56 protein-coding genes (1 of these 56 running past the window's edge) are annotated in these 57,671 nt (G+C 41.2%); 37 read left to right on the forward strand and 19 right to left on the reverse strand.

The window, feature by feature from the left end; all coding sequences use genetic code 11:
• The 6 genes from purB to cspD all read right to left on the reverse strand — a co-directional run.
• Positions 1-1,293 carry the 5' portion of an adenylosuccinate lyase gene (gene purB / locus LU361_RS18270; RefSeq protein ID WP_233090570.1) on the reverse strand. The gene continues 75 nt to the left of window position 1, outside the view, so the window shows 1,293 of its 1,368 coding nt (coding positions 1-1,293); its start codon is at positions 1,291-1,293; its stop codon lies off the left edge, out of view.
• 122 nt (positions 1,294-1,415) lie between these two features.
• Entirely contained in the window at positions 1,416-2,045 is a 630-nt protein-coding gene (hflD, locus tag LU361_RS18275; RefSeq protein WP_233090572.1) for a high frequency lysogenization protein HflD, read from the reverse strand.
• A 114-nt stretch (positions 2,046-2,159) separates the two neighbouring features.
• Positions 2,160-3,293, reverse strand: a complete 1,134-nt coding sequence (gene mnmA / locus LU361_RS18280) for a tRNA 2-thiouridine(34) synthase MnmA (RefSeq protein WP_233090574.1) — start codon at positions 3,291-3,293, stop codon at positions 2,160-2,162.
• 23 nt (positions 3,294-3,316) lie between these two features.
• Positions 3,317-3,772 carry an NUDIX hydrolase gene (locus tag LU361_RS18285; protein ID WP_233090576.1) on the reverse strand — a complete coding sequence of 152 codons (456 nt, stop codon included), beginning with the start codon at positions 3,770-3,772 and terminating at the stop codon, positions 3,317-3,319.
• A 4-nt stretch (positions 3,773-3,776) separates the two neighbouring features.
• Entirely contained in the window at positions 3,777-4,379 is a 603-nt protein-coding gene (locus LU361_RS18290) for a pseudouridine synthase (RefSeq protein ID WP_233090578.1), read from the reverse strand.
• Between the two features lie 268 nt (positions 4,380-4,647).
• Positions 4,648-4,917 (reverse strand): cold shock domain-containing protein CspD, encoded by a 270-nt coding sequence (gene cspD / locus LU361_RS20245; RefSeq protein ID WP_286206519.1) that lies wholly within the window; start codon positions 4,915-4,917, stop codon positions 4,648-4,650.
• Between the two features lie 270 nt (positions 4,918-5,187).
• Between cspD and clpS the strand changes: the two genes are divergently transcribed.
• Together clpS and clpA are read left to right on the forward strand one after the other, a co-directional pair.
• The gene (clpS, locus tag LU361_RS18300) at positions 5,188-5,550 is read left to right on the forward strand and encodes an ATP-dependent Clp protease adapter ClpS (RefSeq protein ID WP_233090674.1); all 363 of its coding nucleotides are present in this window, start codon (positions 5,188-5,190) and stop codon (positions 5,548-5,550) included.
• Between the two features lie 32 nt (positions 5,551-5,582).
• Positions 5,583-7,853 carry an ATP-dependent Clp protease ATP-binding subunit ClpA gene (clpA, locus tag LU361_RS18305; RefSeq protein WP_233090580.1) on the forward strand — a complete coding sequence of 757 codons (2,271 nt, stop codon included), beginning with the start codon at positions 5,583-5,585 and terminating at the stop codon, positions 7,851-7,853.
• A gap of 240 nt (positions 7,854-8,093) precedes the next feature.
• Here the strand turns inward: clpA and infA are convergent, their stop codons facing one another.
• The 4 genes from infA to trxB all read right to left on the reverse strand — a co-directional run bounded on the left by infA (position 8,094) and on the right by trxB (position 11,151).
• Positions 8,094-8,312 carry a translation initiation factor IF-1 gene (gene infA, locus LU361_RS18310; RefSeq protein WP_233090582.1) on the reverse strand — a complete coding sequence of 73 codons (219 nt, stop codon included), beginning with the start codon at positions 8,310-8,312 and terminating at the stop codon, positions 8,094-8,096.
• A gap of 232 nt (positions 8,313-8,544) precedes the next feature.
• Positions 8,545-9,261, reverse strand: a complete 717-nt coding sequence (locus LU361_RS18315) for an arginyltransferase (protein ID WP_233090583.1) — start codon at positions 9,259-9,261, stop codon at positions 8,545-8,547.
• Between the two features lie 98 nt (positions 9,262-9,359).
• The gene (gene aat / locus LU361_RS18320) at positions 9,360-10,052 is read right to left on the reverse strand and encodes a leucyl/phenylalanyl-tRNA--protein transferase (RefSeq protein ID WP_233090585.1); all 693 of its coding nucleotides are present in this window, start codon (positions 10,050-10,052) and stop codon (positions 9,360-9,362) included.
• 145 nt (positions 10,053-10,197) lie between these two features.
• Positions 10,198-11,151: a thioredoxin-disulfide reductase gene (gene trxB / locus LU361_RS18325; RefSeq protein ID WP_233090586.1), complete on the reverse strand. Its 954-nt coding sequence runs from the start codon at positions 11,149-11,151 to the stop codon at positions 10,198-10,200.
• Positions 11,152-11,883: 732 nt separating this feature from the next.
• Between trxB and LU361_RS18330 the strand changes: the two genes are divergently transcribed.
• From LU361_RS18330 to LU361_RS18390, 14 genes are all read left to right on the forward strand, one after another.
• Positions 11,884-14,229 (forward strand): DNA translocase FtsK, encoded by a 2,346-nt coding sequence (locus tag LU361_RS18330; RefSeq protein WP_286206520.1) that lies wholly within the window; start codon positions 11,884-11,886, stop codon positions 14,227-14,229.
• A 50-nt stretch (positions 14,230-14,279) separates the two neighbouring features.
• Positions 14,280-15,017, forward strand: a complete 738-nt coding sequence (gene lolA / locus LU361_RS18335; RefSeq protein WP_233090588.1) for an outer membrane lipoprotein periplasmic chaperone LolA — start codon at positions 14,280-14,282, stop codon at positions 15,015-15,017.
• Positions 15,018-15,046: 29 nt separating this feature from the next.
• Complete coding sequence (locus tag LU361_RS18340; RefSeq protein ID WP_233090590.1) at positions 15,047-16,423, forward strand: replication-associated recombination protein A; 1,377 nt, start codon at positions 15,047-15,049, stop codon at positions 16,421-16,423.
• A 35-nt stretch (positions 16,424-16,458) separates the two neighbouring features.
• Complete coding sequence (crcB, locus tag LU361_RS18345; protein ID WP_233090592.1) at positions 16,459-16,836, forward strand: fluoride efflux transporter CrcB; 378 nt, start codon at positions 16,459-16,461, stop codon at positions 16,834-16,836.
• Positions 16,837-16,926: 90 nt separating this feature from the next.
• Entirely contained in the window at positions 16,927-18,207 is a 1,281-nt protein-coding gene (gene serS, locus LU361_RS18350) for a serine--tRNA ligase (protein ID WP_233090593.1), read from the forward strand.
• A gap of 164 nt (positions 18,208-18,371) precedes the next feature.
• Entirely contained in the window at positions 18,372-19,136 is a 765-nt protein-coding gene (gene cobA, locus LU361_RS18355) for a uroporphyrinogen-III C-methyltransferase (RefSeq protein ID WP_233090595.1), read from the forward strand.
• A gap of 72 nt (positions 19,137-19,208) precedes the next feature.
• The gene (locus tag LU361_RS18360) at positions 19,209-19,508 is read left to right on the forward strand and encodes a hypothetical protein (protein ID WP_233090596.1); all 300 of its coding nucleotides are present in this window, start codon (positions 19,209-19,211) and stop codon (positions 19,506-19,508) included.
• Between the two features lie 1,124 nt (positions 19,509-20,632).
• Entirely contained in the window at positions 20,633-20,896 is a 264-nt protein-coding gene (locus LU361_RS18365) for a SymE family type I addiction module toxin (RefSeq protein ID WP_233090598.1), read from the forward strand.
• Between the two features lie 441 nt (positions 20,897-21,337).
• Positions 21,338-26,452, forward strand: a complete 5,115-nt coding sequence (locus tag LU361_RS18370; protein ID WP_233090599.1) for an NACHT domain-containing protein — start codon at positions 21,338-21,340, stop codon at positions 26,450-26,452.
• A gap of 495 nt (positions 26,453-26,947) precedes the next feature.
• Entirely contained in the window at positions 26,948-27,238 is a 291-nt protein-coding gene (locus tag LU361_RS20415) for an ion channel (protein ID WP_350338028.1), read from the forward strand.
• 39 nt (positions 27,239-27,277) lie between these two features.
• Complete coding sequence (locus LU361_RS18375; RefSeq protein WP_233090601.1) at positions 27,278-27,901, forward strand: hypothetical protein; 624 nt, start codon at positions 27,278-27,280, stop codon at positions 27,899-27,901.
• Positions 27,891-28,088, forward strand: a complete 198-nt coding sequence (locus LU361_RS18380) for a BrnT family toxin (protein WP_233090603.1) — start codon at positions 27,891-27,893, stop codon at positions 28,086-28,088. Before LU361_RS18375 ends, LU361_RS18380 begins: the two co-directional genes overlap by 11 nt.
• A gap of 172 nt (positions 28,089-28,260) precedes the next feature.
• Entirely contained in the window at positions 28,261-28,884 is a 624-nt protein-coding gene (locus LU361_RS18385; protein WP_233090604.1) for a LysE family translocator, read from the forward strand.
• Positions 28,885-29,379, forward strand: a complete 495-nt coding sequence (locus LU361_RS18390; protein ID WP_233090606.1) for a GNAT family N-acetyltransferase — start codon at positions 28,885-28,887, stop codon at positions 29,377-29,379.
• Positions 29,380-29,747: 368 nt separating this feature from the next.
• Here LU361_RS18390 and LU361_RS18395 read toward each other — a convergent pair whose 3' ends face one another.
• Entirely contained in the window at positions 29,748-29,921 is a 174-nt protein-coding gene (locus LU361_RS18395) for a hypothetical protein (protein ID WP_233090608.1), read from the reverse strand.
• On the opposite strand from LU361_RS18395, the gene LU361_RS18400 reads away from it, so the two are divergent.
• The 13 genes from LU361_RS18400 to LU361_RS18455 all read left to right on the forward strand — a co-directional run bounded on the left by LU361_RS18400 (position 29,920) and on the right by LU361_RS18455 (position 40,415).
• Positions 29,920-30,180: a hypothetical protein gene (locus tag LU361_RS18400; RefSeq protein WP_233090610.1), complete on the forward strand. Its 261-nt coding sequence runs from the start codon at positions 29,920-29,922 to the stop codon at positions 30,178-30,180. The genes LU361_RS18395 and LU361_RS18400 overlap by 2 nt on opposite strands.
• A 293-nt stretch (positions 30,181-30,473) precedes the next feature.
• The gene (locus tag LU361_RS18405; protein WP_233090611.1) at positions 30,474-31,076 is read left to right on the forward strand and encodes a DUF1287 domain-containing protein; all 603 of its coding nucleotides are present in this window, start codon (positions 30,474-30,476) and stop codon (positions 31,074-31,076) included.
• Positions 31,077-31,348: 272 nt separating this feature from the next.
• Entirely contained in the window at positions 31,349-31,810 is a 462-nt protein-coding gene (locus tag LU361_RS18410) for a hypothetical protein (RefSeq protein WP_233090612.1), read from the forward strand.
• A gap of 265 nt (positions 31,811-32,075) precedes the next feature.
• A complete protein-coding gene (locus tag LU361_RS18415; protein WP_233090614.1) occupies positions 32,076-32,759 on the forward strand; it encodes an alpha/beta fold hydrolase in 684 nt (227 codons plus the stop codon).
• Positions 32,760-32,838: 79 nt separating this feature from the next.
• Positions 32,839-33,045, forward strand: coding sequence for a phosphatase domain-containing protein (locus tag LU361_RS20450; RefSeq protein WP_434064675.1), 207 nt, complete (start codon positions 32,839-32,841; stop codon positions 33,043-33,045).
• A gap of 320 nt (positions 33,046-33,365) precedes the next feature.
• A complete protein-coding gene (locus tag LU361_RS18420) occupies positions 33,366-33,887 on the forward strand; it encodes a hypothetical protein (protein ID WP_233090615.1) in 522 nt (173 codons plus the stop codon).
• 48 nt (positions 33,888-33,935) lie between these two features.
• A complete protein-coding gene (locus LU361_RS18425) occupies positions 33,936-34,190 on the forward strand; it encodes a hypothetical protein (protein ID WP_233090617.1) in 255 nt (84 codons plus the stop codon).
• Between the two features lie 493 nt (positions 34,191-34,683).
• The gene (locus LU361_RS18430) at positions 34,684-35,127 is read left to right on the forward strand and encodes a cupin domain-containing protein (protein ID WP_233090619.1); all 444 of its coding nucleotides are present in this window, start codon (positions 34,684-34,686) and stop codon (positions 35,125-35,127) included.
• A 305-nt stretch (positions 35,128-35,432) separates the two neighbouring features.
• Entirely contained in the window at positions 35,433-37,148 is a 1,716-nt protein-coding gene (locus LU361_RS18435) for a DUF4153 domain-containing protein (RefSeq protein WP_233090621.1), read from the forward strand.
• Between the two features lie 29 nt (positions 37,149-37,177).
• Positions 37,178-37,804, forward strand: a complete 627-nt coding sequence (locus LU361_RS18440) for a LysE family translocator (RefSeq protein WP_233090622.1) — start codon at positions 37,178-37,180, stop codon at positions 37,802-37,804.
• Between the two features lie 157 nt (positions 37,805-37,961).
• Complete coding sequence (locus LU361_RS20420) at positions 37,962-38,972, forward strand: NAD(P)H-dependent oxidoreductase (protein ID WP_233090624.1); 1,011 nt, start codon at positions 37,962-37,964, stop codon at positions 38,970-38,972.
• A 6-nt stretch (positions 38,973-38,978) separates the two neighbouring features.
• Positions 38,979-39,887, forward strand: a complete 909-nt coding sequence (gene sigJ, locus LU361_RS18450) for an RNA polymerase sigma factor SigJ (RefSeq protein WP_233090626.1) — start codon at positions 38,979-38,981, stop codon at positions 39,885-39,887.
• A 24-nt stretch (positions 39,888-39,911) separates the two neighbouring features.
• Positions 39,912-40,415, forward strand: a complete 504-nt coding sequence (locus LU361_RS18455) for a SixA phosphatase family protein (protein WP_233090628.1) — start codon at positions 39,912-39,914, stop codon at positions 40,413-40,415.
• Positions 40,416-40,527: 112 nt separating this feature from the next.
• On the opposite strand, the gene LU361_RS18460 is transcribed toward LU361_RS18455, so the two are convergent.
• Complete coding sequence (locus LU361_RS18460) at positions 40,528-40,824, reverse strand: carboxymuconolactone decarboxylase family protein (RefSeq protein ID WP_233090630.1); 297 nt, start codon at positions 40,822-40,824, stop codon at positions 40,528-40,530.
• A gap of 1,127 nt (positions 40,825-41,951) precedes the next feature.
• Between LU361_RS18460 and LU361_RS18465 the strand changes: the two genes are divergently transcribed.
• Together LU361_RS18465 and ppnP are read left to right on the forward strand one after the other, a co-directional pair.
• Complete coding sequence (locus LU361_RS18465; RefSeq protein ID WP_233090631.1) at positions 41,952-42,455, forward strand: YHS domain-containing (seleno)protein; 504 nt, start codon at positions 41,952-41,954, stop codon at positions 42,453-42,455.
• A gap of 326 nt (positions 42,456-42,781) precedes the next feature.
• The gene (ppnP, locus tag LU361_RS18470; RefSeq protein ID WP_233090632.1) at positions 42,782-43,096 is read left to right on the forward strand and encodes a pyrimidine/purine nucleoside phosphorylase; all 315 of its coding nucleotides are present in this window, start codon (positions 42,782-42,784) and stop codon (positions 43,094-43,096) included.
• Between the two features lie 131 nt (positions 43,097-43,227).
• Here ppnP and LU361_RS18475 read toward each other — a convergent pair whose 3' ends face one another.
• Together LU361_RS18475 and recQ are read right to left on the reverse strand one after the other, a co-directional pair.
• Positions 43,228-43,674, reverse strand: coding sequence for a DMT family transporter (locus LU361_RS18475; protein ID WP_233090633.1), 447 nt, complete (start codon positions 43,672-43,674; stop codon positions 43,228-43,230).
• A 195-nt stretch (positions 43,675-43,869) separates the two neighbouring features.
• Complete coding sequence (gene recQ / locus LU361_RS18480; RefSeq protein WP_233090634.1) at positions 43,870-45,660, reverse strand: DNA helicase RecQ; 1,791 nt, start codon at positions 45,658-45,660, stop codon at positions 43,870-43,872.
• A gap of 480 nt (positions 45,661-46,140) precedes the next feature.
• Between recQ and LU361_RS18485 the strand changes: the two genes are divergently transcribed.
• The 4 genes from LU361_RS18485 to LU361_RS18500 all read left to right on the forward strand — a co-directional run bounded on the left by LU361_RS18485 (position 46,141) and on the right by LU361_RS18500 (position 50,376).
• Positions 46,141-46,746: a class I SAM-dependent methyltransferase gene (locus tag LU361_RS18485; protein ID WP_233090635.1), complete on the forward strand. Its 606-nt coding sequence runs from the start codon at positions 46,141-46,143 to the stop codon at positions 46,744-46,746.
• 641 nt (positions 46,747-47,387) lie between these two features.
• A complete protein-coding gene (gene zwf / locus LU361_RS18490) occupies positions 47,388-48,848 on the forward strand; it encodes a glucose-6-phosphate dehydrogenase (protein WP_233090636.1) in 1,461 nt (486 codons plus the stop codon).
• Positions 48,845-49,543, forward strand: coding sequence for a 6-phosphogluconolactonase (pgl, locus tag LU361_RS18495; protein WP_233090637.1), 699 nt, complete (start codon positions 48,845-48,847; stop codon positions 49,541-49,543). The genes zwf and pgl overlap by 4 nt, the downstream gene beginning before the upstream one ends.
• 239 nt (positions 49,544-49,782) lie before the next feature.
• Positions 49,783-50,376, forward strand: a complete 594-nt coding sequence (locus tag LU361_RS18500) for an LOG family protein (protein WP_233090638.1) — start codon at positions 49,783-49,785, stop codon at positions 50,374-50,376.
• 103 nt (positions 50,377-50,479) lie between these two features.
• Here the strand turns inward: LU361_RS18500 and LU361_RS18505 are convergent, their stop codons facing one another.
• The 5 genes from LU361_RS18505 to LU361_RS18525 all read right to left on the reverse strand — a co-directional run bounded on the left by LU361_RS18505 (position 50,480) and on the right by LU361_RS18525 (position 56,154).
• Positions 50,480-50,914, reverse strand: a complete 435-nt coding sequence (locus tag LU361_RS18505; RefSeq protein WP_233090639.1) for an ion channel — start codon at positions 50,912-50,914, stop codon at positions 50,480-50,482.
• A gap of 57 nt (positions 50,915-50,971) precedes the next feature.
• Complete coding sequence (locus tag LU361_RS18510; RefSeq protein WP_233090640.1) at positions 50,972-51,370, reverse strand: acyl-CoA thioesterase; 399 nt, start codon at positions 51,368-51,370, stop codon at positions 50,972-50,974.
• Positions 51,371-51,413: 43 nt separating this feature from the next.
• Positions 51,414-51,680 carry a DUF4404 family protein gene (locus LU361_RS18515; RefSeq protein ID WP_233090641.1) on the reverse strand — a complete coding sequence of 89 codons (267 nt, stop codon included), beginning with the start codon at positions 51,678-51,680 and terminating at the stop codon, positions 51,414-51,416.
• A 439-nt stretch (positions 51,681-52,119) separates the two neighbouring features.
• The gene (locus tag LU361_RS18520) at positions 52,120-53,700 is read right to left on the reverse strand and encodes a flavin-containing monooxygenase (RefSeq protein WP_233090642.1); all 1,581 of its coding nucleotides are present in this window, start codon (positions 53,698-53,700) and stop codon (positions 52,120-52,122) included.
• 237 nt (positions 53,701-53,937) lie between these two features.
• Complete coding sequence (locus LU361_RS18525) at positions 53,938-56,154, reverse strand: NACHT domain-containing protein (protein ID WP_233090643.1); 2,217 nt, start codon at positions 56,152-56,154, stop codon at positions 53,938-53,940.
• A gap of 165 nt (positions 56,155-56,319) precedes the next feature.
• On the opposite strand from LU361_RS18525, the gene LU361_RS18530 reads away from it, so the two are divergent.
• Positions 56,320-56,931, forward strand: coding sequence for an N-acyl amino acid synthase FeeM domain-containing protein (locus LU361_RS18530; protein WP_233090644.1), 612 nt, complete (start codon positions 56,320-56,322; stop codon positions 56,929-56,931).
• A complete protein-coding gene (locus LU361_RS18535) occupies positions 56,922-57,578 on the forward strand; it encodes a class I SAM-dependent methyltransferase (RefSeq protein ID WP_233090645.1) in 657 nt (218 codons plus the stop codon). The genes LU361_RS18530 and LU361_RS18535 overlap by 10 nt, the downstream gene beginning before the upstream one ends.
• The last annotated feature ends 93 nt before the right edge of the window (positions 57,579-57,671 follow it).

Genomic DNA, 57,671 nt, shown 5'->3' on the forward strand with positions numbered 1-57,671 from the left:
CGCTTCATCAGGAATTTCTAGCGAGTTAATAAACTGAGTCATAACGGTTTGGTCGATGGTTTGGCCACGCGTTAAGTCTTTTAGCTTCTCGTAGGCATTTTCTACTTGGTAGCGACGCATAACCGTTTGAATAGGCTCCGCCAAGACTTCCCAGCTGTTGTTTAGATCTTCACTCAAACGGGCGCTGTTCAATTCAAGTTTGCCAAGACCCTTAAGTACAGATTCGTAGGCGATGAACGAGTAGCCAAAGCCAACACCCATGTTTCTTAATACTGTAGAATCCGTTAAATCACGCTGCCAGCGCGAGATTGGCAGTTTGCTGCCGAGGTGATTCATGATCGCGTTAGCGATACCGAGATTACCTTCGGAGTTTTCAAAATCGATAGGGTTTACTTTGTGCGGCATGGTTGATGAGCCAATTTCACCGGCAATTGCTTTTTGCTTAAAGTAACCCAGAGAAATGTAACCCCAAACGTCGCGGTTGAAGTCAATTAAGATGGTGTTGAAGCGTGCAATGGCATCGAACAGCTCAGCGATGTAGTCGTGCGGCTCAATCTGAGTAGTGTATGGATTCCAGCTTAGCCCTAAGCTCTCAACAAAGGTTTGCGCGTTTGCTTGCCAGTCAACTTCTGGGTAAGCGCTTAAGTGAGCGTTGTAGTTGCCGACTGCACCATTGATTTTACCAAGTAACTCAATCGATTCGATTTGCTTGATTTGGCGTTGTAAGCGATAAACTACGTTGGCTATTTCTTTACCAACGGTTGTTGGTGAAGCAGTTTGACCGTGGGTTCGTGAAAGCATTGGCTGAGCGGCAAATTCGCTCGCGAGTTCAGACAATTTGGTGACGATTTTACTGATGCTGGATAACAGTTGTTCTCTGCCTGCCTTCAGCATTAAACCGTGTGAAAGGTTGTTGATGTCTTCCGACGTGCAAGCAAAATGCACAAATTCGCTCACTGCAACAAGCTCTTCGTTGTCTTTGAATTGATCTTTTAAAAAGTACTCAACAGCTTTCACATCATGATTGGTGGTTCGTTCTATGGTTTTGATTTGTTCAGCGTGGCTGATATCAAAATCATCGACAATCTTATTTAAGAACGCATTGGTCTCTGAGGTAAAAGGTTTTACTTCAAGAATTTCTTCATGTTCTGCAAGTTTTTGTAACCACCGAACTTCCACTTCGACACGATATTTTATAAGCCCAAATTCGCTAAAAATAGCTCGAAGAGATTGAGTTTTCGACGCATAACGGCCATCAATCGGGGTGACTGCTGTGAGAGTGGAAAAGTCCATAAGTTAAACCGGTAGTAACAAAGTGAATGAAACAGATAAAGCCAATGTCTCTTACAAGTGCTCAAGAGACATCAGTTGAGGCGCGCGATAATAACTGAAATTACGGCACTTTCCGAATATCTTTATAGATGTTTAATCGATTGGTAGAGCAAATCCGATGCTTCGTACAGTTTATTGCGATTCAACATCAGTTGTATTCGATTGCCGCCGACTTGGCGCCACAGTGTTACTGATCGAACTCCAGCAAGTAATAACGCTCGAATTTGATTGGCAATTCTCGGCTGCTGTAGGTAATCAAACGACCCTCGAACCTGAATCCTAAAAGCGAATGTACTTAAGGTGTCGGCGTAGATATCGGCGAGATTAGCGATGATATTTTCATGCAAAATATCAAAATGCTTTAATTGTTGTTCACAGCGACCAATTCGATCGGACAGCACACTGAGCATCGAGTCATTTTTGGCGAGCTTTTTTTGAAGGTGCAGAAGACTCAATGTATAGCGTATGCAGTCTGGATTTTTGGTGCTGTTATAGCGTTGTAAGATCTCACGTAAAATATCCAGACCCATCTCTAAGTTATTGACACCGTTATAAATATCGACCGTTGTGTTTGGGTTGGTGACAAATATACTCGACAGTAAAGGTTTGATGGCGTTGGAGGGAGCATTGCCCTGTTTAGCGAGTTGTTCAACCAGTGCTGCTGCTTGAATGGTTCCGGCAAGTGCAAGGGTTTGCGATTCTATATCTTGCATTAAGTTGTTGGCCTTACTGCATACCTATCAAAAAAGAAATACCAGAGATAGATTGGCTCTCCGATTACTCAGCACATTTTATCCAATTGGAGGAGTCGTGCAAAACGGGGGTATTTACGAGTTATAACCTTCTTCAATAACACCGCCTCCCAAGCAAATATCGTCTTGGTAGAAGACAACCGATTGCCCAGGCGTAATAGCGCGTTGTGGCTCATCAAATTTGATGGTGAGTGATTCGCCGTCATCACTGAGTGTGACTTCACCCCATTGGTCAGGTTGGCGGTAACGCGTTTTTATTTGGGCTCGAAAAACGGGTGAGGGTGGAAAACCTTGATTAATCCAATGAATTTGCCCTGCTTTTAATGAATCTTTGAACAGCAGTGGGTGGTTTTTACCTTGAACGACCAGCAATTGATTGGACTTCAACAATTTTTCGGCAACAAACCAAGGCGCTTCGGGAGCCCCTTTAACACCGCCAATGCCGAGGCCTTGGCGTTGTCCCAAGGTGTGGTACATCAACCCCAAGTGTTCGCCAATAACAGTGCCATCTTCTGTAATAATCTCTCCCGGTTGTGCGGGCAAGTATTGTTCGAGAAAATCTTTAAATCGCCGCTCACCAATAAAGCAAATACCGGTGCTGTCTTTTTTGTTGTGTGTAATTAAATCGTGCTTTTCGGCTAGTGCGCGCACATCGGGCTTGTCCATTTCACCTATGGGAAATAGGGATTTAGCAAACTCAGCTTCGCCAACCGCGTGCACGAAGTAGCTTTGGTCTTTATTGTTGTCTAACCCTTTAAGTAGGAAGGTTTTTCCATCTTTGTCTTTGCGGCGAACATAATGACCCGTTGCAATTAAGTCTGCGCCTAACGCCTGGGCATATTCCATGAAAACTTTGAACTTGATTTCTCGATTACAGAGGATGTCTGGATTGGGCGTGCGTCCGGCTTTGTATTCCGATAGAAAATGCTCAAACACATTGTCCCAATACTCGGCGGAAAAATTTGCTGTGTGAAGTTTGATTCCAAGCTTTTGGCAAACTTTTTCGGCATCGGCAAGATCTTGCTTGGCGGTGCAGTATTCAGTGCCGTCGTCTTCATCCCAATTTTTCATGAAGAGGCCCTCGACTTTGTATCCTTGCTCTATTAGCAATAGAGCTGAAACAGACGAGTCGACACCGCCGGACATGCCGACAATGACCTTTTTTGCGTTAGGGAGATTTTGATTGTTGGGTGTTGAAGATTGATCCATTGGGAGAAGCCAAAAGCCGTATTTTATACTAATGATGTAACGACAGACAAAGGGTACAAGTTGCCGTTGATGTATTGTTCGCTCGTTTCGATGACCATGTCACTGCGCAATTGTGATCGTTTTTCTTTGATTTCATCTAAAGATAACCACTGAGTGCCTATAATGCCGGTATCTAACGGCTGATTGGGGTCAAATTCCATGGCAGTTGCAGTGAAAGTGTGTCTCACGTAAGTGACGCCATTTTTGGCTTTGAGTACGCAAACGCCCAAATAGTGATCAGGCCTGACGTGCCAGCCAGTTTCTTCAAAGGTTTCTCTTACGGCTGCTTCTATTAAGCCTTCGTTTTCTTCAAGATGACCCGCCGGTTGATTTAGGCAGATTCTGCCATTGATGTTTTCTTCGACTAAAAGAAATTTTTCATCTCTGCAAATTATCGTAGCGACCGTGACATGTGGGTTAAAACTTCGAATATCACTCATTTGTCTAGTTTCTTTTCCGGTTTCTTCTGCGTGAGCGTGATGGCGCGTTATCGGAGGTTTTCGGTAAAAAAACATCTTCTAAACGAGTTTCGCCAGGACGTAGGTCTTTTAACTCCCAGTTGCCAATTGATGTGCGAATCAATCGTAATGTCGGAAATCCAACCGCAGCTGTCATTCTTCGCACCTGTCTGTTTTTTCCTTCCTTGATCGAAAGTTGAAGCCAACTGGTTGGAATATTTTGTCGCTGACGGATCGGCGGATTTCTTGGCCAAAAGTCCACGGTTTCAAGTTTATGAGCTTTTGCCGGTTTGGTTTTTCCATCTTTCAATTCAACCCCTTGTCTCAGTAGGCTCAGTGCCTGTTCTGTTATTTCTCCTTCAACTTGTACGCAGTAAGTCTTAGAAAGTTTAAATTTGGGGTTACTAATTTGATGTTGAAGCTGCCCGTCGTTGGTTAATAACAGCAAACCTTCGGAGTCATAATCCAACCGTCCGGCTGGGTAAAACCCCGACTGTTGGATAAACTTTTTTAGTGTGGTTCGATCACCGTCATCGGTAAACTGGCTGAGAACACCAAACGGTTTGTTGAGTAAAAGAATTTGCGGCATCGTGGTGATAAAGTTTTGATTCGGTCAGCGATTATCTCAAAATAGTGGATTGATTCGCAAAAAGAATTAATTAACGGGTTTAGGGCGTGAGAAAAAACTGAGAGGTGTTCTGGTGCGTAAATGAAATCTAGGTAATATAATTAATAGTGCCTGGGCCGCAGGCACTATTGGGATTTTAACGAAAGGATAAAATTTTTATAAATTTGTACGAAGACCACAGGGTGGTGATTCGTTAATGTGTTTATAAATTGATTTATAAAAATTATGCTTAGTTAAGCATATTAGGCGGGGGGCTGGTTTGTGTATCTTGAATAGATGCCTCTTTTCGTTTAGTTGCGGAAGGTTCTATACCAACGGCATGCATTCCTTTATCGCCCTTAGCAACGTCGAACACGACTTGTTGCCCGGCTTTTAAAGTTTTATAGCCATCCATTGTTATTGCAGAATAATGAGCAAAAAGCTCATCGCCTCCGTTGTCTGGAAGAATAAATCCATAACCTTTGGCATTATTGAACCACTTGACGGTACCTGATTGCATAGCAGATTTCCTTGTTTGGGTATAAGCCATGAGCTGATGCATGAACTTAAGTTGTTATTTTTTTATTGAACCCAATATTTTTATTATAAAAATGCTGGTCGCAGAGAAATAATTGTAACCACATAGAAATGGCTACGGTCATATACTGATATGAAATTTAATGAGTTGTCAAGCCCTTTGCGAAAACTTCCACCGAGGCTTGACTTGACATCCAGTGACAATCAGAGTGAAGTTACTCTGATTCAGTGCAATAAGCGTATTAGGGGTAATATGGATTATCATCGACTAACATTAAACAGTAGTGACAGCGATGATTTAGACGGGGGCCGTGATAGTGGGTTAGCTGTTGCGGAACAAAAACCGCAACTCAAGCGTCCTTCTATGTATAAGGTCATCATGTTAAACGATGACTATACCCCGATGGAGTTCGTGGTCGAGGTGTTAGAAAGCTTTTTTTCCATGCATAGAGAAAAAGCGACCCAGATAATGTTACAGGTTCACACAAACGGCAGTGCAGTGTGTGGTGTATTTACACGGGATATTGCTGAAACAAAAGCTGCGCAAGTGAATCAATACGCTAAAGAGAACCAACACCCATTGCTGTGTGAAATTGCTGCAGCAGACGACGAATAATTAAATTGGTTGTTTAAGTTGAGGTTGAATCAATGTTAAGCAAGGACCTGGAAGTTACATTAAATCAAGCTTTTAAAGGTGCTCGTTCTAAGCGTCATGAGTTCATGACGGTTGAGCACTTGTTATTGGCTCTGATTGACAACGAAGCCGCCGCTTCTGTATTGAAAGCATGTGGTGCGGATTTAACCAACTTGCGTAAGGAGCTTGTCGAGTTCGTCGACTCAACTACACCACTCATTCCTGAGGATGACACCGAGCGTGAAACTCAGCCAACCTTAGGTTTCCAGCGAGTGCTGCAGCGTGCAGTATTCCACGTACAGTCATCTGGTCGCAAAGAAGTTACCGGAGCCAATGTTTTGGTGGCGATCTTTAGCGAGCAAGAAAGTCAGGCTGTTTACTACCTGAAACAGCAAGAAATTGCCCGTATTGATGTAGTCAACTATATCACCCACGGTATTTCTAAAGTCGGTGATCAAGGCGATCACAGTGTCGATTCTGGACAAGATCACGGTGATGAAGAATCTATGAATTCTGCAGAAGGTGCATCCAGTCCACTCGATTCCTTTGCGACTAACTTGAATGAAGAAGCCATTCAAGGCCGAATCGATCCATTGGTCGGTCGAGACCAAGAGCTTGAACGAGTCAGTCAGGTATTGGCCCGCAGGCGCAAAAATAACCCATTATTGGTGGGTGAGTCCGGTGTCGGTAAAACTGCTATCGCCGAAGGCTTGGCAAAACGTATTGTCGACGGTGAAGTCCCAGAAATTCTCTTAGAAAGCGTTGTTTATTCACTTGATCTGGGATCGCTCTTGGCCGGTACCAAGTATCGCGGTGATTTTGAAAAACGCTTCAAAGGCTTGTTGGCCCAGCTTAAAAAGAAAGACAAAGCCATTTTGTTTATCGATGAAATTCACACCATTATTGGTGCTGGTGCTGCCTCAGGTGGTGTCATGGATGCGTCGAATCTGTTGAAGCCACTATTAACGTCAGGTGATCTTCGCTGCATCGGCTCAACCACGTTCCAAGAATACCGTGGAATCTTCGATAAAGACCGAGCTTTGTCGCGCCGTTTCCAAAAAATCGATGTGAACGAGCCGAATGTTGAAGATACCTATCAAATTTTGAAGGGCTTGAAGTCTCGGTTTGAAGAACACCATAGTCTCAAATACACCGACTCAGCATTGAGAGCCGCTTCTGAATTAGCCTCGAAATACATCACTGATCGCTTTATGCCTGATAAGGCCATTGATGTCATCGATGAAGCCGGTGCTTATCAGCAGTTGCAACCACCCAGCAAACGTCGCCGCCAAATTGGCACCAGCGATATCGAAAAAGTTGTTGCTAAAATTGCTCGAATTCCGCCGAAAAGTGTTTCATCTTCGGACAAAGAACAGCTTAAAAAGCTTGATGATGCATTGAAGCTAACAGTATTTGGTCAAAACGATGCCATTGGTGCATTGTCGACTGCAATCAAGCTTTCCCGAGCAGGGCTGAATTCACCAGATAAACCAGTTGGTTCATTCCTCTTTGCCGGACCTACCGGTGTTGGTAAAACTGAGCTTTGTCGCCAGTTGGCCTCTGCGATGGGCATTGAGTTGCTGCGCTTTGACATGTCGGAATACATGGAGCGTCACACGGTTTCTCGTTTGATCGGTGCACCTCCAGGTTATGTAGGGTTTGATCAAGGTGGGTTGTTGACCGAAGCTGTCACCAAGCATCCTCATTGTGTTGTGTTACTCGATGAAATCGAAAAAGCGCACCCAGAGGTGTTTAACTTGCTGTTGCAGGTGATGGATCACGGCACCTTAACCGACAACAATGGTCGCAAAGCCGATTTCCGCAATGTCATATTAATTATGACAACCAATGCAGGCGCAGAAGATATGAGCCGTGCCTCGATCGGTTTCTCGAAACAAGATCACACCACCGATGGTATGGAAGCGATCAAAAAGCTCTTCACGCCAGAGTTTAGGAACCGTTTAGATTCCATCATTCAATTTGGTGCTCTAACCGTTGAAGTAGTTAAAACGGTTGTCGACAAATTCTTGGTTGAGCTGCAAGCTCAATTGGATGAAAAGCACGTGGTCCTGAATGTATCGGAAGAAGCGCGTGAATGGTTGGCGATCAACGGCTATGACGAGAAAATGGGTGCTCGCCCAATGGCCCGACTCATTAAAGAAAAGCTCAAAAAGCCATTGGCAGAACTGGTTCTCTTTGGTGACTTATCTTCCGGTGGTAATGTCGAGATTACCGTCGAAAACGATGATGTTCACATTGAGGTAGAAGCGCCAGAACTGGTGTAAATACCAAGACCAGAAAGCTCGTTACTTGCAAAAGTTAGCGTTAAAAAGTCAGAAATCATTGGTTTCTGGCTTTTTTTGTTTTTGCAATAAAGCAAACAGCTAGGTCAAAGCCAAATGCCAAAACCAATGTATGGCAAAATCAGTGTCTTCCAAAACTTGCGAGTGATTAATCTAAAAATTGGGGGAAATTGAGCGGGGAGGGAAGAGCCTGCATCTAGCGATGCCAGACTCATAAATAGCTTATCGAGCGCGATAAGTGATGCGTGCTTTGCTTAAGTCGTAAGGTGTTAGTTCAACTTTCACTTTGTCGCCGGTAAGAATTCTGATGTAATTCTTACGCATTTTTCCAGAGATATGTGCGGTAACCATGTGGCCGTTTTCCAACTTGACTCGGAAAGTGGTATTCGGAAGCGTATCCACAACTTCACCTTCCATTTCAATGTTGTCTTCTTTTGCCATTAACAAATTTCCTCGAATAAATTTAATCTAAACAGCAGCGATTGAACTTTATTCAATCAGGCCATAGGTGGACTGCCAAAAAAATAGGCGTGAATTGTGCCTTAATCGAACACCAAGTCCAACCCCAAAAATACATAATTACCACTTTTATATAAATTTATTCAAATTTATATGCGTAATTGCAGGGATTGTTGGGTGAAAATTACTTAAAAACGGTGGGATTTCAGAAGCATCATTGGCAATCATCAAACTCTTGCCATTCGCTGTCGGTATAAACCTCTAGAGGTTTAAATTTGGTTTTGTAATTCATTTTTACACACTGCCTGATCCAATAGCCAAGATAGACATAGGGCAGGCCAGACTCTAACGCCAGTTGAATTTCTATTAAGATGGCGTAAGTTCCCAAGCTGCGTTTGTGTAATTCTGGCTCAAAGAACGTGTATACCGCAGAGATTCCGTGGTCGAGTTGATCAATAACCGCGACACCAATTAAGGCGGAATCCAGCTTAAATTCTATAAATTTTGTTAAATTCCATTCAGAGGTTAAAAACGAGTCGTATTGCGCTCTGCTGGGCGGATACATATCTCCGTCTTGATGGCGAATAGAAATGTAGCGTTCGTAAAGGGAGTAGTGTTCTTCCGTGTCGATACTATCGATGATCGAAAATTCGATATCAGAATTTGCCTTCAGGCAGCGTTTTTGTTGACGGCTAGGTTTGAAGTCGGCAGCTGGAATTCTTACCGGTACACATTCCTGGCATGAATGGCACTGTGGTCGGTACAAATGTTGGCCGCTGCGCCTAAAGCCGATTTCAGACAGACGGCTGTACACATCCTGATTAATTTTTGCGTTTGGGTCCACAAAAACGGTAGTCGCTATTTTTTCATCTAAATAGCTGCATTTATGCGGATGTGTGGTAAATAATTTGAGATTAGCCAGTGTTGTCACCTATACGAAAGCGTCAAAATGGTTTTGTATTTGTAGAATATTATTATAATTTTTACAACATAATCTCAAAAAAGAGAAATAAACAACTCTTTAGAATATCAGTTTAGACTACCGGGTTTTGGTGAGGTAGAAAAGCGCTTATTTTTTTGTAGTATTTGCTCAAATTCTTCTCTCGGGATTTCAACCGCCCCCAAAGAACGCAGGTGCTGAGAGGTCACTTGGCAATCAATCAAAAGATAGTCTTTTTCGACTAATATTTCGGCAAGCTTTACAAAAGCGATTTTAGAGGTGTTTGCTTCTAGGCTGAACATCGATTCGCCAAAAAAGACTCGATTAATCGCTACCCCATACAATCCGCCTACCAGCTCGTCACCTTTCCAAACTTCAACGCTGTGGGCGTAGCCCAGATCGTGCAGTTGGCAGTAGGCGGCTTCCAAGTCTTCCGTAATCCAAGTGCCTTCAAAGTGCTTTCTGGTGTCGCCACACAGATGAATAACCTGCTCAAATGCTTCGTTGAATGAAACACGGTAGACCGATTTCCTAAGGAGCTTAGCTAAGCTTTTTGAGCAATGGGCTTGATCGGGAAAAACAACGCACCTAGGGCTGGGTGTCCACCAAAGAATAGGTTCTTCTTCACTGAACCACGGAAATATTCCTCGGCTGTACGCAGAAATCAAACGATTGGTGGATAAATCGCCACCTGCGGCCAAAAGCCCATTGGGAGAATCTAATGCGTTGTCCGTGGGTGGAAAGTCATCAAACTTTGAGTGAAGCCAGGGGATATTAATCATTGACGTGCCAAATAGCTCAGTTACAAGTGAATATCTTCGGATATTCTCGCGCTAATTGGAATCTGTAAGGTAGATATAAGTAACGTTTCTGCCACATTTAAGGAAGCGTAGCCTCCTTAAATGCAGTTTTTAGCAGTAACCGAGATTAATCAGTTAAATCGTCTAAGTATTTTTCAGCATCGAGAGCGGCCTGACAGCCAGCGCCTGCAGACGTAATTGCTTGACGATAAATTTGGTCAGCAACATCACCAGCAGCAAACACACCAGGAATACTAGTGCTAGTGGCAAAGCCTTGAGAGCCGCCTTTAACCGTAATATAACCGCTGTCCATTTCTAATTGGCCGCGGAAAACATCGGTATTGGGTTTGTGACCAATGGCGATAAACACACCGCTTGCATCGATTTCTTTAGTGGATTCGTCTTTTGTGCTCTTTAAACGAAGACCGGTAACACCTGCGTCATCGCCGAGAACTTCATCAAGGGTTTGGTTCCACTCGAATTTAATGTTGCCTGATTCCGCTTTCGCGTGAATTTTATCTTGTAAGATTTTTTCAGAGCGCAGTGAATCGCGGCGGTGAATCAAGGTAACTTCTTTACAAATATTAGAAAGGTAAAGTGCTTCCTCAACCGCAGTGTTACCGCCACCTACAACCGCAACCTTTTGGTCTTTGTAGAAAAAGCCATCACAAGTTGCACAGGCGCTAACGCCGCGGCCAGCAAATGCTTCTTCCGATGGAAGACCAAGATATTGAGCCGATGCGCCAGTACAAATAATTAACGCATCACAGGTGTAGGTTTCAGAACCTTTAAGAACAAATGGGCGAACCATTAAGTTTGCTTCTTCGATGTGGTCAAACACCATTTGAGTGTCGAAACGCTCTGCGTGTGCTTGCATCTCCACCATTAAATCAGGACCTTGGAGATCGTGACGACCACCGGGCCAGTTTTCAACTTCGGTTGTTGTTGTTAACTGACCACCTTGTTGCATACCAGTAATCACCACTGGCTTTAGGTTAGCGCGGGCAGCGTAAATAGCAGCTGTGTAACCTGCAGGACCAGACCCTAAAATAATCAGCTGGTGGTGTTTAACTTCGCTCATAATTTATCCTAATTCAGCAATTTTAATTTGCATCTAGCACCGCTGAAGTGCTTTGCGTTCGTTTAGACGACAGAAATATACGACATCGTCTATATTACCAATAATTTATTCAAGCTATTTTATAACTAGCTTTTGTTAATATTAAAACCAATTTGTTTCAAATAACTTTGCTACTTTTTTAATAGATGCAGCGAAAAATCCTTTAATTTTAAATAGTTGCGATTAGAATTAAAAAATAACATTAACTCTAATGTAATCGGATTTTGAAGCCTCACTATCGTTTACTAGCCAAATTAACTGACTCGATCACTGATAACCAGTGCTATTGGTTGCTCAACTGCACTGCAGGTTTAATTGATTTCTTCAATTGACCCAGTTGCCTAATTTCAGTGACGTATTGATTGGCACAATTATAGTGGAATAAGGCTACAAAATTTGATTTCAGTGCAAAATAAGCTATTAGATTACAAAAATTAATTGCCAAAATGATAAGTTAAACCCATTTAGTGCGCAAAATAATCTTGCTTAATCGGATGAATAAGTACTGCCTATCAGCCGTATATATTTAATTGCTTTTTACAACCTGGGCCTAAATTTCTATTCGAAATAGTCAGGGTATTGGTTCACCCCAGGCAACTGACAAGCAGAGTTAGTGTCAGTAGGTTCAGTGCTGTTGGTTTGAATAAACATAATTCATGCCTAGATTAAAAACTTTTTATCGGAGTATTCACATTGTCAGAAAGCCAAGCTCAACCGATTACAAATGCTTCGAAAGGGAGTCAGTTGTTGTCGCGGCTTTTAAAAGAAGGAGCACTCATTGCTCTGGTTGCCCTTTGTTTGTTTTTACTGCTGGCTTTGGTGACTTACTCATCGAGTGATCCCGGTTGGTCAAGTACCGGTCTCGGTGGCCCCATCAAAAATGCCGGCGGTGTTATTGGCGCGTGGCTTGCCGACGTTCTTTTTTCCATATTTGGCTACACCGCTTTTCTCTTCCCTGTATTGATCGCCATTCGAGCGGTCAAAGTATTTCTGCAACGCAACAGTCAGGGCTTGGAATTTGACTGGGTATTAATCAGTCTTCGATGCGTTGGTTTTGTCTTGGTTATGCTCGCTGGAACCGGATTGGTCTCGCTTAAATTTGGGCTAGAAGTCAGCCCGCTACCATTCTCCAACGGCGGTATTTTGGGCGCTGCTGTCAGTGAATCCATCGAAAGTGCGTTCAGTTACACCGGTGGCGGCCTGATTTTAGTCACGTTGTTCTTGTTTGGCTTAACAGTATTCACCGATCTTTCTTGGATTGGCTTGATGGACTCCATCGGCGCGGGTGTATTGGCGGCAATTGCTTGGCTAAAAGCGGCTCGAAAACGAAGAATCGCGGCTAAAGAAGAAAAAGAAATCGCCCAAGAGGCCGTGTTTCAGCGCTTAGAAAGCCGGAAAGTCAAAGAAAAAATACTACAAAAAACCGAACCCGTAATCATCACTCAGCCTGCGCCAAAACCCAAAAAACGCAGCGAACGCGTTGAAAAAGAGAAGCAAGTTAAGTTGTTTGAAGGCCCGGTTGAAGGAGAGTTACCCGCGCTAAATCTGCTGGATGCCGCCGATGCTGATGCGAAAAAAGGTTTCTCGGAAGAATCTCTTGAGGCCATGAGTCGGCTTTTAGAGCTAAAACTTCAAGATTTTGGCATTACCGCCGAAGTTGTCGCCGTAATGCCAGGACCGGTGGTCACTCAGTTTGAGCTGCAACCGGCACCTGGCATTAAAGCCAGCCGCATTACCAACCTCGCAAAAGACATCGCTCGATCACTGGCCGTGATAAGCGTGCGTGTGGTTGAAGTCATTCCTGGAAAGTCCGTTGTCGGTATTGAAATTCCCAACGAACATCGACAAATGGTGCGCTTAAGTGAAGTGCTAGAATCGACCGAATACGATAAAGCCAAATCGCCCTTAACCCTAGCGTTGGGCCACGATATCGGTGGTAATCCTGTTATAGCCGATCTCGCCAAAATGCCGCACTTGCTCGTTGCGGGTACCACCGGTTCGGGTAAATCGGTGGGCGTAAATGCCATGCTCTTGAGCTTATTGTTTAAATCCTCGCCCGAGCAAGTGCGCTTAATTTTGGTGGACCCCAAAATGTTGGAGCTTTCCGTTTACGAAGGCATTCCGCATTTGTTAACTCCCGTTGTCACCGATATGAACGACGCCGCCAATGGTTTGCGTTGGTGCGTAGGGGAGATGGAACGCCGTTATAAATTGATGGCCGCTATGGGCGTTCGAAATTTAGCCGGTTTTAATCGCAAGGTCGAAGAAGCCATAAAAGCAGGCGAGCCTTTAAAAGATCCTCTGTTTGTCCCTGAAGAAAACTACGAAGCCGGTGAAGCAGTAGCCACCGCGCCTGATTTAGAACCCTTGCCGTTTATTGTTGTTGTGATCGACGAATTTGCTGACATGATGATGATTGTCGGCAAAAAAGTTGAACAGCTCATTGCTCGAATCGCCCAGAAAGCCCGCGCTGCCGGGATTCATTTGGTATTGGCTACCCAGCGGCCTTCGGTGGATGTGATCACCGGGTTGATCAAAGCCAACGTGCCAACGCGAATGGCATTTCAGGTTTCTTCGAAAATTGATTCGCGAACCATTTTGGATCAAGGCGGTGCAGAGCAGCTCCTCGGGCACGGGGATATGCTCTATTTACCACCGGGCAGCGGTGTTCCTATTCGTGTTCACGGTGCTTTCGTCGATGATCACGAAGTGCACAAGGTTGTCGAAGATTGGAAACGTCGTGGTGAACCGAATTATCTTGATGAAATCATAGATGAGAGCGCGAATGCCATTCCGGTACCCGGACTCGCCACAGAAGGCGAAGAAAGCGACGATGAATCCGATCCACTGTACGACGAAGCCGTTGAGTTTGTTTTGGAATCTCGCAAAGCGTCAATTTCATCGGTACAGCGCAAATTGCGCGTCGGCTATAACCGCGCTGCGCGTTTGATTGAAACCATGGAAGCCGCGGGCGTTGTCAGTGAAATGGGTACCAATGGCAGTCGCCAAGTGTTAGCACCAGCGCCGCCAAAGCGCTGATTGTATTTGAGCTAATCATCTAACTAAATAAACCGTGTGAGTTGAGCAATTTGAGAATTTTTAACGTTCTGCCTGGCTTTTTTAACCCTCGAAAATTACTGAAAGGCGCCTTATTGGGCGTCGTTATTTCCGTTTCAGCCCATGCCGCTTCGGAAAACACAGCAGCTACTAACCCGTCATTGTCCAACAAGGCAGAAGCGAACAACGTAGTTAATGCCGAGGAACTTAAGCCGCTGTTGCAGCCTTTGGCGAACTCCACCGGAGAATTCGAACAACGGCTGTACGATCAACAGGGCGAGCTGGTGCAAGAAAGCAGCGGTACTTTTGCACTCAAGCAACCTGGGCGATTTCGTTGGGATACCGTAGAGCCATTCCCGCAAAATTTAATCAGCAACGGCAAAACCATTTGGTTGTATGACCCCGACCTAGAGCAAGTGACGATCAAGTCATTTGCCGATCAGCAAGATCAATTGCCGATTCGTTTAATTAGCGGTGATTTTTCCGTCATAGAATCGGGTTTTGAAATTTCCCGTATTATCGAGCAATCAGACGCTGATCTTTCTAACACCGAAAATCAGCACTACGTGTTAAAACCTTTAGAATCTGAGCAGCTCAAAACCATCGAATTAACGTTTTCTGAAAATCACATTCAATCCATGACCGTCACTGAAACCACCGGATTTAATACCGTGTTTGAGTTTCAGAATAATCAGCCGCTGGAAAAGCTCGAATTAAGCACCTTCGAATTTGCGGTTCCCGATGGCACCGACGTTTTCTACGATAATTAGTTGCGATAAATTCTTGTCGTATAAACGCCATGACTGATTCCTTATTTCCTGAAGAAGAAAACCCCAGCGCGCTGGTAGCCGAACCGCTAGCCGCAAGAATGCGGCCGCGCAACTTAGACGAGTACGTCGGCCAGCAGCATTTATTAGGGGTAGGGCGGCCACTTCGCAAAAGTATTGAATCAGATCGTTTGCACTCCATGATTTTTTGGGGGCCGCCGGGCGTGGGGAAAACCTCACTCGCGCAAACCATTGCTGAACTGACCAAAGCCAACTTTATTAAAATTTCGGCAGTACTAGCTGGTGTTAAAGACATTCGCGCGACCGTAGAACAAGCCAAGCAAGCACTCAACTACAAATGCCAGCGCACCGTTGTTTTTGTCGATGAAGTACACCGCTTTAACAAATCCCAGCAAGACGCTTTTTTACCCCACGTAGAAGACGGCACCTTGTGTTTTATCGGCGCAACCACAGAAAATCCGTCGTTCGAAGTCAATAATGCACTCTTATCTCGGTGCCGAGTGTATCTGCTGAAATCCCTCGAAAATCACGACATCGAAAACCTAATTCGCAACGCGTTATCTGACGAAAATCGTGGCCTCGGTAAATTAGGTTATCGCATTGATGAAGACGCTTTAGCGCTGATTGTTTCGACCAGCGGCGGCGATGGCCGCACCGCACTGAGCCTGCTAGAAATGAGCGTTGATTTGCTCGATTCTGATCAAGCCGAAATTACGCCAGACGTTCTCGGTGAAGTGATTCGTTCCGACGTGCGCCGGTTTGATAAAGGCGGCGATATTTTCTACGAACAAATTTCTGCCCTACACAAATCCGTGCGTGGAAGTTCTCCCGATGCAGCGCTGTATTGGTGCTTGAGAATGCTCGATGGCGGTTGCGATCCGCTTTATATTGCTCGCCGGGTTGTCAGAATGGCCACCGAAGACATCGGCAATGCCGATCCGCGCGCCCTCGAAATCGCCCTAAATGCCTGGAATACCCAAGAGCGATTGGGCAGCCCCGAAGGTGAACTCGCCATCGCCCAGGCCGTGACTTACATGGCGTGTGCTCCCAAAAGCAACGCCGTGTACATGGCTTTCAAAGCCGCTAAAGCTGATATCGCCAATCAACCAAGCTTTGATGTGCCCATTCATTTACGCAATGCCCCCACCGGCTTAATGAAAAACCTTAACTACGGCGCAGAATACCGTTACGCGCACGATGAACCCGGCGCTTACGCCGCAGGCGAAAACTACTTTCCCGAGCCTTTGGCCAACACGCGTTATTATTTTCCTACCGACCGCGGATTAGAAAAGAAAATCTCCGATAAGCTGGATTTTTTGCGCACACAGGATGAGGCCAGCGTTCAACAAAGGTACAATACCCCGCAAGATCAGAACAAAGACGACTGATTCACTGATTTATCCAACCAATTTCGAGAATTTTCATGCTTCAATGGATGGCCGTAGCATTAGGCGGCGCTGTCGGCGCAATGATGCGTTTTGGGATTTCAACCTACATGCTTCCTGTGGTTCCAGGAAAATTTCCGTGGGCTACATTTTTCGTCAACGTTTTAGGGTCGTTTCTTATTGGCGTGCTCTACACCATTATCGTTGAGAAATCGCTTTGGTCGCCGCAGTGGAAAATTCTTTTGATGACCGGCTTTCTAGGTGCTCTCACCACCTTCTCAACATTTTCAATTGAAACCGTTCATCTGTATCTTCGTGGGCAAATGCTCTTGGCGTCAGCCTACGCTGTCATTACAATGGCCGGCTGTTTCATTGCCTCCGCCTGCGGTTTAACCCTAACTGCACGCTGGGTGTAAAACAGCAGCGAATTTTAACCAAACATCGCTTAAGAGTTTGAACGGCAAACTCGGATATTTAACACACAATACACAAAAGCCTTAAACATTATGCTAGATGCAAAATACGTAAGAACAAACCCAGAAGAAGTGGCCGCAAAACTTGCCAAACGCCACTTTGAACTAGACGTTGACGCCCTTAAAAACTTAGAAAACCAACGTCGAGAAATCCAAGTTAAAGCCGAGTCCCTGCAACAGGAGCGCAACACGCGTTCGAAATCCATCGGTAAAGCCAAAGCTGCCGGTGAAGACATTGCACCATTATTGGCAGAAGTCGATCAGCTCAAGCAATCTTATACCGCTGCCGAGCACGAGTTGCATGCCATTCAAGCCCAGTTGGAAGACATTCTTTCCACCATTCCAAACATTCCAGACGAACAAGTTCCGGAAGGTAAAACCGAAGACGACAACGTAGAAATTCGTCGCTGGGGCGAGCCAAAAACCTTCGATTTCGACGTTAAAGATCACTTGGATCTTGGCTCCGAATTGGGTCAAATCGACATGGAATGCGCCGCCAAATTAACCGGCTCTCGTTTCTCTGTCATGAAAGGCGACATTGCCCGTCTTCACCGCGCGTTGATCCAATTCATGATCAACACTCATATCGAAGAGCACGGCTATCGTGAAATCTACGTTCCATTTATGGTAAATCGCGATTCCCTCTACGGAACAGGACAATTACCAAAATTTGAAGAAGACCTTTTCAAACTTACCGACGAACGTGATTTCTACTTGATTCCAACCGCCGAAGTGCCTGTCACCAATACCGTGCGTGATGAAATCGTCGACGAAGCCGAACTGCCTATTAAATACACCAGCCATACGCCGTGTTTCCGAAGCGAAGCCGGTGCCTATGGTCGCGATACCCGAGGCATGATTCGTCAGCATCAATTTGAAAAAGTTGAGTTAGTCAAAATTGTTAAGCCTGAAGCCTCAGAGCAAGCGCTTGAAGACTTAACGTCACACGCAGAAGCCATTTTGCAAAAACTGAATCTACCGTACCGCACCGTTATTTTGTGTGGCGGCGATATCGGTTTCTCTGCGGCACGCACATACGACATTGAAGTATGGATGCCATCGCAAGAAAAATACCGCGAGATTTCTTCTTGCAGCAACATGCGTGATTTCCAAGCTCGACGCATGAAAGCGCGTTTCCGCAACAAAGAAACCGGCAAGCCTGAATTTGCACACACCCTAAACGGTTCTGGTTTAGCAGCGGGTCGGGCATTAATTGCCGTATTAGAAAACTACCAGCAAGCAGATGGCTCTATTGAAATTCCAGAAGTGTTGCAACCTTATATGGGTGGCAAAACCGTAATTTCAGCCAGTTAATTTATTTTCTGAATGAACGAAAGCTTTAAAAACCATATAACCGATTGTTTTTGAAGTGATCGATTCAGGTTAAAATAGAAAACCAACTTGTTCGCAAGTTGGTTTTTTTGTATGACAAAAAATAATAACTAATTAAGCCTTAAATTAAAAACGAGATACAACCCGTGACTGATCCGCTAACACTTCCGCTGTCAAAAACCACCCAAGTGTATCTCGTGGGGGCGGGTCCGGGCGACGCAGAACTGCTCACACTGAAAGCCTACAAAGTGATTCAAAAAGCCGAGGTTGTTTTATACGACCGATTAGTGTCAGAAGAAATCATGGCATTAATTCCCGAGAGCGCAGAAAAAATCTACGTCGGTAAAGCGCGAGCAAATCACGCTGTAGAGCAAAGCCAAATCAGCCAACTATTAGTGGATTACGCAAACCAAGGCAAAAAAACCATTCGTTTAAAAGGCGGTGACCCTTTCATTTTTGGTCGCGGCGGCGAAGAACTCGAACTGCTCGCCCAACACAACATTAACTTTGAAGTGATTCCCGGCATCACCGCCGCAAGCGGTTGCTCCACCTATTCAGGTATTCCCTTAACCCACCGAGATTATTCTCAATCCGTACGGTTTATTACCGGCCACCTAAAAAGCGGACACGTTAATTTAAACTGGAAAGAACTCGCCCTCGACCAGCAAACCCTCGTATTTTACATGGGCCTTGCGGGTATCCAAGAAATTGCTGAACATCTAATTCAATACGGCAGAAACCCAGAAACCCCCGTTGGTATTATCGAAAAAGGCACCACCCAAGACCAAAAAGTTTACGTAACCACATTAAATGGCATTGAAGAACTTGTAAAAAAAGAACAAGTATCGCCACCAACCATCATCATTGTTGGAGAAGTGGTTGCATTACATGAAAAGTTAAAGTGGAAATAATTCAATAAATACTATGTCGACTCTCGCTATTTAATATAAATTGTTTGTTGATTTGTTTAGGAAAACAAAATAATGAAACAAGAGATTATTAACAAAGTAGAGTGGCAAAGCCCTGAAAAAAATCCACCCTATGAAAGCCAATTTTTTGTTGCCGTAAAATATCCTAGCGGACTAGGTGCATATGACCTTTTACCGTGGGACGGTGAAAAATGGGTTATAAATTACACCGCTGAAATTGTCGGCTGGGTGGCGTTACAAGATTTTATGAATTCAATTAAAGCTGGTTGGCCTGAATGGGATAAATGCGACCTTGAGGAAAGCAGTGATTCAGATGACCCCGATGAATTTGTTGAAGTTACTGACGATGACTAAGCGTGTAAAATTAAATTCTAGAAATACCAAAAATTCATTCAATTTCGAGTTCCAGCAGTTAAGTTGTTACGCTGGAACTATCAATAAAAAGAAAGCCCTACAATATTCCCAAAATCTGTGGTTCACTCCTTCAGAATAATTGTTGGACCTTTATTTTCCCATTCCTCAATCAGATTGTTCGTTAAGAATCTGAGTTGCCTCTTTACAAGAATTAATATGATCAAGTACCGATACGACGAAGAGCCACTGTATCTAAATTATCATTTTAAAAAAATGGAAGAAATTCGGGCCAAAGAAATACTATAGGAGCCTCTGATTAACCTCAAGATCACTCAGGCCAATCAGTTTTTTTCTGATTAAGGCGTGCTTTTGAAGGTCTAACGGGTTAAATCAAAAAAGCACAACGCAGAGCAGGAAAAAACTGGCAGGCCCCGTAGGGCGTGTCTCAAGGGCACATTTGCAGCGTTGCCGTTTTTATTAAGGACTACGGCCATTAATGGCAAACGGCGCCTTGCAACTGCACGCTTGAGATCACGCTGAGTAATGTTGAGGTTAATCAGAGACTCCTATATTCCGGCGTGTTAAGTTCGCCTGATGATGCTGAATACCTGGCGTGGTACTTTTGGAAAATGGTAGATTTTTCTATCTCTGAAGAATAAGCGGGTGTTGAACTGCCGTGGGCAGAAAGCAGGGAGTTCTGGAATGAGAAGCTTATGAATAGCATATCTGGGTTTATTGAAGCAGAAGGTTTTGAAGAAAGTTGGGATAAAGTAGTGGATGAATAATGTCGTTAAATAAAATACTGAGTACGATTTTATATTTTCTGTTGAGTTTTATTGGTTGGTAATGTTTTTAATTATTTTAAAAATAAAAACTTTTCAAGTAATAGATAATCCGAAAATATTATTACTAATAATATCAAATTAATCTAAGTTATCTGTTGATTTATACAGTTTTTTAGTGCGTAATTATTGCTTATCTTTCAAGCAGGTAAGGCAATTTTTACAGAAATAATTGAGTATGAATAAGTATAGATAAATAGTAAAAGTACTAAGTAATCGCTACTTCTAGGTGCTGGAACACCCAGAAGCAGCTAACCACAACCGATATTCAAGGTATCAATCATGGCTAAACGCAATGGTACGCCAGAGCATCGCTCGGCCCAAGAAAAATCTTCCAAAATCCGCAAACTCAAGGTTCGAAAGAGCTTTTACCCCTATAAACCCGGCGATGCCTACGCCAACCGGTTCAAAGGTTATCCAACCGTCCCCTTAATACAGCTCAAAGGTTACTGGCTCAACAAAGCCGGTTTCACCATAAACACCGAACTCGCCGTACACGTAAAAGACAGCTGTATTACCATAAAAATAAAAGAACCCACCCAATAAACTTTTTGTAAAAACCGTAAATACCAGCGCTTAATTGAGCTGGTATTTTTGTTTTTACAATTCGAAAGTTTAAATTTTTATTTCTTAGTTTGTAATAAATAATTTCTGCATTCGAAAGTAAAGAGTCCGACAATAATACGCTTTAAAGAAGGTTGTTTTGGGGTAGTAATTATAATGATTTTAGATGAAAAATGATTTATGTGCCAAATTGTCTGAGGCGTTGACGCAGTGGGACTTTCAAGATAGCGTTGAATAGATTTAACCGACGTATACGTCATTGTGAAGGTGTATTTGGGAGAAAACGTTAATTAGGGCGTGTATTAAATTGTTACATGCCTATTTGCTCTCTCAATGTGCCTCAATCCTCATTGTATAATTGGTTGGTAAAGTGAAAGGAATCTTTGACTTTGTTGTCAATTTATTAGATTTACGGGAATAAGAATGAGCAAAGATGTTAAACAACAAAGTAATCCATTTTCCACTGGAGGTGGTGGAGTTAATTTTGAAACTAGGGTTCAAGCAGCTTTTGCTATTTCATTATTAACGCATTCTTGTGTACCGTGCTTATCACAAGACATGAGAGCTAAAGAACTAAAATTTCAAAATAAATATGATGGTTCTAGCACGGATGACTTTGTCTTAGTTGCGTCAGATAAATTAAGTAATGAAAGCAGACTTTATGCTCAGATTAAGCACGAAATAACTATAAGTGAATCTCAGAAGTCAATGTTCGCAGAAGTTATTAACAGTGCATGGAAAGACTATAAAGATACTGAATTTAACCCTGAAAGTGACTCGATTGCATTGATAACTGGACCACTTTCCAAACTGGATATTAGCAATACACTTCCAATATTGGAGTGGGCTAAATACTCATCAAGCTCTGCGGACTTTATAAAAAAATCGAAAACTAAAGGTTTCACGAGTGAAGCAAAAGTTAAAAGGTTAAACATCTTCAGGTCCCAATTAACCAATGCTAATGAAGGAAAGGAAGTTAATGATGATGAATTATGGAAATTTCTGCGAGTCTTTTATTTGGTCTCCTTTGATTTAGATGCTAAATACTCAATAGTTGCCAATTTACTTTGTTCACTAATTCAATGTTATTCAGATAAATATCCATCACTTGTTTTATCTAAAGTAGTTACTTGCGTTCAAGAATTTAACCAGAATGCTGGAGTTTTAACTCTTGAGAATACTCCGAAGGACGTAACCGAATTGTTTCAAGTTCTGGTCAATGTGGATTTTGAAAATGACTTCTTGAAGTTTAAGGAACGTGGCAGCTACATTTATGGAGGCATATCGAACACAATTAATGGCTTCCATATTGATAGGTATGAAGATTTAGTAAAATTATCAGAAGCTTTTAATGATAGTGATTTTCTATTTGTAACGGGTGTTAGAGGTGCCGGAAAGTCAGGTATTGTAAAAGATTTTATTTCAACTAAAGATAAGGATGTGCCTGTTTTTTACCTAAGGGCTGAAGATTTAGATCGAAGCCACCTTAATGACGTTTTTGCATCTATCGGCATGAATTCAACTTTAGGGCAAATTGAAGGGTATTTTTCATTACTTCAAGAAAAGATTCTGGTAATTGAGTCGTTAGAAAAAGTTCTGGAGCTTAATTATCAAGACGCATTCATTGATTTACTTCAGTTTATAAGACAACAAACCGGTTGGACTATTGTTGCTACAGGACGTGATTATGCCTATCAACAACTCACCTTTAACTTTTTACAACCTAGTGGCCTCAAATTTAGTAGCGTAAACATAGAAGGATTCACGCAAGAGCAAGTTGGACAGGTTTGTAAAAATATTCCAGAATTCAATGAGTTAATATCAAATAGCTCTTTATTAGACATACTCAAGATCCCTTTTTTCATTGAAATTGCAGTAAGAGCAATTGGTAATGGCGCACAATTTAAATCAGGGGATACAGAGGTAGAGTTCAGAAACACCGTATGGTCTACGGTTATTTCTAGAGAGCAAGATCGCAAGTCGGGTATGCCAGTAAAGCGTAAAACGACATTCATTGATATCGCCAAGCAGAGAGCGAAAAAAATGGTGTTTGGAATTTCTGCTAATGAATTCGATCCTGAAGTTATCTCTAAGCTGGAAGAGGATAACCTGATTTACCGAGATCAAAGATCTTCAACTATAAGCTTGCCCCACGATGTGTTGGAAGATTGGGCATTAGAAGAGTTTATTGAGGCTGAATATATAACTAATTTGCATGATGTCGCAAGTTTCTTATCGGCTATAGGTAGTGAACCAGCAATAAGTAGGGCGTTTAGATTATGGTTATATAGAAGATTAAAATTTGATGAGTCAACTAATGAATTTGTGGCAAATATATTAGGTGCCGATGATGTCGAAAGCTTTTGGAAAGATGAAACCATCGCAGCAATCTTACAGCATGATGCACCAGAAACATTTTTAGATTTGATGAGGTTTCAACTACTTAAAGATGATTGCGCTTTATTGATTCGCTTTTGCTTTATCCTAAGGATAACTTGCCAAAGACCAAATTCTCGCTTTACTAATTTGCTAAAGCAGGATGAAAAGTCTGGAATATTACAATCTTTGTTTCTTCTCCCATATGGTCGAGGTTGGGGAGCACTATTTAAGTTTATTTTTGAAGTCAGAACAGATTTAAGCAAATCCACTCTCAATAATATCGCTGAATTAATCAACGAATGGTGCGGCATAATTAACATCTACGACGACTTTCCTGAAGATTCAAGAACGGTTGGCTTGTTGGCTATATGGCTATTGAAGCCTTTAAAAGATGCTTATCGAAGCAAAGAACAAAGAAAAAAAATACTCAGCGCTTTATTAAAAGTTTCCCCAGCAATTGAAGTAGAATTTGATGAATTAATGGCGCAAGATGTTTTCATATCTAAAATCAAACCTCGAAGACTGAGTTATGTTGATGAGTTAACAAGTTTAGCGCTTGTAGGGACAAATGTTCCGATGCTATGTAAGTTTCGCCCTGACTTCATCGTTAAGTTATCAATGCATGAATGGTTGTTGCAAAAGCCCGAGGAAGATGACTATGGCTATGAAGGATATGGGCGCGTAGATGTAGAAGAATCATTCGGACTAGATCGAGAGAGGGAATTTTTTCCAGCCAGCGGAGCGAAGGGGCCGTTTACGTACCTACTTCAACACCACCCGAGAAAAGCTTTAGATTTTATAGTTGAGTTGTGTAACGTAACAGCGCAGAAATATGCAGATTCTGAGTTTGGTGCACCTTCGGATAATGAGCAAGATCAGTTTTTCACTAATGAAGTAGCTGTTAGAGAAGTGGAACTGAAACTTAATGATGGAGCAACAATTAAGCAATATGCCTCTCCTCATTTATGGAAAGGATACAGGGGGCAATCTACATTACCTTACTTGCTACAGTGTGCGCTAATGGCGTTGGAGAACTGGTTAGTAGAGTATGTAAGTGGAAGTGGTGAAAATAACCAAATTGATTGGATATATGATTACTTATTGCGAAATAGCAACTCTGTGATGATTACGTCTGTTTTATCATCAGTGGCAACAGGTTTCCCTAGTAAAATAAATAAAGCAGCCTTTCCCTTACTAAATACTGCTGATTTGTATTATCTAGACTTGATTCGTATGACGGCTGAAATGGGTGGGAGTACGCCGAACTGGTTTGGTTTAGATAGAGATGTAATGTCTAAAATTTATATCGAGGAAAGAAGAGAGGCAGCACTCAGACCTTGGAGGAAGGAATCATTAGAGACTTTATTAACTAGATTACAGTTTGATGCAGAACTGAGGGAAGATGTTCTTGAAATTGTTGATGGATTAATAAGTGAAGCAACTGTTCGCAATGAAAAAAGTCTTCGATATCTTGTGCATCGAGTTAATACAAGAACCTGGGAGGCTGTTGAAGATAAGGATAACGATCGAGTTATGCTTCAAAGTTCGACTGAACTCCCTGAAGATTTAAAGCAAGATCAACAGGAATTCAATAAGAGGCATGCTGTTGACAACTCCGTAACTAGCTTACATTTATGGGCAAGGAAATTATTTGAAGAAAAGCTCTTTAAAGAAGAATATTTTGCTTCGTATCAGGATGCATTAAACACTGCAAAAAACTTACTAGACTCTCTTCAAAATAACAACATTCCTGATTTTTCTGACATGGCGGTTGGGACAATTACAACTGTAGCTGCGGTCTGTATTCGTGATGATCTTTACAATTTAAGCGATGAAAACAAAGAATGGTGTTTAGGAGTCATCCTTGAAGCAATATTTATGCATGCCGATATTATGGAAGGGACAACAGCTCATGATAAGACGGATTATTATGGCTCTGGTGCTTGTGCTTTTGTGTTACCGAAGTTACTTGAACTAGATCTAGATTTAAAGCAAAAAGAATATTTGAAATACGCTTTAGCCACAGCGTTAACACATGAAAACCTCAATATTTGTGCTTATGCCGCTAAAGGTGTGAGAGAATTTCTCTGGTCAATAGATTATGAGTTGGCGTCCTATTGTTTAAATGGAGTTGCGGAGTATGCTAGGTTTCGTAAAGAAGAGAGTATGGCTCGAAGGTTTTTCCATTTGCAGGGAGATGAATTGGATGAGGCACACCAACATTGGATTACCCTGATTACAAACTTTAGAAATAATCTGATAAATGGGAATTTTAACCTTAATGTTGAAGAAATTTCCTTAATAAGCCACTCATCATGGTTTATACACCTTTCTACTTTAATGATTCCGTTTGGTAGTGAAAATGATAAAAAAATAGCTCTTTTTAAGAAGATAGTTGAACTTGCTTTTGAATCGGAGTACGCCGACTACGGAACGGATGACGACCAAAAAATACAACACGAAATAATAAAAGAGATACAGGATTGTTTGGCGGAACATATTGTTCAATTAAGACATCGCAACTTTGAACCATTTAAAGACCTTTTAATTTCAGGCTGTTCTAAGGCTCCTAGCTTTATATATTCCTTGAAATTATCTTTTGATGTGGAAATGGAAAAGGAAGGTGACTTTGATTCAGTTTGGTCACTATGGCGTATCCTCGCGCCAGAAGCTCACACCATAGCTTTAAAAGATGTGAATGATCCATACAATGGTTTGCAAAATGATTTAAATACGCTGTTACGAGGAATGTTGTATGCAGACTGCCCGTGGCAAGGCCACCCAAGCGAGCAAACAGATATGGAAAGAGGGGCTGGTCATTTGCTAGAGTTTGCAAGGCAATCGGCAAGCAATAGCCATGTATTTGAAGCCCTATCTTCCTTGATTTATAACTTTCATGATATCTTTTTTGATAAAGGCATTCAGGTATTAGCTGAAAAGTTTTCTAATAATTCACAACTAATAGTTAAGCAGATCAATACTGCATACTATTTGGAAATGTCAATTGGAAGGTATTTACAGATTGAGAACAGGGGAGTACTTAGTCGTAAAATGTATGATATTTGCCTGCTCTTATTGACTGGTATTGTTGAAACAGGTTCAGCAAGAGCTTATTACTTAAGAGAGCACTTGATAAGATCGAGAAAAATACATGTTTGATGGTATATACCTGGCATGTAACAAGCGGCTACACAGGACAAATTTCCGTACTCAAGAGGCTTTTGAGGCGGCAAAAATTGATGATTTCAGCAAATTTATAAAATTGCGATCTGAGACAATTCAGAAAAAAGTGGTAGTGTTAGCAAAGTGGTAGAAACAGATAACGAATCAATTCGGATGAACTAATCCCCGTTCTGGACAAATTGTTATCGCTACACTTATACCTCAATTTGTCCGAAACGGAGGTTAGTTGCTGATTTCAGGGCGATGTGAAAAGGAATTATGCATAAAATCCATAAATATTTAAACGTGATCTGGTTTACTGCGGTCTTTCTAGGTTTACCGGTAATATTTACTGTTACTCTGTTTTCAGAGGGGTCGCTTAACCTTACACCGGGTCTAATTGTTTTCTTTGTTCTATCAACTTTCTTCACGTCATTCAGCAATGTGTTTCTTAGGCACCAAGAGTACTTAGTATTTCCTCAAATTATTAAAATGTTGGTGTCAATTTATATTGCAATAGTAGGCTTTGCTGCGGTCTACAAACAAAAAGGCTTAGTAAGTGGCAGTGATGTAATTCACGACGCGAGTACTGCATTTTATTTCTCAGTCGTAACTTGGACAACACTCGGTTACGGAGACTTCCAACCGACAGAATCAATTAGGTGGTTAGCAGCTTTAGAAGCTTTACTAGGTACTTTGTTTATTCCATTATTTTTGGCGTCAATAATTTTTATCTTGCAATCGACACAATCACATAACCAAGTTAGCAAAGAGACGAAGTAAACTGCTCACGTTCTAGCGACGGTAAATTCTAAAGAAACTATGGAAGACTTTAAAAAAATTGACGAGATTAATTTACCCGACAAAAGGAACCTTTTGTTTGGCTCATTTAATACAGAAACAGGCAAATTCGATAGACTCACTCTAGAGAGAATATATAGAGCAGTTGAACTAGTGGAATTGTCAGAGCGTGCTCCAGAATCAGTCCGAAGCCAATTTAATGTAGCCAAAAATCTGGCTGTATACACATGGTATTCTTATTCGTTTAATCAAATTTCTGAGCTGAAAGCTTATTCTTGTGTTGAAATGGCTTTGAAAGATCGCTTAGGTAAACACAAATACGGTTTCAGAGGACTCATAAAGAAAGCAGTTACATTGGGTTTAATACAAGACAAAGGCTTCGAGGTAGTTCGGGAGCCAAGTGATTCAAACGAATACAGTGAAGGGCTAATAGATATAATCCCTAACTTACGTAACGAGTTAGCTCATGGTTCAACTGCTTTGCATCCAGGAGCAGTTTTTACTTTACAGTGGTGTTCTGATTTTATTAATCAGCTTTATGAAAATGATTCTGACAAGTCAGTAAGTCGCCGGTATACCTGGCGCCTCTGTTTAAGGTGTTCAGTTTCAACACTACTAACCTGCGGGAGAGAAAATGGAATTTGAGTGGGATGAAAATAAGAACGAGGCTAGTTGGATTAAGCATAGAGTAGATTTTTCAGATGCTCTATATGTATTCTTAGATGACGCCAGAATAGAGCGGCAAGATACTAAGAATGATTATAGTGAATTTCGATACCAAACTACGGGCATGACAGAGCAAGCGTTGACCAGAACAGTGCTCCAATTCTAGAGTATAAGATTACCAGTAGTGACTCCCTCGTTATTGAGGATTTATTTCCCCTAATTTGGGAAAATATCGAATTTGGTAATAGCACTATTTCGGTAGTGAGTAATGGGAAAGTAGCTACTTACAAGGCATCTAAGTCACCAAAATAAATAAAATTTGATAAGAGGAATCAATAATGGCAATCGAAATGTGGTCTGCATTTGTTCTAGCCGTCATTGTATTTTGCATTATTCCAGGGCCTACGGTCATTTTGGTAATAGGGCAAGCAATGGCACACGGAAAACAGTCAGTTTTACCGTTGGTTTCTGGTGTATTAGCCGGTGATTTCGTTGCAATGTCATTATCGTTACTTGGATTAGGAGCTGTATTGGCAACCTCTGCTCAATTGTTCCTAATCTTAAAATGGTTCGGTGTTTGTTATCTTATTTACTTGGGATACAAAACATTCACAGCAAAAGTTGAAACAGATGCTGCTGATTCTCCGACTGCAACTAAATCTGGCTTCAGTATGTTTAAAGATGCCTTTTTAGTGACAGCGCTAAACCCAAAAGATATCGTTTTCTTTGTTGCCTTTTTGCCTCAGTTCATAACACCATCAGAGCCAATAGCAGTCCAGCTTTCTATTCTAATATTAACGTTCCTAAGTATTGTTGCTATCAACATTACTTTTTATACTGTTTTCGCGGGTAAAATGCGTGAGCACATAAAAAGTGCCTCTGCCAAAAAGTGGTTTAATCGTATCGGTGGTAGCGCGCTAGTTGGCGCGGGCGGTATTACAGCTACTATGCAAAAGGCATAAATGGTTAATAAGGTATTCGGCTCGTTAATGGGGCGTTATAAACAAACAAAAATGAACATACACGCTGTAGAAGAAAAAGATCTTGAAGACTTAAAGAGAATTGCCAAAGCTGCTCTTTTTCACTCTGTTGATGCTCCAGACGATGAGAAGGAACGACTACTTCCACATATACTGGATGATATTGAGAAAGCAATTTGTTTAGATGAGAAGATCTATTTGAAGTATGTTGGCTCAGAGATTCAAGGTTTTATTTTAATTAAACATTACTGGAATTTGTCCCAACTTTTTATCGATCCAAAGTTCCAATCTTTAGGCGTAGGTGATGCATTATTAACAGAGGCTTTGTTGAGAATACGTAACCGTGAAAACAGTGGTTACGTGAGGTTAAATTCATCCAATAATGCTGTCGGCTTTTACCAAAAGTATGGTTTTGTCCAAGATAATAGCAGACAGCCAAAATCCAAGTGGTCCGTGCCAATGGAGATTCGATTTTAAGAAGGCATTCAGTTTATTGAATTCGAATCCTCAGTCACAATCGATGGTTTTAGTTAATTTCAATCAAATACACTCTTAAATAAGCCGGTATTAAGCTCAATCTATTCGAATACGAATGAACAAAATTCTGTTAACTACTCTAATATCTCTCATCCTTCTACAAACGGCTTGTAGTGTGCAATTGCCAACTAAGCCTTTGGAGAAAGATGAATTTAAGCGGGATTTTCTTGCTGATTGCAAAGATATAAAAACAATCTATGAAGGGCACAATGGTTCAGGTTACTATTTCAAGGATCATAGCGGCGGGGCACACACTAAACACTCAACTAGCTTGTCAGAAATGGCATCGTGGCTTAGAGAGTGCGGTGTTAATCCAAGTGATGTAAGCCAAATATTGGAGTAGTAATCTCTGCTTGGTGTGGCACCTTACAAAAGTAATCAAACCGGACAAAATTCTCGTTGGTTTCTCCTTGTTTTTCGGGCATTGTGACCAGTGTGTTTTCGTCGTTATCGACACTGTTAAACGTATGAGGAGTGTGCATGAATTCTGCAGTACAGGGAATGTTCCTGATCTTGTCTACAATACTTTTCATCATGGGCTTATCAGATTTGGTTGAGCAGTACAAATCTGGTGAAGAGCTGAGGTGGGTCTATCCAATGATTCTTCTTGGTTTTGGGGCCGGTATACCTATAGTCATTATCCCTCTAGCTGAATATCTTGATAAACCTGAATCAGACAATTCAAATCATGATTACCATTCATCGAATGATCATGATTCCAGCGGCGGTGGCGGAGATTGAACGAGAGAATGCTTAACAAGGTAAAGTGTCTCATATTAAAACAACTTTGTTGAACAATAATGGATTTGAGGCACTTACAGAATTTGAGTCAATTAGCTATATAGGCCAGTCAAACCGATACCGCTAGTAATTGATTCAAACACATCAAACTCTTATGTGAGATGTGGTGGGTAAAGAGAGATCGTGAATGAAATGGACCTCAGAAATAATACTAGATGTAGCACAGCAAAAGCGTCGATTGGGGTGCTCACAAGTCCGTCTACTATGCGAGCGTGATACGTCATGGAGATTTCGTGCGTAGAATACTTTTTGTTTTAGCTTGTGTGTTATCAATAAATGTATCCGCATTAAGTTTCGAGCGGGATATCGTAAAAGCAGCGCACGAAAGAACGACGCATGTCGTTCGTTACGATGGCGAGTATTTGGTTATCGATTATCCTTGGGGCGACGTACCCAAAGAGATTGGTGTGTGCACAGATGTGGTCATTCGCTCCTATCGTATGTTGGGCACAGACCTCCAGCAGTTGGTTCACGAAGATATGATGGCTAATTTTTCTAAGTACCCTTCAAAAAGAATATGGGGCCTTAAACATCCCGATAAAAACATTGATCATAGACGTGTACCTAATCTTCAAACTTTTTTTAAGCGTCATGGTCAAGAGCTTCCGATTACGCGCAATGCCAATGACTACAAGCCGGGTAAACTAGTAACTTGGATGTTGCCAGGTAATCTACCTCATATTGGTATCGTAACTGAAAAAATTAATCCTACTACAGGTAACCCAATGATCGTACACAACATTGGCAGTGGCCCCCAATTGCAAGATATGTTGTTCGGTTACAAAATTACCGGTCATTACAAGTATGTGCCAGAAAGGTATAATACATCCGAGTAACACGACACTTTGGGCGTAATGCAATAACGTACGTCCTGTTCGCGGCGCTAGGCACAAGGAGTATTATGAGCACCAAATGGAAGTATAAGACAACTTTTGATTACAAAATGAAGTCGTATGGCGTGGTTATAGTTGTATGGATTGCCTTTAACCTAGGCGCTTCGTTGTTGACGGGAAATACAAAATTTCCTGACAATTATCTTTTTTTAACCGTGTTAATTGTGATTTCAGCCGTCAGGAACTCCTACGCCGTTTAGTATAAAGACGGTCAAATGAATACGATTCAGTTAGGTATGATTACAGGGAATATTGATCTCTACAAAGCTAACGAAGTAAAGGAAGAAAATGGAGTTATTAGGATATACGCTGAGAATAATTCGCAATTCTCGATTCCATATAAACGACTCCCAAAGCATGCACATGAGGAAATACTATCCAGCATAAAGCCATTTTACGGTGAGAAACCTGAAATTATTGAAGCTCCTGCGAGTAAAGCTTTTATCAAAAAAACTATCAAGGCGTACAATCAAAGTATATTGGCTGGGGTGGTTTTAGGTGGTATTGCTTTGGTTGGTGCGTTTACCGATGTTCTCTATTTACCCAGTTGGCGTGGTCCAGTATATAGGTCTGACGGAACTGATAATTTTTTCGTGCTTTTTGGGTTTTGTGTACTCCTATCTATTTTTTCTATCGTACATGGTGTTCTCGGAAAGAGAAAATGTAAAAATTTATAACCGGTGACTGCGGTGTTATAAATCTTTAGTTTGGAGTTAATAAACTTTAGTATTATCTTCCCTCATTATAGTATTTATCATCGTGGTTGATATGCGCATCCACATCGCATAGCATTTTTTCAACGTTTACCTATAATCTACCCGTTGGTGTGATTAATGACAGTCAAACCGGTTATTTGATTTAAACCGCATGTTATCGAACAGAGTTATCGTCTGAAATAAAATCGATTGTAGTTAGCTTAAAATCACGGAATAACACGTATTAATGAAAATCATATTCCTTCCAGGGCTAGACGGCACGGGATTACTATTTGATAGGTTAATTGAGCAATTCCCCGAAAGCTGGAATTACAGCGTCGTTTCGTACAATTCAATTAAAGCTGAATCTTATTTGGGTCAAGCTAAGGAGATTGCAGCTCGAATCAACGATAAAGATATTTTTGTTGTCGAGGAATCCTATTCGGGCAGTGTTGCCTATGAGTTGTATCACTTATTAAGTGAACGAGTTAAAGGAATAGTGTTCTTAGCGAGTTTTATTTCACGTCCATCGCAAATTGCTCGATTGGCTAAATTTCTTCCAGTATTTCTACTGAAACCAAATTTCCTCACTAAATTAATTTTGTATCTTTTCGGTTTTAATCTGTCTGGTGATAAAGGTATGGTTATTAAGGTGTTTGATTCTCTTCAAAAATCAGACAAGTTAAAACTACGATCTCGTTTGTATAATATTGCGACCATGCCTAAGGCAGCCAGAACCGTTGAATGCCCTGTAATTTACGTTCGGCCCAGTACGGATTTTTTAGTAAGTAGTAGTGCGGTTAAATTGCTTGCATCTAAGAGCTCGAAATTTAATCTTGTTGAGGTCAATGGTGGGCACTTTATTGCACAGTCAAATCCCGCAGAATGCGCTCAAATAATACGTAATGCCATTAATCACTTAAATACATGAAATACCCTGTATAGTTGATTTAACGGCAGAGTTCCCAAAAGCAAATTGCGAAAACAAAAACTATGTATGTTATCCAAATTTGGACGGCGTAGAACTTTCACATTTATCAATCATTGAAACTATTAACGTTGACTCAAAAGTACTTGTTCATTGTGCTCAAGGGCATGGGCGAAGTGCAACTTACTGTGCTGTCGTGATGTCACAAATGGGGTTCTACTCTAATCCACTAGAGGCGTATAATGAAATATTAATATCACGCCCAAAGGCTAAAGGAGCCTCTGATTAACCTCAACATTACTCAGCGTGGTCTCAAGCGTGCAGTTGCAAGGCGACGTTTGCCATTAATGGCCGTAGTCCTTAATAAAAACGGCAACGCTGCAAATGTATGCTTGAGACTGCGCCCTGCGGGGCCTACCAGTTTTTCCCTGCTCCTTTCGTTTAGGAAAAGGTTGTGCTTTTTAGATTTAACCCGTTAGACCTTCAAAAGCACGCCTTGATCAGAAAAAAACTGATTGGCCTGAGTGATCTTGAGGTTAATCAGAGGCTCCTTAAGTATCAAAAATGCAGTTAAATCAGTTAAAGAAATTGAGTAGTGGAGTATAAATTTTGGCGGAATATGTATTTCAAAAATTGTCTGATGAAAGCATCTCAAAAATAATCGCATCTGAAGACAAGCTTATTATTTGTCTTGCACTAGCTGATGGCGTTTGGTACAGCGACTTATATGAAAATGAACACGATATTCGTTTGCAGGAGCATCAAATCCCTCAATTTGATGGTGCTGAGGACGATGGTGATTTGGCCTTCGATGGTTTTGGTGGTGATTTCACTGAAAAATTGGCCAATCCTCTTACAGAAAACCCTGATGACAGTCCAATCTATAAGATTTTGTTTGGGAAATATAACACGGGTATTGAATGGGGGTATTCTGAGGTTATGTTGGCTAATTCAACTGAGCTTGCCGACGCATTAAATCAAATGAAATCCATAGATCCAGACGTTTATAAAAAAGCATTTCCTGGTGAAGATACGTTGGTTCGTGAGTTAGAGGATACATTTACGGCGATCGTTAACGGCTTGGAAATATTAGTCGCTGAAAAATGCGGAGTTGCAGTGTATTACAATTGAATGGCCTGTAAATAACCCAATATGAGACTCAATCTATTCGAAAGCGGCTTGATTGATGAAATGGTCATCGAAGGCTGTTCTATACAGGTCAATAAAGTCGGTTCTGCTAAGTATTTATTTGAAATTCTAGAAGAAAAGAATTTCAAATTTGAATTATGGACAACCCAAAAGGGTTTTATTGAGTTCAATCTAATAAGTGCCGACATTCCAGATTGGCTAGTGCCTGTTCACACTAATTTAACCGCACCTGTCGCCCCTAAAACGCGTCAGTCTAGGCGTGAGGAGTGCAGTTTAGCGCGCTAAATAAGCGACGAACAACAACGAATGGCGTGTTTTAGGGGCGACCCTAAGGGCTCGGCGTATTTTTCCCGTATTTCGTGTTGCAGCTCGTTCATTTGGAACAACCAAATCACACTCATTGCGCCTAAAATACGAAAAAAATACGCTCCAGCAGGTGTGATTAAATTAGTGTGAACAGGCCCTCAGTATCCAATCTGAATATGATCCCTTAACGAATCTTGCTGCCACAGACTGTAATGTTCAAATCGAGCATTGTGATCGTGGCTTATATTACGTTGAAATTTCCCGTAACCAAGAATCTTTCCGTTTGCAAATATCCACCAAAGGTTATCTAAAGACTAGATTAATAACTCCGTACTGAACTGTTCATAACTTGGCTAATTTTAAGTACTCGTTTTCCAATACGGAGTACTACTCAAATATTGAGCAAATAATAGAATATTCGCATTCACTACGGTATAAAGGAAATATTGAGTTTCACAGCAGGTATAATCGTATGGAAAATAAGCCCTCCAACAAAGCGGATGATAAATGTACTTTAGAGTTTCCGATATTATCGTCTCCCATTAACCCTGAAACCGGAAAAACGGGCTATTCTGTTTTTACGTGTGAATCGCTGTCGTTGGAAGATTATAACGGGTTGTTTATTACACCCCGCATCGATGCCCTTAATTTTCGTCACCGTTACAGTGAGTCCGAGTATTTCAGTGATTGGCATGTGGCGGGGGATCCAACTTTAATTATTATTCGCTCAGGCACGCTTCGCATTGGTTTGCGCAATGGCGAATATCGAGACTTTTCCGCTGGTGATATGTTTGTCGCAAAAGATGCTTTATTGCCTGATGAACTGTTTGATCATCAAATCCACGGTCATACCGCTGCGGTGATTGGTGATCAGGAATTGACGGCGGTGCATATTAAGCTTTCTACTCAGTCATAAATTTTCACGTTTATACAGCCCAATACAAACGCTGATGTGTAACGCGTTGTATTGGCTTTGATCGTATTTGGTTTCAGCTCTGTTGAAGGGTTTACTTCCGTTTTGTTTGCTGACTTATTGATCAAAATAGATTCCCATCCAACTTTTTTGTTTTTTCTTATTCATTCATTAACTCTTGCGTAAATACAGAGACACCGTTGCTTTTTCTGGGTGTATTATTGTGCTATACGCATAGTATTACCGCGTGATTGAGAGTTCTCTGATCAGAAATTTGAAGCACGATTCACTATACGGAGACGCTAACTGTGGAAGTAAAAGAAAACTTACCTCAAAAATTGATGGTATTAATTGCCTTAATTCAAGGCCTGTGTCTTTTGTTTTTGCACCAAGCAATTGAGATCGGTTTCTGGCCTAATCATCAACCTCAGTGGTTATTTGCACTCTACAGTGTGGCGTTTATTTGGCCAATCATGTTGTTACTGAGCTTAAAACCCGGCAATTCGGCCGCGGTCGTTAAATATACCGCGCCGTTTGCGCTGTTGAGTGCCGTTTTAGGTTATTACGTAGGGTCGCAGGCAACCCCCATTGAACATGTTCGCTATGATTCTTTGTTGTTTGGCTACGTTTTTACAATGCTTATTGCGACATTTAAAGCGTTGATGTATTCGCAGCAAATGGCGTCGGGTGAAGGCCTGAGTTATTCCGCGTTATTTCGTTGGTCGTGGCGCAATTTTTTAACTGTGGCGCTGGCGTTGCTGTTTGCTGGCAGCTTTTGGATGATTTTAATGCTCTGGGGGGCGTTATTTAACGCAATTGGCATTCGCTTTTTTAGGGATTTATTTCAAGATCCTTGGTTTTATTATCCGGCCATCGCTTTAGCAAACGGTTTTGGTGTGGTCATTTTCCGAAGAATGACCCACGTCATCGATACCATTACACGCCTTCAGCAAGCACTGATGAAGTTTTTGTTGGTGGTGTTGGTTTTAGTTTCGATATTATTTTTGTTTGCTTTACCTTTTACTGGGTTAGATCCTTTGTGGGAAAGTGGCGGCAGCGCTCTTATATTATGGATGCAGGCGCTTATGCTGTTTTTCGTTAATGCCGTGTATCAAGATCACCCTGATCAGCGCCCGTATTCCCTGTGGTTACACCGTTTTATTTATTTTGGTATTGCCTTACTTCCTATTTACAGCGCAATTTCTTTTTACGGCTTGAGTTTGCGTGTTGATCAATACGGCTGGAGCATTGACCGGTGCTGGGCGTTTTTGGTTTGGTTCCTGCTCGCCTTATTCCCATTGGGTTATTGGTGGGGTATTGCTAAACGGCGGGATAATTGGCTGGTGCAACTCAGTAGCGTCAATGTCGCGGTGGGATTGGTTGTTTTAGCCGCAATGTTGTTAATAAATTCGCCGTTATTGGATTTTCGCAAAATTGTCGCTTCCGATCAGCTCGAACGCATAGCCGATAATAAAATTGATATTGATACCTTGGATGTTTATTACTTCCGCTCGAAACTGGCCAGACCCGGTTATGAGGCGTTAATGAAAATCAAAGAAGAATACGGTGAAACTCATCCTGCGCTGGTTCTTAGAATCGATCAGTCGTACCAAAATCACCGAAGCTCAGAACCAGCTTCCAAAAAAGAAGACTTTCTAGCGGCGTTAAAAGTGTTATCGGGACAGCCTTCTCAGACATTGTTGACCGCCATTTACGAGCAGGAGTCAAAAAATTCTTGGAAACTTAGGGATACGCGTCAGTTTTATTTAAAACCCGTGGATTTAAATCAGGATGGAGAAGAAGATTATTTATTGGTAGCGCGCCGACTTAATTATATTGATGTAAAAGTGTATTACTACAAAGATGAACGCTGGCAGAGTAAATATTTGTCGGCGTCGCAGTTGATTCATGGCGATCAACAGCAAGATTTTATAGACGCGTTAACGTCTGGTGAAATCATCTTAAAACAGCCTGAATGGCAAATATTAGAAATTTCCGGAGCTGAATTTAGCGTTCAAGATTAACCCATCGTTAGTGGTTATGTGAGTGAATTATGATACCCATTGAAACCATAGGTCTCTTTTTAACAGCCTCTGTAGCATTGGCACTTGTTCCTGGGCCTGACAACATTTTTGTGCTTATGCAATCTGCGATATTCGGTCGTAAAGCGGGTCTGCAAGTAACATTGGGGCTGTGTACCGGCTTAATTGCTCATACATTGGCAGTCACTTTGGGTGTTGCTGTTATTTTTCAGACGTCAACGTTAGCGTTTAATGTGCTTAAATTTGCCGGTGCAATATATTTGCTGTATTTGGCGGTTCAGGCTTTTAAATCCAAACCCGCCCATCAAGAAGGCCAACAATACCCATCTCTCAGCTGGCGTCAGTTGTATCTGAGAGGAATTATTATGAATGCGACCAACCCTAAGGTGGCTATCTTTTTTCTGGCGTTTTTACCGCAATTTACCAATCCCGCGTTGGGTTCGGTCACCACTCAACTTTTAGCCCTGGGAGGCTTGTTTATAGCATCAAGCCTATTGGTGTTTGGATTAATCGCTTGGTTTTCTGGTTACCTTGGCGAATGGTTTAAAGCGTCTGAAAGAGCACAGGTGATTATGAATCGCGTTGCCGGTACTGTCTTTGCGGGTTTGGCGCTTCGCCTTGTGGTTAGTGAACGATAGAAAACCGTTATAGAAAACCATTGTTGAAAAGCTATCATTAAAAGGTTGCGTGTTAATTCATGGCAGAGTCCATGTGCAGAAATATTTTTTGTTTTTTGTCACAAACGTAAATGCTGAACTGTCTTCATGGTGATATTCAATAATCCGAGAAATTACCGTGAAGACCTTATTAAGAATTGATTCAAGTATTCGTGTTGTAGATTCGTACACCAGAGCCCTGACTGATCATTACGAGGCCGCTTGGCTGGCTCATCATCCAGAAGGAAAAGTGATTCGTCGTTGTTTAGCGACTGATGCTATTCCACACCTTACCGAGCAAACTGTGATGGGCTTTTCGCAATCGAGTGACTCCTCGGGTGTGGACTCATTATCCGATCGGTTGATTGCTGAATTGAAATCAGCGGATCACTTGCTTATTGGAAGTCCACTTTATAATTTGTCGCTATCATCGTCACTCAAGGCGTATTTTGATCATATCGTTCGTTCAGGAGCGACTTTTGAAGTGAAAGAGGGTTGTTACCAAGGTTTGCTTCAAAAGATTGGAGCTACTCTTGTAACGGCGCGATCCAGCGTGTCATCGCCTGATGATACGAGTGATTTTCAAACCCGGTATATAACGGCACTTCTAAATTTCATCGGTATTCGTGATATTGACGTAGTCGCTGTTGAGGCTACCAGTGCCAATAACGACGACGGCAGGCAAAGATTGATGCGAGCGAAGCAAACCCTCGATGATTTGTTTAATAAACCGCAAGCTCTTGCGTGGATTGGCAGCTTCAGCGACAACGATAAAGCTGAAATTACCCGCATTCGTTCGGCTCAGGCGCACGCGATTATTGAGGGAAATGCTGAGCACTACGCGACATTGTGCACCGATGACATTCAATTGTTGATTCCCTCACACGATCCGATTTCAGGTATCAATGCCTTTGTGAAAGCTGAGCAAGAGCTTTTTGAGAATACCGTTTTTAGCCGTTTTATCAAATTTCCTATTCGCATTGAGAAAAGCGGTAACCTTGCGGTGGAGGTGGGCACTCAAGAGGTGTTGGTAGAAGGGCCGTTGAATGCTCAAGGTGTCTTTGCGTCACGTCAGAAGTACAGTCACGTTTATAAAAAAACGTCTGAGGGTTGGCGGTATTCTGTGTTGATGTCAAATCAGTGTGAGTAGCCTGCTATGAACGAAAAAACTCAAGTTTTTGAGCAACATCGCAATACGTTAGAAGGGCTCGCCTATCGTATGTTGGGCTCCTTGAGTGAAGCTCAAGATGCTGTGCAAGAAACCTATCTTAAATGGCATCAGCAGAATTTGGATTCAGTGACTAATCAACGAGCATGGTTGGTAACGGTCTGCACACGTATCTGCCTTAATCAACTAAAACTCGCTTACAAACAACGAGAAGTTTACACTGGCGAATGGTTACCTGAGCCTATCCTGCATTGCGATGGTAACAACACCGACGCGCAGCTAGACAGAGATGAAACACTGACTATTGCGTTATTGCATGTATTAGAAAAATTAACGCCGGTTGAAAGAGCGGTGTTTATATTGCGTGAGGTATTTGAGTTAGATTTTTCGGAAATTGCAGCCATTGTCGATAAAACCTCTGCTAATTGTCGCCAGCTTGCAGTTCGATCCAGAAAGCATGTGCAGTCTCTTCGGCCGAGATTTTCCGCCACGGAGCAAGAGCATCAAGCACTGATTGATCAGTTTATTAAGGCCGCTCAATCATGCGATATTAATGGACTAATATCAGTATTAAAAAAAGACGTAGAGCTTTATTCCGATGGCGGAGGAAAAGTTGAAGCGTTGCCTGCGGTGTTACGTGGTCGTCAATCTGTGGCAGAGTTTTTTGTTCGTGTTTTTAGGGATTATCAGCGAGAAAGTACGGCGTTAAATATTAAGTTTACTCGGTTTAATGAAGCTTTGGGGTTATTGATATTTGAACATGGAAATCTTACGACAGCGTTAACGGTAGAGTGTGAATCTGATTGTATTTGTCGGATTTTTGCAGTTCGAAATCCCAGCAAGCTGAATCATAAAGCTCTGGAGAACAGCAGTTTAGGCACAAGTAATTTTCAATAAAAATCAGAAAAATTTTTGGTGATAATGAAAAAAATACATTTAATTCGACACGCTAAATCCAGTTGGAAAGATGCCTCGTTGGCAGATATAGATCGACCGTTAAATAAGCGTGGTATAAAAGCATGTGATTTAATGGCGCGAGCCATTTTAGACGCAGGCTGTAATTTCAAACACGTGTATTGCAGTACCGCTGTTAGGGCACAATCCACCATCACATTGATTGATCATTCTCTTTCTGATATTAAGGTTTCATGGCAGCTAACCGACGAATTGTATACCTTCGATAGCAAGCAATTGTACAAATGGTTTAGGTTGTTAGACGACTCAATACAAGAGGTTGTTATTATCGGCCATAATCCTGCATTGACAGATTTCTGTAATAAACTCAGTAACAGTTATATAGAAAATATTCCAACCTGCGGTTACGTACAACTTAATGCTAAAGCACACAGTGCTTGGAAAGATTTATCGGCGGGTTCTTTTAATTTGGCAGAATTTATAACACCAAAAGCTCTGGCTGGTGAGTAGCCTTAAATAAATTGCGGGGGCTGTAAAATTAAGGGATTTATAAAGTCAGGCGTCTGTAAAATCAGCGAGAATTTATCGTAAATGCTCGCTGATTCTACCAATACAGAACGTATTATTTAGAGACTAGATGAGTGCCGTGTGTGACAGCCGCTCCAGCTCTTAATGCCGCAGTGATGAAGGTGGCTTCTGCAATTTCTTCTTCGGTTGCGCCCGCTTTTAAAGCCGCATCTTTATGAATTTCTAAGCAGTAGGGGCATTGGGTTGTCATGGCAACGGCTAATGCAATGAGTTCTTTGTATTTTTTTGGAATTGCGCCATCGGCAAGTGCCGCTTGGTCAAACTTTTGAAAGGCTTCCCAAGCACTTTGAGCTTTTTCACCGAGAGCGGGTAAGTTGTTTATTTTGCTCATGTCATACATCTTCAATACTCCTGTTACGAAAACACTTTTTTATTTTATTAATTGTGAACTGCATTGGTGTGGTGGTTGATGCATTTACAACGCGACAAAAATCATAACTACAATTTTCGGGGTTCGCAATAGACCTTTGTATTAAGACTTTTTAATGAAAAATAGAGCCGAATTTGTTTAGCGTTATATGTTGTATATCATATGTTTTTTGGGCTTTCGTTTTAGGTGGGCGAAGTTGCTTTAGAAGATGCTTTAGAAGTTGTTTTGATTGTTTGTAATAAAATAGAAATAAAATTTAAAGTACTTATTTTTTAAATAACTTGGTTCGGGTTATTTTGGTATTTAACTTATTTTTTATCAGTTTTTTAATCAGAGACTTCTTCAGTAAATAGAAATAAAAATCGAATTAGAAATAAAAGGCTTCAAGAATAATTCAGCGCTTTTAAATAAAGGTGTTTGTGTGTTTGTGTGTTTGTGTGTTTGTGTGTTTGTGTGTTTGTGTGTTTGTGTGTTTGTGTGTGCTGAGTGGCTGAGATTATTGCTAGTCTGATTAACTCTTGTCGAAATCGACTAAGGCTAAAAGTAAATGTACCACTTTGGTTTCATCGTTTGTTGAATTGGTGCATGTAGTAACGGTTGGAGGTGTGAGCTTGAAATGTAAATTCTTGGCCTGGTTTTTTTGACAATCTCTATTTTCGGCTGTATTCGCTATTAATTTTTATTTTTTTCGTATTTTAAAAAATAGCCTTTCCTTATCTGACAGTTGTTGTTTAATAGATTAATCGTTTAAGCTGATGTCAGTTTTACAATTTAGATGTTCATTAAGAAGTATTAAGCGACAATTATTGCGTTTTACTCTCTTGCCACTCTTGACTAACACGTATTTTACTGGTTATTCAAAGCCTGCTTTTCCGTATTTTCAAAATCACTAATACATTCTGAATATATATTCAACTGTGCAATATTCTCATGTCCAGAATTCTATTTCGCTGTGAAAATATTCGCGTTAACGATTAAGTCTCTAGGGTGTTGTAAAAGAAGCGATCTCCTGATCAGTACTATAAAAATAAGGATTCTTTTATACGTCTTTCAATAGGTGACAAGGTTATTCAGGTAGAGGTATTCGAATGTCAAGATTTACTCCTTATAAAGTGCAGTGCTTTTTTTCTGCTTTTTTATTTCTTTTCGTTTTTCAAAGCCATGCAAAAGAAAGCCATACGGAAATAATGGTTAACGCAGCTGGCTATGCAATTCATGGTTATGATCCGGTGTCGTATTTCGTTCAAGGTGAACCCAAAAAAGGTTTGCGAACTCATCAATACAAATGGCACGGCGCAACGTGGTTGTTTGGCAGTAAAGAAAATAAAAATTTATTTATGAAGTCACCTGAAAAGTACGCACCACAATACGGTGGTTGGTGTGCGTTTGGTGCTGCAGACGGTTATGCCGCAGAGCCTGATCCGTTAACTTCTTGGACGATTTACAAAGATAAGTTGTATTTGAATTACAACCAGTCTGTGCTGCAACAATGGGGCAAAGACATTCCCACATTTCTTGAAAAAGCGAAAACCAGCTGGCCGCAATTAAGCAGTGAATTAGAAGCGGGTACCGCAAAGGTGTATTGGAAATAATACGTTGAACAGCACATTCATGAGTGAATGAGTGTGCTTTTCATATTGGCTGTTTTTAACATGCATTTTTTCATTGATTTTCTTTTTGTATGGTCTGCTTTTCTGCTGTCTCAAATCTCTTTATCTTGTCCTTAATGTACTCATTCGGTGATCTCACTTTTTAACGCTATTGTCGGTCTAAGCTTCGGATAGGATTGCAAATTCTGACGACAAGCGCCAAACTACGCCCGGATTAGGGTGTAATACGGTGTTTTTGGGTTGTAATAGAGAGTGGTTCTTTCTATCACCCCCAGCAGGATTGATAAATCATTGTAATAGGTTAAAAAATGACTGAAATAAAAAATGTATCTGTAAAGAAAGCCGCAAACGTTTATTTTGATGGAAAAGTAACCAGTCGTTCTTTGACATTAGAAGATGGATCAGTGCAATCCTTAGGTATTATGTTGCCAGGGGAATACGAATTCGGTACTGATGCAAAAGAAATCATGGAGATTTTATCGGGCGAGCTAGAAGTGCTATTGCCGGGTGAAGATCAATGGCGCTCCATTAAGGGCGGCGAGTCATTCGAGGTTCCTGGATCTTCTAAGTTTCAACTTAAAATCCATTCCGTAACTGACTATTGCTGTTCGTATATCGTTTAGTTTACGTCTTTAAAATGGCTGCGAGCTGTTGATTATCCGCAGCCATTTTCTCACTGATAAAATTCTTCTCTATTAATTTCCCTTCAATTAATGACCCTTCTATTAAATACTCAGCCTAATAGGCGTTTTAACTAGGCTTTTTTGGTTAGGTATACGCCCGTTAGTATAAGCAGCATTCCCGCTACTTTTGAAGGCGTGATTTCTTGCTTTAACACTCCCATTACGCCAAAGTGATCGACAAGTAATGACACCACAATTTGGCCAAAAAGAATGGTGAAAAGCGCATTCCCTACGCCCAATTTGGGCGAAAGGTAAGTGATGGCAATAGTGTAAATAGCGGATATACAGCCACCGAGCAGAATGTATTTCGGAAAATTAACAGTCAATACACCCGGCGACATAACGGGTCTTTTAATAATGATGTAGACCGATATTAAAATAAGGCCAACGACAAAGGATAATAAAACTGCGTAAGAAATATCGCCTAGATATTTTGCCGCACTAACATTTGCGGCCGATTGAATCGGTATTAACGCGCCAACAACTATGGCGATCAATATTAAAAGTAATAGATTCATTGGTTAATTGTTCCTAAAGTAATACCGTATCAATGTTCACGTGATATCAGAATTTTTATGAATAAAGATCAGTGGCTATTCAGTTCAGTGGCTATCACATTGCGTGTAACCTATAAGGCTCAGTCAAAGGTGTTCCACTAAATTGTTGCTTTCTTATTGAGCGATATTTAATTCGATAATTTTAAACCTAAAAAATTATCGGAATTTTGCAATAACATCCATAAACTGAGGACCGAAGCGTTCAAATTTTTTCTCGCCCATGCCGTTTAGCTGCAACATTTCAAATTTATCTTTGGGTTTTTCTTCCATCATTTCCATCAGTGTTGCGTCGTGGAATACTTGATAGGGCGCAATATTGAGAGATTGCGACAGGCTGGCTCGGCATTGCCGTAATGCATTCCATAATTCACGATCGTTATCATTCACGGAAGATTTGCGATAACCTTTCTTCTCGATATCTTCTTTTAGATCCTTTCTAAGGAACAGTTGCGATTCGCCTCTTAAAATAGGTCGAGATTTTTCGGTTAACTGTAACGCTCCGTAATTATTGATATCAACCGAGATAAATCCTTGCACAATTAACTGTCGGAGGATAGAACGCCAGGTGTCCTCGGGAACGTCTTTGCCAATGCCAAAGGTACTGAGTTTTTCGTGACCGTATTGGAGTATTTTGTCGGTTTTTTTCCCGCGCAACACCTCTAAATTGTAAACAACACCAAACCGTTGCCCAGTTCGAACGATATTGCTCATCAATTTTTGAGCGGGTTCAGTCGCGTCCCATTTTGGCGGCGGTGTGGTGCAGGTATCGCAATTCCCACAGTTGGCCTCCACTGATTCGCCAAAGTAATTCAGTAACGCGGTTCGTCGGCAGTTGGTCACTTCGCACCAGCCGAGCAGCGAATCCAGTTTTGATCGCTCGTTTCTTTTGTGTTCTTCAGAAGCGTTTGACTGATCAACCATCTGGCGCAGCTGAACGACATCGTTCAGCCCGTACACCATCCAAGCGTCGGCCGGATTGCCATCTCTGCCGGCGCGCCCAGTTTCTTGGTAGTAGGCTTCGATGCTTTTGGGCAAATCCAAATGGCATACGAATCGAACATCGGGCTTATCAATGCCCATTCCAAACGCGATCGTGGCAACCATCACCACGGCGTCTTCTTGTAAGAAAACTTTTAAATTGTCGGCTCGAATGCTGGTGTCTAAGCCCGCGTGGTAGGGCAGAGCATTGATGCCTTGTTTGCGCAACCACTCAGCGGTGGATTCAACTTTCTTTCTGGATAAACAATAAACAATGCCGGCTTGCTGTCGCCTTGCTTTCAGGAATTGAATCAGCTGGGTTCTTGCGTTCTTTTTAGGTTGTACGCTGTAATGAATGTTGGGTCTGTCGAAACTGCTGACAAAGCGTTTGGGCGCGCTTAATTCGAGTCGATCGACAATCTCATTTTGGTGTTCTTGGTTTGCGGTTGCGGTTAAGGCAATGCGCGGTGTGTTTGGGAACACTTCTTTGAGTTGGTGTAAGCCTAAATAGTCGGCCCGAAAGTCGTGTCCCCATTGAGAGACGCAGTGCGCCTCATCAATGGCGATAAGCGATATGTCTTTTGTCGACAACCAGTTGAGCGTATTGCTTTGCAACAACCGTTCAGGTGCAATGTAGAGTATGTCTATGTCGCCATGATTAATGGCTTGTGCGAGATTGGATTTTTCTTCCCGTGTGAGCGTGGAGTTTAAGTAGGCTGCGTTGATGCCCAATTGTTGGAGGGTCGTAACCTGATCTTCCATCAGCGCAATTAGCGGCGACACCACAATGCCCATGCCTTTTCTTGCCAGCGCAGGAATTTGGTAGCACAACGATTTGCCACCACCGGTCGGCATGATTACGAGGCAATCCTCGCCGTTTATCGCACTGCCAACAATTTCTTCTTGTTGACCGCGAAATTCCGAGTAGCCAAAAATGTTGTTTAAAATATGAAGCGGTGGTTCCTGCATTGTGCCTGGGCTGCTGTCAAATCGCGTATTCTACTCGTAATTCGATAAAAGATCTGCCAAAGATGTAGTGGTTAAAATATGTACTTAATTCAATGCCTGAGAAAGTTGAGACTCGTGCCAATTGTTACAAGCGTATGTGTATGGTTTTTAAATGCTGCCGCAGGAAAGTTTGTGTTCGCGAATTAAAAACAATTTTGCAACCTACAAAAAACGGTTACGGTCGATGTGATAAAGTCACTTTTTAAAAGGCTCGATAATTCTTGCTGCGTATAAGCAAGTCTGTTGGTGGGTGATTGGGGTTAATCAGAGAATCCGTTAATCATTCAAAATCAAAAAGTTAGGTACTCATCTTCGATTTGTGTATTTTTAACTTCAATCGTATTTTGTTTTACCTCACTTTTTTGAGAGAATTACCTTTTATAGGAATCTTACAGAGATTGTTGGATTTGATGGAACAATGCTGAGTTTGAGGAATAACTGTTGAGTGAAATTAAGAAAGTTCATGGTCTTTACGTATTATCAAAAAAGAGCCCAACGCTAGCCAATTTACGTCAATCTCTGCCAGAACCCAGCATTCATGGTTATCAAGTGTGGTCTTCAAGCTTTTTGATTATGGATTATTTAAATGAAGAGCCGTTGGCTAAAGGCGAGCGGGTACTCGACATTGGTTGTGGTTGGGGAATGCTCAGCATTTACTGTGCAAAAACCTTTAAAGCAAAAGTCACCGCCGTTGATGCTGACAAATGGGTTTTTCCCTATTTGCGTGTTCACGCGGCAATGAATTCTGTCAAAATAACCACAAAAGTCAGTAAATACGAAGACATAAAAAACGGCTTGTTAAAAAAGCAAAAATTTATGGCCGGTGGCGATATCTGTTTTTGGGACGATTTAGTCGATCCTCTTTATGACATTGTCAGTCGGGCTGTTGAGTCCGGCGTGGAGAGAATCGTTATTGCTGATCCAGGCCGATCACCGTTTTTAAAATTAGCGAAAAAGTGTAAAAAATCATTTGGTGCTCAACTCGTTCCTCGCCAAGTTAATGAGCCTAAAAAGTCCGCAGGCTATTTAATGATTGTTGAGTCGTAATTCGTTTTCTTTTTCCTACTCTCATTCCCAAAACAGGGCAAAACGCTGGATTGTTTTGCCCTTGATCATTGCTGTCATATAAATGTCACTGATGAGTATGCGGTTGAATCTCGCCAATTACCTGTTGCCTTCGCGGCAGTGGCGTTTGCTAGCTTCATACTCTGAGTACCTGGTTGCTCACCAGAAATGGGCAATTAAGGTTTTTATTGTTCCAATTTCTTTGTGATTTCAGAGAGTTAGTGGGTTTCGAAGGTTTTTTAATCAAAGGCTCCTATAAAACTCTTCTGTCTCGTGATCCTTCCAAAAGCTGACGCCTGCGCTTGAAAATCAATCGTTCACTAACAAATTCGCCATTATTAAAATTCGAAAGCTAAAATTCGAAAACTAATGATTGAATTTAACGTTAAATGATACGTCGTAATAGTAAGGTAACTCGTATAAACCGTTAGAGTGCAGTGCACCAAAGGCATATGATCGGTGCTTTTTATACTCGTTAGCGCTGATTATTTTCCAACTCAATCAGCGCGATAAATGCGTACTTTTATCTGCGTGTTACTTCAAAAAAATTAGGCCTCAGTGCTTGGTAGGTGGTCCAATTAGACTACACTCATACACAGAATTTCGAAGAGTAATTAACGATAATGACCCAAGAAATACTTGTAATTGGCGGTGACGGAGATTTGGCACTTCGCAAATTGTACCCGGCTTTCTTTGCGTTAGAGATTGCCGGTCAACTTGATGATGTTGGTTGTATTACGGGTATTTCTCGCGCGTTACGCGATAAAGATTCGCTTTTGGAACGCATGTTGCCTGCTTTAAAACTGCTGGACGGTTTTTCCGATGAGATTTGGGAGAAGTTCAAAGCGCGGATTCATTGTATTCAAGGCGATGCAACGGATGCTCAAACCTTGAGAGTCTATCACGATGATTTGCCCGAACAGTACAGCGGTGTCATTGTCTATTTGGCTGTTCCCCCAAAAGTTTTTGGCGGCGCCTGCCGAGCTTTGCGTGATGCGGGTTTGGCATCAGAGAATACGCGTTTGGTGGTTGAGAAGCCATTGGGTTCCAGTAAAGCGACATTTTCTCAAGTTAACCAGGAAATGAGCGATAGTTTTTCTGAGCACCAAATTTATCGAATTGATCATTATCTTGGCAAGGAATCCGTTCAAAATTTATTGGCATTACGGTTTGCTAATGTCATGTTCGGTGCAATTTGGGGCGGAAATTATATCGATCATATTCAGATTACCGTCGCTGAAAAAGTTGGCCTGGAAGGGCGCAAAGGTTTTTACAACGAAATCGGTGCGCTTAGAGACATGGTTCAAAACCATCTGCTTCAAGTGGTGTGTTTATTGGCGATGGAGCCGCCAGCTAACCGTGATCCTTTTATGATTCGAGCTGAAAAACTCAAGGTTTTAAAAAGCTTAAAACCCATGACCTCAGAGATGATTAAACGCAGTACCGTTCGTGGGCAATATATTGAAGGTTCGGTAAACGGCCAGGTTGTTCCAGGCTATAACGACGATCTATTTGATAGTAACAATAGTGTTGATTCTGAAAAGTCTGATACCGAAACTTACGTAGCGATTCGCGCAGAAATTGATAATTGGCGGTGGTCTGGCGTTCCATTTTATTTGCGTACTGGCAAAAGAATGAACACCCGAAAAACTGAAATATTGGTTCAGTTCAAACAGCCAAAACACGTAATTTTTGGGACCAATAATTCAATTTGTCCCAATCAATTACGAATACAATTGCAGCCTGATGAAGGCATAACCTTGCACTTTTTAAGGAAGCAACCCGGATTAGAAGAATTAACGTTAGAAGAAGCTGAGCTGAATTTAACGGTTCCCGAGGCACGAAAAAAGAATAATTACGATGCGTATGCGCGTTTAATGGTTGATGTGATCAAGGGAGATCAAACACTGTTTGTCAGTGCGCAAGAAGTGGAAGCCTCCTGGGAATGGATTGATCAAATCATTGAACTTTGGCACAGCACCGATATGAAAGTGAAGTCCTATGCCGCCGGCACAGCAGGTCCTGTTGATGCCGCCGTAATGATAGCCCAAGACGACCGACAATGGAGCGATTTGGAATCATGACCCTAAATTTTAAAGAATACAGCAGTCTGAATGAATTGGATTTATCCATCAGTGAACATATCGTACAAGCCTTGCAAATGGCACTTGATGAAAAAGGCGTTGCAAGCTTGGTTGTTTCTGGTGGCAATTCACCGCGCAATTTTTTGAGTAATCTCTCTGAGCAAGATATTGATTGGTCGAGTGTTTACGTCACCTTGGCCGATGAGCGCTGTGTGTTAGATGTTCATCCCGACAGTAACGCGCGCATGGTAAAAGAACATCTCATTCAAAATTTAGCGGCCGATATTAATTTTGTACCTTTGTACATTCAAGGTGAATCGCAAATGAATTGTCAGCAGCGATTTATTAATCACCGAGTTTTGTCAGACACCTATGACGTTGTTATTTTGGGAATGGGTTTAGATGGCCATACAGCATCTATTTTTCCGCAAGCAGTTGAGCGAGATCAAGCGCTAAATATTGATACTATGCTTAATGTTTTATTAACCAATCCAATTACCGTTACGCCTTTGCGTTTAACACAAACCAGAAAGCGTTTATTAAATACTAAAAATTTAATGCTGCACATGATGGGCCCGGAAAAACGCAGTGTATACGAACAAGCGGCTATAGAATTAAATCCTGAAATGCCCATTAGCTATTTTATTCATCAAGACATTGTTCCACTGTCTGTGTATTACAGTGAAGCAAGTTAATCGGTTTCGGCTTTTAAGACGATCTAATTTTTCTAACGTCACACTAAAAACTATTTTTACCGTGTGAGATTGCTCCCCTGATAAATTTATTTCTCTGATTTATCTATTTGTGTTTTCAATACATTGATTCCTCGCTACAATCGGCAAAATATTTTCCCGAATCACTTTTTTATGTGTTGTGATTTCTCCTATTGACAGCATAAAAAGAAAAGTGGTGTCGCACTAACGGCTATTAATTTATGTTTGATCAAATGAATAAAGTTTGTGTTTATTGCGGATCGAGTTCCGGTCGTACATCCGATTACATTACCTATGCAAATCAACTTGCCGATGTCTTTTTATCGAAAAATATAGAATTAGTGTATGGCGGTGCAAGTATTGGGGTGATGGGCGCGCTTGCCAATCGAATGATTGCTCGCGGCGGCCGTGTTACTGGCGTCATTCCGAAAGCTTTAGCAGAAAAAGAAATTGCACACTCGGGGCTGACAAATCTGCATGTGGTTGAATCTATGCACAATCGCAAAATGATGATGGCTGAATTAGCCGATGGCTTTATTGCTCTTCCTGGCGGAATGGGAACGTTCGAAGAGTTATTTGAAGTATTAACTTGGGCGCAGCTCGGTTTTCATCACAAGCCTTGCGGGTTACTAAACAGTAATCGTTTTTACGATCAATTGATTTCTTTTTTGAATCACGCCGTTGACGAAAAATTTATTAAGCCGGTACACCGGGATTTACTGTTAGTCAGTAGTGATCCAGCGCAGTTGGTCGAAAAAATGGAAAACTACAGTCCGATCATTGATGATAAATGGATCAGTGAGACGGAAACCTAGTTACAACCTGTGTCTGTCAGGCAAGACGGAGATGTTTTAGGCGGAGATTTTAGTAAGTCTCTTATTTAAGCACTTTCGTCTGTCTTAAGCACTTTTGTTTGTCTTAAGCATTGTCGTCTGTTTTCCAATATTTTTGCATCTCAATAAACATAAACGATGCTGACCATGTGATCAGTACCAAACCACACAACGCTTCAATTCCCGCCAAAAAGCGAATGTCACCCGTTGGTTGAATGTCACCCGTTCCCAGTGAGGTGTAAGTGGTGATTGAGTAGTAGGCGCAATCTAAGATGGAATGAGTAAAGTTACCTTCGAGATTGCCAAAAGTCCCCAGTTGTATCAGTCCGTAATAGGCTGCCGCAAAAATCCACACCTCAATAATGTGCGCGGCAAGACTGCCAAGTATGCCAAACACCACTTTGAGTCGGGTTTTAATACGAATTTTAGGCAGGTAAACAGAAAGCAGGTGAAGGAATTCGTAATGAACAATGACTGATAATGTTACTACAACAAAATTAATAGTAAGCATTATCAGCATGTGCTTCTCCAAACAGTCTTGTTAATGACCGATACTACGTAGAAGGTAGAGTTGGATTTATCCGAGGGCTCTGCCGTGAATTTCAAAAGCAGATTTAATTTGTGGTGTGAGTTCTATACTGGTTTGATTATCGTAGTCAAAGTAAACCATAACCGCTTTACAGGTTGCTGTTATCTTACCCTGTTGCCATATTTCTTGTTCAACAGTCATTGATGTTCGGCCTAAATTGACTACATAGGTCTTTACTTCAACGTCTTCGCCAAAGAACATTTGGGATTGAAAATCAATTTCTGTGCGCGCCAAGATAAATGATTTTCCACCTGGAGCTGTTTCTGGGTGGACCATTCGAACAATGGGTTCGCGTGCTTTTTCTAGCCAGATCGGTATTGAGGTATTGCAAATATGACCTGTGTAGTTGGTTTCGTTGACGCGTGGAGAGATAGTAGTTTGGAACATAAAGCTGAGTATCTAATTTAATGAAATTTATGCAGGTTGTGCGTTAAATGCCTAGGCTATTTAACGTGCTCATAACTTCTCGAACGAGAGAGGCGGCTTTGGGATGATCGGTTTCTAGATCAATCGCGTGCTTTTCAATTTCGTTATAGAAGTCATCGTCAACCGCAGAATTTGAGTTTGATTCAAGTGACTTGGTTATGATTTGATCGAGTAAGGTTTCATTTTTATTCGCTAACGCTGCTTCCATGGAAGCTCGCATTTCGCTTAATTGTTGTTGTAATGCTTTGATTTTTTCTTTTGAATCTGACATAGCCCGCTCCAAAGACATTATCTGCAGCTAATTTATATTGCGCATAAACTATGCCAATTTCTGCAGTTTTTGCTCTCTACTATTTTCTGTGCGTACACCGAACTCATCATGAAATTGTCACATTGATAGAATACTAAAACCGAATACGGGTTGCTACAGATATGTTGAAACTGGAATAAGAAAGTAGAATAAATAGACATTAAAAACCGCAGTTTAGGCAATTTATTTTAATTGGCTGATGAACCGTCAGAAAAATAGGTTTAGGTTTAGGTGTCGGAGCACAATGGATTGATGAGCATTTCCACAGTAGAGTATTGGTCTATAGAAACTGCCCTCTAGAAAGAGGCTAAAGTGACTAGGGCTGGGCTCGATAACGTATTAGCACTTTCAGTTTCAAGCCTAGCATTGTAGTGTTAATTTGTGTTAACCCGAGAGTTTACTAAGCCGTGTACTGCTCCGTTGCTAATATTGGCCGGAGTTTATTAATTGGCTTTTGAGACAGTTTATCTTTGGCTCTTAATTTTAAAAATTCTAACGACATTCCAATTTCGTCTTTCAACGTTGGGCATCGATCTTTGGCGTTAAAGCAGGGCGCCTCTAACCATTTGGATCGTGCTTCTTCTCTGGCTCCTGGGCCGATTAATCGGTACTGACAAGGCCAAATGTGATGAAACCAGTAGGTAATAAATTTTCGATGCTGGAAAAAAGGTGTTGGCTCAGGAGGGCGACAGCCAATTAACTCAGCCACTTGCTCGACAAATCTAAGCCCGTTAACCAGGCCAAAAACGTCTGGGGTTTCGTAGAACTCGTTTCGCCAACGTTCTTTATCTTGCAGTGCTTTCTCTCTCATGCGTGTTGGAAGCTTTTTCTCTCCTGAAAGCACCAAAGCGTAATACCGAGCAATTGTCTCAGACAGTAAAGGAACCCCTCCTTGCTGGGGGCGAACAAAACCGATTAATGCCAGAGAGTCACCAAATTCAGGAATAAACGTTTGTAAATAGCAGTCTCTAATATCTTCAATTTTATGTATTGGATCTAAAAACGGAACGCTGAATTTAAAACCGGTGCACAAGACAATGGCGTCGAAAGATTTTTCTGTACCGTCATTAAATGTGACTTTTTTATTGGTTATTTTCTTAATTCCTCCGATGTTCACTTCTAAACCATTAGAAATTGATTCGAAGATACGTTCGGTTTTTGTAACAACAGAACCAGGCTCGTCAGGCGCGGAGATAATGTGATTTCCCACTTCTCTGAGAATCGGGTCGCTTGTTTGATTGATTTCCTGCTTCCAGTTGTCTCTGACTATGCTGGCTTTTAGTGGTGCCGGTAATGTATGCCAGTGGCGAGACTGCAAAACATCTATTGGCGTTCCCCGTGGTGCCCTCATGGAAAATACGTGTTTTCTTCTGAGAGAGAGCGTTGATTCTCCCGCAATTTCTGATATTTCAGTGACTACATCAGCGGCTGATTCGCCCATGCCCAAAAATAAAATGTGTTTACCTTTTAAATGGTTTAATTGTTCAATGCTTTTGTAAGTGCTTGAATGGATAATCTCTCCTGAAAAGCTCGATATGCCAGGGATATCGGGAATATTGGGTTTCTGAAACTGCCCAGAACTAATGACTAGCTTATCGACTTTATCGGAGTATTTTTTGCCCGTTTTTTGATTGACGATATCCAAATTCCAACGATTGTCCGTCATTTTAGTTACGGCATCGATGGAATGGTTAAATAAAATATCATCTCGAAATTTAAAGTGGTCGACGTAGCGATTTAAATAATGCTTATATTCACCGCGAGTCCAAAATTTTATGTCTTCTTCGTAAGGCATAAAATCTGAATAGGCCATAAAGTAATTAGATACTGTTAAAAGTACTGAATCGTAACTGCCGGTATCAGAAAATACCCCGCCAATGTCCTCTCTCTGTTCGTAACAAACAACATCAAAGCCTTTCTCTTTCAGTTCTTTAATAGCGGCTAATCCAGAGAGTCCTGCACCAATTACCCCAACTCGCATAGTAGCTATACCTTAACTAGAAAATTAACACCAATGAATTTTTCGACGGAGATTTCCAATAAACCGTTAAATTAATAAAGATAGTCGAGCAGGGCTTAAAATCAATTGGTGGGACTGGTATATGTAGACATGATTCCTAATGTAGTCATCAGGAATATAAGTGATTGTTTAATGTTTTTATAAAAATTTTTGAAAAATACTTGTCAGTAGGTTTTTGATGCATCAGATTTTTCTTGATTAGAAAATAATTTGAAAAGTTTCAGAGCGTGTTTTCTTAGAGGCATCAAATTGTTTTTTGAACATAAAGTAAGATTCTGCATTCGATTTTTTAAGAATTTTAAGCGTTGAATCGGCAATGTTAATGCTTTTACTTGTTAAGATCGAAAAGAGCGTTGTGTACAGCTTAATCTCTGTGCTTTTAATGGCAGAGAGCTCCAAGTGCTCAATAACAATATTGCTGATATTAATCAGCTCCTTATTGCTCAGTTCGGTGCTTTCTAAACTCTGTGCTACCGCCGTTTTGTATTTTATTTTAATGTTAGGTTTTTTGAGTAACTGAATGTACATTGATCTTAGATTTGGATTAATGACCAATGATACTGTTGCTTTGAGTATTTCCGTGTAAATGGAAAATGTATCTCCAGTTATTAAGTCGGTAATTTTCTGAAAATAAATGCGAGTGATGGCGTCACAGAGTTCATGGTTCGGGTGCGTTTCTAAAGTGGAGTTTATGGTTTTTAGCAGTTGAATGTTAAACAGATGGCTTGATTCACCAATAATCAATTCCAGCTGGTTAATGTCGATATTGAATCCGGGTTGAAATGACTTATTGTCGATAAAATGTTGCAGTTGTTTTTTTGTGTCCAAAATGGACAGGTTGTCCCAATTTAACTCTTGCGGAGCGGACTTGCTCTGAGGTTTGTTAGTCAGTTTGTGTGTTAGCTTTAAGAGCTCGTCGTTTCTCCAACGGTTGAAGTATTTCAAATTTCTTCGAATATTTTTTTCTCTATTGCTCAAAAAATAACTGTCGAGCAAATGCAGAATCTCTATATTTTCTTCACATCCTTCGGCTTGAGAAAGGTATCGTTTCCAGAGTATTTCTCGAATATCAGTGCTGAGTAGACCTAAGATCAGCGTAACTTGGTTGGTAAATGCAATAGCTTTGGCGATGGTAGCGATATTTTCATGATTCGAGTATTCAGCTTTGAGTGTTGTATCAATAATGTTGATGACATTCTGCTGTTCTCTTTTGAGATCAATTAAGAGCAAAGACCCTAAAAATTCATGGCTATTGTATTCTTTGAGTGCTCTTAATAATCCGTAATGGGTTAATTTTTTGTAGAAAACGTTTGCTTTATGAACAATGGTCGGTAATTGATATTTTCTAAACGAAATTAATCGCTGAGAGTTCTCGTAGTGTTTGCGGGTTTCTTGGCTGGAGTAATTTAATAAGTGGTTTTGGATTTGTTCCGTAAGCCATTTGTTGTTGAGTGCCACGTAGTGGGGGCTTTTGCGTCTTAGTTTTAACTGTTGGCAGATAATCTCTAGAAAATAGGGCACAGAAATAATGTCTAATACGTATTCAGACTGTGCAATCAGTGTGTTTAAATCTTTGTGCAAGGCTTGATCGTTAAGAGACTGCTCTTGCTGTTTGATGTAAGCAACGATATCGCTAAAGTTAAACGTGTCTAAGTAAAGGAACTGAACGGGAAGTCGAGATTGAATTTCGTCAATGTCTTCTGGTAAACATGTGAAGATCACATTTTTGTATTTATTTAATTGCTCAATTGCGTTCAGAGCATTGCATCGTTTGTTCTTCTTTATTTTTTCGTAGTTGTCTAAAAATATAATCTGAACGGAATTTTCTGCGTTTTCTTCTATATCGGAAAAATTATCATAATTAAAGTGAATATCGTAGGATGAGCAACTCTTCTCTGTATGCTGCAAAATTTTATTGGCGAGTTTACGCAGTAAAAAGGATTTTCCGAATCCTGGCGGTGCGCAAATGACGGTAATGTCTTCCAAGGGTGAATCGTTTTGCACGAGTCGATCAACAAAATCTTCAACAGATAAGACCGCTTGATGAGGTTGGGATGGATTATTGGGCAATAAACGTTGCGCAATATAGTAATCATCAATATCGGTTATTGAGCTTGTTAACTCGGCGGTTGGTACTTCGTGTTTATCGTTATCGACTGGACTCTGTTCAGATAAAAATTCTTTAAATTGTTTTTCGTCGCTACCAATAGCATCTAATAATGTTCGATAGGTCTCGTGATTGATTTTTGTTTTTGGGAGCTTGGTTAGATCTTCGGATAAGTAACGGGTAATTGTTTTGAGGCTTTTGTTGGATTTTGCCGCGAATCGTTCTCTCGTTAACCCTTTTCGATAGATCATTTCCTTCAAGAAACGACTGAACTGTATTTTAGTTTCATTATTACTGAGATCTATCATGACGAAATAAACATCCATTTCTATTTTTGTCGAAAATGTCTTTCGGTGGGGCTAAAAATGTCCCAACAACTTCTAAACAATACTGGAACGAGTGTGAGCGATTTTTGTTGATTATAAAAATAATAAATCGTTTCTCATATAATAGTTTGTTATAAGGAAGTGGTGGTGATAGGCGATAATACGTGTAAATCAGATGATGCCCACATATTTGCCTGCGAACCGAGTTGTAATGTTGTTTCAAATATAGAAGAAGATGTTTGTATAACCCTTAATGACTCGACACTGCGGGATGTAAAAAATCTAAGAAAGCTAGGGCTAAGCGGTATTTATCCTGAGATGGATATCGACAATGATCCCTATGATCGTTTTGGATTGACTCTTTATAAAAGAAATAAAAACGGCGCATTGTGTTTTACCGTGCGTTTAACCTTCGACGGCCCATTGGGACTGCCAGAATCTGAATTTCTCCAACCGTTAAAAGCCCAGGGACGGCGATTTGTTGAACTCGGTCGCCTAGTTATCACCAGCCAGAAAATTGATGATTTAAAACTGCTTTATCGTTCCTGTTACAAAATTGCGATGGCAACGGGTCACGATTCCATTGTGATGGCCATGAAGCCTAAAGACATTTCTTTTCACGAACGGTTAATGGGTGTGTTGGTGGTTTGTGACGATATGAAAGTCGATTACGGCGGACCTTACTCATTGGCTTGCGTTGTTTGGAAATTAGAAGAAACAAAAGATAAATTTTTTAATTGGGCACAGTTATGTCGATAGTACTAGAAAATAAATTCGAATGGGAAGATTATGCGCAGTCATTTCATTCAATCATGCCGGCGGTAATGGTTCAACTCAATCAGTTTATAGCCAACGAATTGTACGGTGATATTATTGATTACGGTTGTGGTGCCGGAAAGTTGATTCCTTATTTGAATGAAAATGCCTCGGTAACGTCTTACACGGGAATTGATTTTTCCAAAGAAATGATCGAATTGGCAAACTCTGTAGGCAACTGTCACAGCAATTTAACTACCCAGTTTGTTCACAGTGATATTATGCTCACTGCATTACCAGCCTCTGACTGTGCTGTTAGTGTTAACAGCTTTTATTCTTGGCCCAAACCAAATGATATTATTGATAAAATTTACCAAGATTTAAAACCTGGCGGCGTGTTTATTCTTGCAACACTGCTGAAATCCATCGATATGGTAAAACTTTTAGAAGAGGCGGAGCCTGAGTTTATCAATCACGATTATTGGCAGGCATTTAAAAGCCATAATCTCAAAATTATGGATAATCCAGGCATAAACTTGGTAACAATCACTGAATTATGTGACTTGCTTGAGCGCTTTGATTTTAACGTTTTATCGGTTGATGCCAGTTTTTATGACGGTGGAGTCGGTTTAGTTAAAGTAAGAAAATAAAGATGCTTCTCATTTAAGTTCTGGCTGTATTTTTGGTGGTGCGTTTTTACCTTTTTATTTTTATCGAATTAATTTACTTGTTTAATGTTTCTC

It is taken from the genome of Sessilibacter corallicola (assembly GCF_021290925.1).
Classification (GTDB): domain Bacteria; phylum Pseudomonadota; class Gammaproteobacteria; order Pseudomonadales; family Cellvibrionaceae; genus Sessilibacter; species Sessilibacter corallicola.

What these genes read in the sequence shown, in the direction of transcription:
- LU361_RS18455 (WP_233090628.1), top strand. Translation starts at nt 39,912, where the DNA reads ATGAAAAAAATACATTTAATTCGACACGCTAAATCCAGTTGGAAAGAT.
- mnmA (WP_233090574.1), bottom strand. Translation starts at nt 3,293, where the DNA reads ATGGATCAATCTTCAACACCCAACAATCAAAATCTCCCTAACGCAAAA.
- LU361_RS18390 (WP_233090606.1), top strand. Translation starts at nt 28,885, where the DNA reads ATGGTTAATAAGGTATTCGGCTCGTTAATGGGGCGTTATAAACAAACA.
- LU361_RS18340 (WP_233090590.1), top strand. Translation starts at nt 15,047, where the DNA reads ATGACTGATTCCTTATTTCCTGAAGAAGAAAACCCCAGCGCGCTGGTA.
- LU361_RS18525 (WP_233090643.1), bottom strand. Translation starts at nt 56,154, where the DNA reads ATGATAGATCTCAGTAATAATGAAACTAAAATACAGTTCAGTCGTTTC.
- LU361_RS18375 (WP_233090601.1), top strand. Translation starts at nt 27,278, where the DNA reads ATGGAAGACTTTAAAAAAATTGACGAGATTAATTTACCCGACAAAAGG.
- LU361_RS18465 (WP_233090631.1), top strand. Translation starts at nt 41,952, where the DNA reads ATGTCAAGATTTACTCCTTATAAAGTGCAGTGCTTTTTTTCTGCTTTT.
- LU361_RS18410 (WP_233090612.1), top strand. Translation starts at nt 31,349, where the DNA reads ATGAATACGATTCAGTTAGGTATGATTACAGGGAATATTGATCTCTAC.
- LU361_RS18400 (WP_233090610.1), top strand. Translation starts at nt 29,920, where the DNA reads ATGAATTCTGCAGTACAGGGAATGTTCCTGATCTTGTCTACAATACTT.
- recQ (WP_233090634.1), bottom strand. Translation starts at nt 45,660, where the DNA reads ATGCAGGAACCACCGCTTCATATTTTAAACAACATTTTTGGCTACTCG.
- crcB (WP_233090592.1), top strand. Translation starts at nt 16,459, where the DNA reads ATGCTTCAATGGATGGCCGTAGCATTAGGCGGCGCTGTCGGCGCAATG.
- LU361_RS18505 (WP_233090639.1), bottom strand. Translation starts at nt 50,914, where the DNA reads ATGCTGATAATGCTTACTATTAATTTTGTTGTAGTAACATTATCAGTC.
- clpS (WP_233090674.1), top strand. Translation starts at nt 5,188, where the DNA reads ATGGATTATCATCGACTAACATTAAACAGTAGTGACAGCGATGATTTA.
- LU361_RS18285 (WP_233090576.1), bottom strand. Translation starts at nt 3,772, where the DNA reads ATGAGTGATATTCGAAGTTTTAACCCACATGTCACGGTCGCTACGATA.
- LU361_RS18535 (WP_233090645.1), top strand. Translation starts at nt 56,922, where the DNA reads ATGTCGATAGTACTAGAAAATAAATTCGAATGGGAAGATTATGCGCAG.
- LU361_RS18415 (WP_233090614.1), top strand. Translation starts at nt 32,076, where the DNA reads ATGAAAATCATATTCCTTCCAGGGCTAGACGGCACGGGATTACTATTT.
- trxB (WP_233090586.1), bottom strand. Translation starts at nt 11,151, where the DNA reads ATGAGCGAAGTTAAACACCACCAGCTGATTATTTTAGGGTCTGGTCCT.
- LU361_RS18460 (WP_233090630.1), bottom strand. Translation starts at nt 40,824, where the DNA reads ATGAGCAAAATAAACAACTTACCCGCTCTCGGTGAAAAAGCTCAAAGT.
- clpA (WP_233090580.1), top strand. Translation starts at nt 5,583, where the DNA reads ATGTTAAGCAAGGACCTGGAAGTTACATTAAATCAAGCTTTTAAAGGT.
- LU361_RS18475 (WP_233090633.1), bottom strand. Translation starts at nt 43,674, where the DNA reads ATGAATCTATTACTTTTAATATTGATCGCCATAGTTGTTGGCGCGTTA.
- ppnP (WP_233090632.1), top strand. Translation starts at nt 42,782, where the DNA reads ATGACTGAAATAAAAAATGTATCTGTAAAGAAAGCCGCAAACGTTTAT.
- LU361_RS18515 (WP_233090641.1), bottom strand. Translation starts at nt 51,680, where the DNA reads ATGTCAGATTCAAAAGAAAAAATCAAAGCATTACAACAACAATTAAGC.
- LU361_RS18360 (WP_233090596.1), top strand. Translation starts at nt 19,209, where the DNA reads ATGAAACAAGAGATTATTAACAAAGTAGAGTGGCAAAGCCCTGAAAAA.
- LU361_RS18520 (WP_233090642.1), bottom strand. Translation starts at nt 53,700, where the DNA reads ATGCGAGTTGGGGTAATTGGTGCAGGACTCTCTGGATTAGCCGCTATT.
- LU361_RS18430 (WP_233090619.1), top strand. Translation starts at nt 34,684, where the DNA reads ATGGAAAATAAGCCCTCCAACAAAGCGGATGATAAATGTACTTTAGAG.
- infA (WP_233090582.1), bottom strand. Translation starts at nt 8,312, where the DNA reads ATGGCAAAAGAAGACAACATTGAAATGGAAGGTGAAGTTGTGGATACG.
- hflD (WP_233090572.1), bottom strand. Translation starts at nt 2,045, where the DNA reads ATGCAAGATATAGAATCGCAAACCCTTGCACTTGCCGGAACCATTCAA.
- LU361_RS18440 (WP_233090622.1), top strand. Translation starts at nt 37,178, where the DNA reads ATGATACCCATTGAAACCATAGGTCTCTTTTTAACAGCCTCTGTAGCA.
- serS (WP_233090593.1), top strand. Translation starts at nt 16,927, where the DNA reads ATGCTAGATGCAAAATACGTAAGAACAAACCCAGAAGAAGTGGCCGCA.
- LU361_RS18385 (WP_233090604.1), top strand. Translation starts at nt 28,261, where the DNA reads ATGGCAATCGAAATGTGGTCTGCATTTGTTCTAGCCGTCATTGTATTT.
- zwf (WP_233090636.1), top strand. Translation starts at nt 47,388, where the DNA reads ATGACCCAAGAAATACTTGTAATTGGCGGTGACGGAGATTTGGCACTT.
- sigJ (WP_233090626.1), top strand. Translation starts at nt 38,979, where the DNA reads ATGAACGAAAAAACTCAAGTTTTTGAGCAACATCGCAATACGTTAGAA.
- pgl (WP_233090637.1), top strand. Translation starts at nt 48,845, where the DNA reads ATGACCCTAAATTTTAAAGAATACAGCAGTCTGAATGAATTGGATTTA.
- LU361_RS18380 (WP_233090603.1), top strand. Translation starts at nt 27,891, where the DNA reads ATGGAATTTGAGTGGGATGAAAATAAGAACGAGGCTAGTTGGATTAAG.
- LU361_RS18510 (WP_233090640.1), bottom strand. Translation starts at nt 51,370, where the DNA reads ATGTTCCAAACTACTATCTCTCCACGCGTCAACGAAACCAACTACACA.
- LU361_RS20415 (WP_350338028.1), top strand. Translation starts at nt 26,948, where the DNA reads ATGTTGGTGTCAATTTATATTGCAATAGTAGGCTTTGCTGCGGTCTAC.
- LU361_RS18290 (WP_233090578.1), bottom strand. Translation starts at nt 4,379, where the DNA reads ATGCCGCAAATTCTTTTACTCAACAAACCGTTTGGTGTTCTCAGCCAG.
- LU361_RS18395 (WP_233090608.1), bottom strand. Translation starts at nt 29,921, where the DNA reads ATGCACACTCCTCATACGTTTAACAGTGTCGATAACGACGAAAACACA.
- aat (WP_233090585.1), bottom strand. Translation starts at nt 10,052, where the DNA reads ATGATTAATATCCCCTGGCTTCACTCAAAGTTTGATGACTTTCCACCC.
- LU361_RS18365 (WP_233090598.1), top strand. Translation starts at nt 20,633, where the DNA reads ATGGCTAAACGCAATGGTACGCCAGAGCATCGCTCGGCCCAAGAAAAA.
- LU361_RS18370 (WP_233090599.1), top strand. Translation starts at nt 21,338, where the DNA reads ATGAGCAAAGATGTTAAACAACAAAGTAATCCATTTTCCACTGGAGGT.
- LU361_RS18500 (WP_233090638.1), top strand. Translation starts at nt 49,783, where the DNA reads ATGTTTGATCAAATGAATAAAGTTTGTGTTTATTGCGGATCGAGTTCC.
- cspD (WP_286206519.1), bottom strand. Translation starts at nt 4,917, where the DNA reads ATGCAATCAGGTACCGTCAAGTGGTTCAATAATGCCAAAGGTTATGGA.